General features: G+C 59.3%; 60 protein-coding genes and 1 other RNA gene (1 of these 61 running past the window's edge). 18 read left to right on the top strand and 43 right to left on the bottom strand.

Features of this window, described 5'->3' with window-relative positions; all coding sequences use genetic code 11:
* Positions 1-1,229: the 5' end (the start) of a preprotein translocase subunit SecA gene (gene secA / locus QRN50_RS10995; protein WP_053275758.1), read on the bottom strand. Its footprint begins 1,513 nt before the window's first position; 1,229 of the gene's 2,742 nt are visible here — the first part of the coding sequence; its start codon is at positions 1,227-1,229; the stop codon falls past the left edge of the window.
* Positions 1,230-1,534: 305 nt separating this feature from the next.
* Here secA and QRN50_RS10990 point away from each other — a divergent pair, with 305 nt between their 5' ends.
* Positions 1,535-1,990 (top strand): DUF721 domain-containing protein, encoded by a 456-nt coding sequence (locus QRN50_RS10990; protein ID WP_003313540.1) that lies wholly within the window; start codon positions 1,535-1,537, stop codon positions 1,988-1,990.
* Positions 1,991-2,106: 116 nt separating this feature from the next.
* Here the strand turns inward: QRN50_RS10990 and lpxC are convergent, their stop codons facing one another.
* From lpxC to rsmI, 18 genes are all read right to left on the bottom strand, one after another.
* On the bottom strand, positions 2,107-3,018 hold the full coding sequence (gene lpxC, locus QRN50_RS10985) for a UDP-3-O-acyl-N-acetylglucosamine deacetylase (RefSeq protein WP_002555040.1): 912 nt from the start codon (positions 3,016-3,018) through the stop codon (positions 2,107-2,109).
* A 112-nt stretch (positions 3,019-3,130) separates the two neighbouring features.
* A complete protein-coding gene (gene ftsZ, locus QRN50_RS10980) occupies positions 3,131-4,318 on the bottom strand; it encodes a cell division protein FtsZ (RefSeq protein WP_002555041.1) in 1,188 nt (395 codons plus the stop codon).
* 101 nt (positions 4,319-4,419) lie between these two features.
* Complete coding sequence (gene ftsA / locus QRN50_RS10975) at positions 4,420-5,676, bottom strand: cell division protein FtsA (protein ID WP_003364017.1); 1,257 nt, start codon at positions 5,674-5,676, stop codon at positions 4,420-4,422.
* Positions 5,677-5,690: 14 nt separating this feature from the next.
* Positions 5,691-6,560, bottom strand: a complete 870-nt coding sequence (locus QRN50_RS10970; protein WP_003395370.1) for a cell division protein FtsQ/DivIB — start codon at positions 6,558-6,560, stop codon at positions 5,691-5,693.
* Between the two features lie 3 nt (positions 6,561-6,563).
* Positions 6,564-7,523 carry a D-alanine--D-alanine ligase gene (locus tag QRN50_RS10965; protein ID WP_003406011.1) on the bottom strand — a complete coding sequence of 320 codons (960 nt, stop codon included), beginning with the start codon at positions 7,521-7,523 and terminating at the stop codon, positions 6,564-6,566.
* A complete protein-coding gene (murC, locus tag QRN50_RS10960) occupies positions 7,520-8,980 on the bottom strand; it encodes a UDP-N-acetylmuramate--L-alanine ligase (RefSeq protein WP_003406013.1) in 1,461 nt (486 codons plus the stop codon). Before murC ends, QRN50_RS10965 begins: the two co-directional genes overlap by 4 nt.
* A complete protein-coding gene (murG, locus tag QRN50_RS10955; protein ID WP_003406015.1) occupies positions 8,973-10,043 on the bottom strand; it encodes an undecaprenyldiphospho-muramoylpentapeptide beta-N-acetylglucosaminyltransferase in 1,071 nt (356 codons plus the stop codon). The genes murC and murG overlap by 8 nt, the downstream gene beginning before the upstream one ends.
* On the bottom strand, positions 10,033-11,247 hold the full coding sequence (gene ftsW, locus QRN50_RS10950) for a putative lipid II flippase FtsW (protein ID WP_003406017.1): 1,215 nt from the start codon (positions 11,245-11,247) through the stop codon (positions 10,033-10,035). Before ftsW ends, murG begins: the two co-directional genes overlap by 11 nt.
* On the bottom strand, positions 11,244-12,590 hold the full coding sequence (gene murD / locus QRN50_RS10945; RefSeq protein WP_024643108.1) for a UDP-N-acetylmuramoyl-L-alanine--D-glutamate ligase: 1,347 nt from the start codon (positions 12,588-12,590) through the stop codon (positions 11,244-11,246). The genes ftsW and murD overlap by 4 nt, the downstream gene beginning before the upstream one ends.
* A gap of 5 nt (positions 12,591-12,595) precedes the next feature.
* A complete protein-coding gene (gene mraY / locus QRN50_RS10940; protein WP_003313553.1) occupies positions 12,596-13,678 on the bottom strand; it encodes a phospho-N-acetylmuramoyl-pentapeptide-transferase in 1,083 nt (360 codons plus the stop codon).
* On the bottom strand, positions 13,678-15,048 hold the full coding sequence (locus tag QRN50_RS10935) for a UDP-N-acetylmuramoyl-tripeptide--D-alanyl-D-alanine ligase (protein WP_058398859.1): 1,371 nt from the start codon (positions 15,046-15,048) through the stop codon (positions 13,678-13,680). The genes mraY and QRN50_RS10935 overlap by 1 nt, the downstream gene beginning before the upstream one ends.
* Complete coding sequence (locus QRN50_RS10930) at positions 15,041-16,504, bottom strand: UDP-N-acetylmuramoyl-L-alanyl-D-glutamate--2,6-diaminopimelate ligase (protein ID WP_024638353.1); 1,464 nt, start codon at positions 16,502-16,504, stop codon at positions 15,041-15,043. The genes QRN50_RS10935 and QRN50_RS10930 overlap by 8 nt, the downstream gene beginning before the upstream one ends.
* Positions 16,504-18,231: a peptidoglycan D,D-transpeptidase FtsI family protein gene (locus tag QRN50_RS10925; protein ID WP_010427469.1), complete on the bottom strand. Its 1,728-nt coding sequence runs from the start codon at positions 18,229-18,231 to the stop codon at positions 16,504-16,506. The genes QRN50_RS10930 and QRN50_RS10925 overlap by 1 nt, the downstream gene beginning before the upstream one ends.
* Positions 18,231-18,524 (bottom strand): cell division protein FtsL, encoded by a 294-nt coding sequence (gene ftsL, locus QRN50_RS10920; RefSeq protein ID WP_003340690.1) that lies wholly within the window; start codon positions 18,522-18,524, stop codon positions 18,231-18,233. Before ftsL ends, QRN50_RS10925 begins: the two co-directional genes overlap by 1 nt.
* Positions 18,521-19,462: a 16S rRNA (cytosine(1402)-N(4))-methyltransferase RsmH gene (gene rsmH, locus QRN50_RS10915; protein WP_080397868.1), complete on the bottom strand. Its 942-nt coding sequence runs from the start codon at positions 19,460-19,462 to the stop codon at positions 18,521-18,523. Before rsmH ends, ftsL begins: the two co-directional genes overlap by 4 nt.
* Before the next feature lie 2 nt (positions 19,463-19,464).
* A complete protein-coding gene (gene mraZ, locus QRN50_RS10910; RefSeq protein ID WP_003406034.1) occupies positions 19,465-19,920 on the bottom strand; it encodes a division/cell wall cluster transcriptional repressor MraZ in 456 nt (151 codons plus the stop codon).
* A 307-nt stretch (positions 19,921-20,227) separates the two neighbouring features.
* Positions 20,228-20,585: RNase P RNA component class A (rnpB, locus tag QRN50_RS10905), an RNA gene on the bottom strand.
* A gap of 85 nt (positions 20,586-20,670) precedes the next feature.
* The gene (gene rsmI / locus QRN50_RS10900; RefSeq protein ID WP_024641908.1) at positions 20,671-21,540 is read right to left on the bottom strand and encodes a 16S rRNA (cytidine(1402)-2'-O)-methyltransferase; all 870 of its coding nucleotides are present in this window, start codon (positions 21,538-21,540) and stop codon (positions 20,671-20,673) included.
* Between the two features lie 280 nt (positions 21,541-21,820).
* Here rsmI and QRN50_RS10895 point away from each other — a divergent pair, with 280 nt between their 5' ends.
* The 4 genes from QRN50_RS10895 (at position 21,821) to QRN50_RS10880 (ending at position 25,336) form a co-directional block, all read left to right on the top strand.
* Entirely contained in the window at positions 21,821-23,635 is a 1,815-nt protein-coding gene (locus QRN50_RS10895) for a penicillin-binding protein activator (protein WP_011268851.1), read from the top strand.
* Complete coding sequence (locus tag QRN50_RS10890) at positions 23,632-24,006, top strand: YraN family protein (protein ID WP_024638357.1); 375 nt, start codon at positions 23,632-23,634, stop codon at positions 24,004-24,006. Before QRN50_RS10895 ends, QRN50_RS10890 begins: the two co-directional genes overlap by 4 nt.
* Before the next feature lie 161 nt (positions 24,007-24,167).
* Positions 24,168-24,761: a phosphoheptose isomerase gene (locus tag QRN50_RS10885; RefSeq protein WP_003418801.1), complete on the top strand. Its 594-nt coding sequence runs from the start codon at positions 24,168-24,170 to the stop codon at positions 24,759-24,761.
* Positions 24,758-25,336: a BON domain-containing protein gene (locus QRN50_RS10880; RefSeq protein ID WP_003406039.1), complete on the top strand. Its 579-nt coding sequence runs from the start codon at positions 24,758-24,760 to the stop codon at positions 25,334-25,336. Before QRN50_RS10885 ends, QRN50_RS10880 begins: the two co-directional genes overlap by 4 nt.
* 60 nt (positions 25,337-25,396) lie before the next feature.
* On the opposite strand, the gene QRN50_RS10875 is transcribed toward QRN50_RS10880, so the two are convergent.
* The 4 genes from QRN50_RS10875 to rplM form a co-directional block, all read right to left on the bottom strand.
* Positions 25,397-25,816, bottom strand: a complete 420-nt coding sequence (locus QRN50_RS10875; protein ID WP_003313571.1) for a ClpXP protease specificity-enhancing factor — start codon at positions 25,814-25,816, stop codon at positions 25,397-25,399.
* 17 nt (positions 25,817-25,833) lie between these two features.
* Positions 25,834-26,451 (bottom strand): glutathione S-transferase N-terminal domain-containing protein, encoded by a 618-nt coding sequence (locus QRN50_RS10870; RefSeq protein ID WP_003406040.1) that lies wholly within the window; start codon positions 26,449-26,451, stop codon positions 25,834-25,836.
* Positions 26,452-26,732: 281 nt separating this feature from the next.
* Positions 26,733-27,125, bottom strand: coding sequence for a 30S ribosomal protein S9 (gene rpsI / locus QRN50_RS10865; protein ID WP_002555064.1), 393 nt, complete (start codon positions 27,123-27,125; stop codon positions 26,733-26,735).
* 14 nt (positions 27,126-27,139) lie between these two features.
* Positions 27,140-27,568, bottom strand: a complete 429-nt coding sequence (gene rplM, locus QRN50_RS10860) for a 50S ribosomal protein L13 (protein ID WP_002555065.1) — start codon at positions 27,566-27,568, stop codon at positions 27,140-27,142.
* A gap of 495 nt (positions 27,569-28,063) precedes the next feature.
* Here rplM and QRN50_RS10855 point away from each other — a divergent pair, with 495 nt between their 5' ends.
* Positions 28,064-28,969: a GlxA family transcriptional regulator gene (locus tag QRN50_RS10855; protein ID WP_162009862.1), complete on the top strand. Its 906-nt coding sequence runs from the start codon at positions 28,064-28,066 to the stop codon at positions 28,967-28,969.
* Positions 28,970-29,068: 99 nt separating this feature from the next.
* Here the strand turns inward: QRN50_RS10855 and zapE are convergent, their stop codons facing one another.
* From zapE to QRN50_RS10840, 3 genes are all read right to left on the bottom strand, one after another.
* A complete protein-coding gene (gene zapE, locus QRN50_RS10850; RefSeq protein WP_003406046.1) occupies positions 29,069-30,163 on the bottom strand; it encodes a cell division protein ZapE in 1,095 nt (364 codons plus the stop codon).
* 62 nt (positions 30,164-30,225) lie between these two features.
* Positions 30,226-31,575 (bottom strand): tryptophan--tRNA ligase, encoded by a 1,350-nt coding sequence (locus QRN50_RS10845; protein ID WP_024638360.1) that lies wholly within the window; start codon positions 31,573-31,575, stop codon positions 30,226-30,228.
* 39 nt (positions 31,576-31,614) lie between these two features.
* Positions 31,615-32,244 (bottom strand): alpha/beta hydrolase, encoded by a 630-nt coding sequence (locus tag QRN50_RS10840; RefSeq protein WP_024638361.1) that lies wholly within the window; start codon positions 32,242-32,244, stop codon positions 31,615-31,617.
* 145 nt (positions 32,245-32,389) lie between these two features.
* Between QRN50_RS10840 and QRN50_RS10835 the strand changes: the two genes are divergently transcribed.
* Entirely contained in the window at positions 32,390-32,833 is a 444-nt protein-coding gene (locus tag QRN50_RS10835; RefSeq protein ID WP_003406053.1) for a Z-ring associated ZapG family protein, read from the top strand.
* A 99-nt stretch (positions 32,834-32,932) separates the two neighbouring features.
* Here QRN50_RS10835 and cysN read toward each other — a convergent pair whose 3' ends face one another.
* From cysN to QRN50_RS10815, 4 genes are all read right to left on the bottom strand, one after another.
* Positions 32,933-34,831 carry a sulfate adenylyltransferase subunit CysN gene (cysN, locus tag QRN50_RS10830; RefSeq protein WP_011268855.1) on the bottom strand — a complete coding sequence of 633 codons (1,899 nt, stop codon included), beginning with the start codon at positions 34,829-34,831 and terminating at the stop codon, positions 32,933-32,935.
* A 53-nt stretch (positions 34,832-34,884) separates the two neighbouring features.
* Positions 34,885-35,226, bottom strand: a complete 342-nt coding sequence (locus tag QRN50_RS10825; protein WP_003340660.1) for a four helix bundle protein — start codon at positions 35,224-35,226, stop codon at positions 34,885-34,887.
* Positions 35,227-35,284: 58 nt separating this feature from the next.
* Positions 35,285-36,202, bottom strand: coding sequence for a sulfate adenylyltransferase subunit CysD (gene cysD / locus QRN50_RS10820; RefSeq protein ID WP_003313577.1), 918 nt, complete (start codon positions 36,200-36,202; stop codon positions 35,285-35,287).
* A gap of 153 nt (positions 36,203-36,355) precedes the next feature.
* Complete coding sequence (locus QRN50_RS10815; protein WP_003406058.1) at positions 36,356-37,114, bottom strand: Nif3-like dinuclear metal center hexameric protein; 759 nt, start codon at positions 37,112-37,114, stop codon at positions 36,356-36,358.
* Between the two features lie 111 nt (positions 37,115-37,225).
* On the opposite strand from QRN50_RS10815, the gene algW reads away from it, so the two are divergent.
* On the top strand, positions 37,226-38,386 hold the full coding sequence (gene algW / locus QRN50_RS10810; protein ID WP_003340656.1) for a Do family serine endopeptidase AlgW: 1,161 nt from the start codon (positions 37,226-37,228) through the stop codon (positions 38,384-38,386).
* 622 nt (positions 38,387-39,008) lie between these two features.
* Here the strand turns inward: algW and hisC are convergent.
* The 10 genes from hisC to QRN50_RS10760 form a co-directional block, all read right to left on the bottom strand.
* The gene (hisC, locus tag QRN50_RS10805; protein ID WP_024640787.1) at positions 39,009-40,061 is read right to left on the bottom strand and encodes a histidinol-phosphate transaminase; all 1,053 of its coding nucleotides are present in this window, start codon (positions 40,059-40,061) and stop codon (positions 39,009-39,011) included.
* Positions 40,061-41,407 (bottom strand): histidinol dehydrogenase, encoded by a 1,347-nt coding sequence (hisD, locus tag QRN50_RS10800; RefSeq protein ID WP_024640786.1) that lies wholly within the window; start codon positions 41,405-41,407, stop codon positions 40,061-40,063. Before hisD ends, hisC begins: the two co-directional genes overlap by 1 nt.
* 123 nt (positions 41,408-41,530) lie before the next feature.
* Complete coding sequence (gene hisG, locus QRN50_RS10795) at positions 41,531-42,166, bottom strand: ATP phosphoribosyltransferase (RefSeq protein ID WP_005739058.1); 636 nt, start codon at positions 42,164-42,166, stop codon at positions 41,531-41,533.
* A gap of 153 nt (positions 42,167-42,319) precedes the next feature.
* The gene (gene murA, locus QRN50_RS10790; RefSeq protein WP_002555078.1) at positions 42,320-43,585 is read right to left on the bottom strand and encodes a UDP-N-acetylglucosamine 1-carboxyvinyltransferase; all 1,266 of its coding nucleotides are present in this window, start codon (positions 43,583-43,585) and stop codon (positions 42,320-42,322) included.
* A 22-nt stretch (positions 43,586-43,607) separates the two neighbouring features.
* A complete protein-coding gene (locus QRN50_RS10785; protein WP_002555079.1) occupies positions 43,608-43,847 on the bottom strand; it encodes a BolA family protein in 240 nt (79 codons plus the stop codon).
* Between the two features lie 115 nt (positions 43,848-43,962).
* Positions 43,963-44,268 carry an STAS domain-containing protein gene (locus tag QRN50_RS10780; protein WP_003313585.1) on the bottom strand — a complete coding sequence of 102 codons (306 nt, stop codon included), beginning with the start codon at positions 44,266-44,268 and terminating at the stop codon, positions 43,963-43,965.
* A complete protein-coding gene (locus QRN50_RS10775; RefSeq protein ID WP_003400251.1) occupies positions 44,265-44,915 on the bottom strand; it encodes an MlaC/ttg2D family ABC transporter substrate-binding protein in 651 nt (216 codons plus the stop codon). Before QRN50_RS10775 ends, QRN50_RS10780 begins: the two co-directional genes overlap by 4 nt.
* A 10-nt stretch (positions 44,916-44,925) precedes the next feature.
* Positions 44,926-45,393 (bottom strand): outer membrane lipid asymmetry maintenance protein MlaD, encoded by a 468-nt coding sequence (mlaD, locus tag QRN50_RS10770; RefSeq protein WP_003313587.1) that lies wholly within the window; start codon positions 45,391-45,393, stop codon positions 44,926-44,928.
* A complete protein-coding gene (mlaE, locus tag QRN50_RS10765) occupies positions 45,393-46,190 on the bottom strand; it encodes a lipid asymmetry maintenance ABC transporter permease subunit MlaE (protein WP_003313588.1) in 798 nt (265 codons plus the stop codon). The genes mlaD and mlaE overlap by 1 nt, the downstream gene beginning before the upstream one ends.
* On the bottom strand, positions 46,190-46,999 hold the full coding sequence (locus QRN50_RS10760; RefSeq protein ID WP_003313589.1) for an ATP-binding cassette domain-containing protein: 810 nt from the start codon (positions 46,997-46,999) through the stop codon (positions 46,190-46,192). The genes mlaE and QRN50_RS10760 overlap by 1 nt, the downstream gene beginning before the upstream one ends.
* Positions 47,000-47,303: 304 nt before the next feature.
* Between QRN50_RS10760 and QRN50_RS10755 the strand changes: the two genes are divergently transcribed.
* The 10 genes from QRN50_RS10755 to QRN50_RS10710 all read left to right on the top strand — a co-directional run bounded on the left by QRN50_RS10755 (position 47,304) and on the right by QRN50_RS10710 (position 54,342).
* Positions 47,304-48,278, top strand: a complete 975-nt coding sequence (locus QRN50_RS10755) for a KpsF/GutQ family sugar-phosphate isomerase (RefSeq protein WP_003400250.1) — start codon at positions 47,304-47,306, stop codon at positions 48,276-48,278.
* Complete coding sequence (locus tag QRN50_RS10750) at positions 48,278-48,817, top strand: KdsC family phosphatase (protein ID WP_003413390.1); 540 nt, start codon at positions 48,278-48,280, stop codon at positions 48,815-48,817. Before QRN50_RS10755 ends, QRN50_RS10750 begins: the two co-directional genes overlap by 1 nt.
* A gap of 8 nt (positions 48,818-48,825) precedes the next feature.
* Positions 48,826-49,398: an LPS export ABC transporter periplasmic protein LptC gene (lptC, locus tag QRN50_RS10745; RefSeq protein WP_003400249.1), complete on the top strand. Its 573-nt coding sequence runs from the start codon at positions 48,826-48,828 to the stop codon at positions 49,396-49,398.
* A complete protein-coding gene (gene lptA, locus QRN50_RS10740) occupies positions 49,385-49,933 on the top strand; it encodes a lipopolysaccharide transport periplasmic protein LptA (protein ID WP_003424523.1) in 549 nt (182 codons plus the stop codon). The genes lptC and lptA overlap by 14 nt, the downstream gene beginning before the upstream one ends.
* Complete coding sequence (gene lptB / locus QRN50_RS10735; protein WP_003313594.1) at positions 49,934-50,659, top strand: LPS export ABC transporter ATP-binding protein; 726 nt, start codon at positions 49,934-49,936, stop codon at positions 50,657-50,659.
* A 182-nt stretch (positions 50,660-50,841) separates the two neighbouring features.
* Positions 50,842-52,335, top strand: a complete 1,494-nt coding sequence (locus tag QRN50_RS10730; protein WP_003340639.1) for an RNA polymerase factor sigma-54 — start codon at positions 50,842-50,844, stop codon at positions 52,333-52,335.
* A gap of 75 nt (positions 52,336-52,410) precedes the next feature.
* Positions 52,411-52,719, top strand: a complete 309-nt coding sequence (gene hpf / locus QRN50_RS10725; protein WP_002555091.1) for a ribosome hibernation-promoting factor, HPF/YfiA family — start codon at positions 52,411-52,413, stop codon at positions 52,717-52,719.
* Positions 52,720-52,729: 10 nt separating this feature from the next.
* Complete coding sequence (ptsN, locus tag QRN50_RS10720; protein ID WP_003400244.1) at positions 52,730-53,194, top strand: PTS IIA-like nitrogen regulatory protein PtsN; 465 nt, start codon at positions 52,730-52,732, stop codon at positions 53,192-53,194.
* 2 nt (positions 53,195-53,196) lie between these two features.
* Positions 53,197-54,054 carry an RNase adapter RapZ gene (gene rapZ / locus QRN50_RS10715; RefSeq protein WP_011268862.1) on the top strand — a complete coding sequence of 286 codons (858 nt, stop codon included), beginning with the start codon at positions 53,197-53,199 and terminating at the stop codon, positions 54,052-54,054.
* Positions 54,055-54,069: 15 nt separating this feature from the next.
* Positions 54,070-54,342, top strand: coding sequence for an HPr family phosphocarrier protein (locus QRN50_RS10710; protein ID WP_003400240.1), 273 nt, complete (start codon positions 54,070-54,072; stop codon positions 54,340-54,342).
* A 24-nt stretch (positions 54,343-54,366) separates the two neighbouring features.
* Here the strand turns inward: QRN50_RS10710 and QRN50_RS10705 are convergent, their stop codons facing one another.
* Genes QRN50_RS10705 through QRN50_RS10695 form a run of 3 tightly spaced genes read right to left on the bottom strand, consistent with a single transcriptional unit; the run spans position 54,367 to position 55,603 of the window.
* Positions 54,367-54,501 (bottom strand): hypothetical protein, encoded by a 135-nt coding sequence (locus tag QRN50_RS10705; RefSeq protein ID WP_003400238.1) that lies wholly within the window; start codon positions 54,499-54,501, stop codon positions 54,367-54,369.
* Positions 54,502-54,528: 27 nt separating this feature from the next.
* A complete protein-coding gene (locus QRN50_RS10700; RefSeq protein WP_011268863.1) occupies positions 54,529-55,140 on the bottom strand; it encodes a superoxide dismutase in 612 nt (203 codons plus the stop codon).
* Between the two features lies 1 nt (position 55,141).
* On the bottom strand, positions 55,142-55,603 hold the full coding sequence (locus QRN50_RS10695; RefSeq protein ID WP_003400234.1) for a DUF2753 family protein: 462 nt from the start codon (positions 55,601-55,603) through the stop codon (positions 55,142-55,144).
* Positions 55,604-56,105: the final 502 nt, after the last annotated feature.

The following is a 56,105-nucleotide window of genomic DNA, read 5'->3' as shown; positions in this document are numbered from 1 at the left end:
ATGACGGCCAGGTTGTAGATCTGGTGGAATTCGAACGCTTCGGTGTCGGCGGTACCGGTCATGCCGGACAGCTTGTTGTACAGACGGAAGTAGTTCTGGAACGTGGTCGATGCCAGGGTCTGGCTTTCGGCCTGAATGTTCAGACCTTCCTTGGCTTCGATGGCCTGGTGCAGACCTTCGGACAGGCGACGGCCCGGCATGGTCCGGCCGGTGTGTTCGTCGACCAGCAGCACCTGACCGTCCGAAACGATGTATTCGACGTTGCGGTTGAACAGCTTGTGCGCACGCAGACCGGCATAGACGTGAGTCAGCAGGCCCAGGTTATGCGCCGAGTAGAGGCTCTCGCCTTCGGCCAGCAGGCCGACTTCGGTGAGCATTTCTTCGATGAACTGGTGACCGGCTTCGTTCAGTTCGACCTGACGGGTTTTCTCGTCAACGGTGAAATGCCCCGGCTTGGTGACTTCGCCTTCCACTTCCTCGATATGCTGCTCGAGCTTGGGGATCAGGCGGTTGATTTCGGTGTACAGCTTGGAGCTGTCTTCAGCCTGACCGGAGATGATCAGCGGCGTACGCGCTTCGTCGATCAGAATCGAGTCGACTTCGTCGATCACGGCAAAATTGAGTTCACGCTGGAACTTGTCGTCCATGCTGAACGCCATGTTGTCGCGCAGGTAATCGAAACCGTATTCGTTGTTGGTGCCGTACGTGATATCGGCAGCGTAGGCGGCGCGCTTCTCTTCCGGCGGCTGGAATGGCGTGACGATGCCTACGGTCAGACCGAGGAATTCGTACAGCGGACGCATCCAGTTGGCGTCGCGACGAGCGAGGTAGTCGTTCACGGTAACCACGTGAACGCCCTTGCCGGACAATGCGTTGAGGTAGACAGCCAGCGTACCGACCAGGGTTTTACCTTCACCGGTACGCATTTCCGCGATCTGACCTTCGTGCAGGGTCATGCCGCCGATCAACTGGACGTCGAAGTGGCGCATGCCCATGACGCGCTTGCCCGCTTCACGAGCGACAGCAAAGGCTTCCGGGAGCAATTGATCGAGGGTTTCGCCTTTGGCTATGCGGGCCTTGAACTCTTCGGTCTTGGCGCGCAGTTGCTCGTCCGAAAGGGCCACCATTTGCTCTTCGAAGGCATTGACGATCTGTACCGTCTTGAGCATGCGTTTTACTTCACGCTCGTTCTTGCTTCCAAAAAGTTTTTTCAACAAAGGCGCAAACATATCGACAGGATCTTCCACACATAGGAATGGAGGGCGGCCCCGTGAGTCGCCCGTGCAGCCCAGATGGCCGCATGCGAACGAGCATTCTACCCGGAAACGATGGTGAGGAAAGTGGCGTTATTCCACGATGCTGGCACAGCGCTGTGACGGGGCAGGTTTACAATGGGGCCATTTTCAAGCACTTCAACCCGTTATCCGGGGAAGTTACTCATTGATTTGCATATGAAAGCACGGAAATGCCCTGAAAAGCAGCCGTCAGAACGCTTTCTGTTAAGATGTTCATCTTGTTACCCAGGCATCCCTCCATGGCCTTTCGTCCTCTGAACGCCCGCCCGCCCGCTGTTCTGCTGCGTGAAGCCAAGCCCCTGAAGGCTATATTTCGCCACGCCGAACGCCTCAGCCATCTGCAGCGCCTGCTCGAAAGCCAGCTGCAGCCTGCGGCTCGCGAGCATTGTCGCGTGGCCTCGTGGCGCGAGGGCACCTTGTTGCTGATCGTGACGGACGGTCACTGGGCCACGCGCCTGCGCTACCAGCAGAAACGCCTGCACCGGCAAATGATGGCCTTCGACGAATTCATCAACCTGACCCGCATTGTGTTCAAGGTGCAGCCGCCTGAAGCGCCACGCGGGGCGGCCACGCACACCATCGACCTGTCGGCAGTGGCTGCCGAAAACATTCAGGCCACCGCTGAAGGCATCACCGATCCACGCCTGCGTGCCGCACTTGAACGACTGGCCAGCCATGCAAAGGACAGGAAGTAAGCCTGCCTGATCGCTGCAAGGCCTCCACGAACACTGACTTCCCCTGAATAAACCCATAAAAAAAGGCCACCCGAGGGCAGCCTTTAAAGAACAAAAGGAAAGAGAGTAAAGCTTGCTTACACGGCCGCGACAGGGCGCATGTAAGAAATTGGTGCCGTACTGGCATCCTCGAAAGTCACCACTTCCCAAGCGTCTTTCTGCTCGATCAACGTGCGCAGCAGACGGTTGTTCAGTGCATGCCCCGATTTGAAACCCCGGAACTCACCTATCAGGCTGTTGCCCAGCAGGTAGAGGTCACCGATGGCGTCGAGGATTTTGTGTTTGACGAATTCGTCCTCGTAACGCAGGCCGTCTTCGTTCAGTACACCGTCCTTGTCGACCACGATGGCGTTTTCCACGCTGCCGCCGAGTGCGAGGTTGTGCTTGCGCAGGTACTCGATATCACTCATGAACCCGAAGGTCCGGGCACGGCTGACTTCCTTCACGAAGGAAGTACTGGAAAAGTCCACGCTTGCACTCTGGGTGCGGTCACGGAAGACGGGGTGATCGAAATCGATCTCGAAACTGACCTTGAACCCTTCGAAAGGCACGAAGGTAGCGCGTTTACCGCCCTCCTCCACTGTGACTTCACGCAGGATACGGATGAATTTCTTCGGCGCGTCCTGTTCTTCCAGGCCTGCCGATTGAATCAGGAATACGAAAGGGCCTGCGCTGCCGTCCATGATAGGAACTTCGGAGGCAGAGAGCTCGACGTAGGCGTTATCGATGCCAAGGCCAGCCATGGCCGAGAGCAAGTGTTCTACCGTGTCGACTTTGACATCACCATTGACCAGAGTGGTCGACAGAGTGGTGTCACCGACGTTTTCCGCACGCGCAGGGATCTGCACGACGGGGTCAAGGTCAGCTCGGCAAAACACAATGCCGGTATTCACAGGTGCGGGCTTGAGGGTCAGGTAAACCTTCTCCCCGGAGTGCAGGCCTACACCTGTGGCACGGATAATATTTTTCAGGGTGCGTTGTTTAATCATGGCATGGGCCGCTTCAGCGCAAGTTGCGAACTGGTATCAACAAAGGCTGGCGATGATAGCAGACCATGCCTTTGCTGAACACCAATCACCCTAATACCCCTGATACATTTCATCAATCGGCCTGACGACGCAGGAAAGCCGGGATGTCCAGGTAATCAAGATCATCGTTGGGATTCATCTTCGCCGCGGCTGTAGCGCCTGCGTGTGCCTGATTGCGCATCACGGTAGGACGATCCAGGTCACGGTAGTTGACCGACGGTGCTTCCTGGCGGGACGCCTGCTGTGCAGGAGCCTGTTGGGTGGTCTGCAACGTGTTGTCGATGACCTTGACAGGTTTCTCGATTTTCGCGCCCAGGCCGGTGGCAACCACGGTCACGTGCAACTCGTCACGCATGTCCGGATCGATAACAGTACCGACCTTGACCATCGCGTGCTCGGAAGCGAACGCTTCGATGATGCTACCCACGTCCGAGTACTCGCCCAGAGACAGGTCAGGACCGGCAGTGATGTTGACCAGGATGCCGCGAGCGCCCTGCAGGTTGACGTCTTCGAGCAACGGGTTGCGGATGGCCGCTTCAGTCGCTTCACGTGCACGGTTAGGACCGCTGGCGCAGCCAGTGCCCATCATCGCCATGCCCATTTCGCTCATCACGGTACGCACGTCGGCGAAGTCGACGTTGATCATGCCCGGACGCTTGATGATGTCGGAGATACCGCGAACGGCACCGGCCAGTACATCGTCAGCCTTGGCGAAAGCCGACAGCAGGCTGGCGTCTTTACCGAGGATGGTCAGCAGCTTCTCGTTGGGGATGGTGATCAACGAGTCGACGCTTTCGGACAGCATGCGGATGCCTTCATCGGCGATCTGCATACGCTTGCGACCTTCGAACGGGAACGGACGGGTCACGACTGCGACCGTCAGAATGCCCATTTCCTTGGCCACTTCAGCAATGATCGGGGCTGCACCGGTACCGGTACCGCCGCCCATGCCCGTGGTGATGAAAACCATGTTGGTGCCCTGCAGAACTTCTGCAATGCGCTCACGATCTTCCAGTGCGGCCTGACGACCGACTTCAGGGTTGGCGCCAGCGCCAAGGCCCTTGGTCACGCCGGTGCCCAGTTGCAAAATGGTCCGCGCGCCGATGTTTTTCAGCGCTTGAGCATCGGTGTTAGCGCAGATGAATTCCACGCCTTCGATGTTGCTCTTGACCATGTGATTGACAGCGTTGCCGCCACCACCGCCTACGCCGATAACCTTGATAACCGGGCTTTGCGGGACGTTGTCTACGAGTTCGAACATTTTCTCTCTCCTTCCGCTTTCTAGTTAGTTTTGCCTACTGCCTGCCGATACTGCTGGTGAAGCCCTGAATCTGAAGCTGTGAAACCGTTGAACGTTGAAACCTAGAAATTGCCCTGCACCCAACGCTTGATACGCTCAAGCACCGGTGCCTTGGTTTCGTCGCTGTAACTGCTGTTGCCGACAATCCCGGACAGCGAAATGCCATCCGATTGTTTTTGCAGCCCGTACATCAACAGGCCTACGCCGGTTGAGTAGATCGGGTTGCGCACGACATCAGCGAGCCCTTTGACGCTGTGCGGTACGCCCAGGCGGACCGGCATGTGGAAGATTTCCTCGGCCAGTTCGACCGCACCTTCCATTTTCGCTGTGCCCCCGGTCAGCACGATGCCGGCCGGGATCAGGTCTTCGTAGCCGCTGCGGCGCAGTTCGGCCTGGATCAGGGTGAACAGCTCGTCGTAACGAGGCTCTACCACTTCGGCCAGGGCCTGACGCGACAGCTCGCGAGGTGGACGGTCGCCCACGCTCGGCACTTTGATGGTTTCGCCTGCACCGGCCAGTTTGGCCAGCGCACAGGCATAACGAATCTTGATTTCTTCGGCGTACTGGGTCGGAGTGCGCAACGCCATGGCGATGTCGTTGGTCACCTGATCACCCGCAATCGGAATGACCGCCGTGTGGCGAATGGCGCCTTCGGTGAAGATCGCGATGTCGGTGGTGCCGCCACCGATGTCCACCAGGCACACACCCAGTTCTTTCTCGTCATCGGTCAGCACGGAATACGCCGAGGCCAGCTGCTCGAGGATGATGTCGTCGACTTCCAGACCGCAGCGACGCACGCACTTCTCGATGTTCTGCGCCGCGTTCACTGCGCAGGTCACCACGTGGACCTTGGCTTCCAGACGTACGCCGGACATGCCCAGGGGCTCACGCACGCCTTCCTGGTTATCGATCACGTAATCCTGAGGCAGGGTGTGCAACACGCGCTGGTCGGCAGGAATGGCCACCGCCTGAGCAGCATCGAGCACACGCTCCAGGTCCGCAGAGCTGACTTCACGATCACGAATCGCCACGATGCCGTGCGAGTTCAGGCTGCGAATGTGGCTGCCTGCAACGCCCACGAATGCCGAGTGGATACGGCAGCCGGCCATCAGCTGAGCTTCTTCGATTGCGCGCTGGATCGACTGCACGGTCGACTCGATATTCACCACCACGCCCTTTTTCAGGCCGCGGGAGGGATGGGTACCGATACCCACGATTTCCAGCGAGCCATCGGCCGCGACTTCGCCTACCAGTGCCACCACCTTGGAGGTACCGATATCCAGCCCGACGATCATTTTGCCGCTTTGCACATTTGCCATGGTCCTGCCTCTTATCAATTCTTCGCGACGGCGGGTTTTTCCGTCGCCGGCGCTGCCTGTTCGCGCCAACCGACCGCAAGGCCGTTGGAGTAACGCAAGTCGACGCGCGCGATATTCGTTATTTGGTCTTTCAGCGTTTTGTCGTAAATCGCGATGAAGCGGCGCATTTTTTCGACAAGGTGGTCGCGTCCAAGCAACAATTCGATACCCGGGCCAGCACTACCGGCACCTGTTGTCAGGAACCAGCTGCCACGCTCGCGCAGTTCCAGGCGCACGATGGAGAAGCCCAGCGGGCGCAACATCTGACTCAACACCTGATACTGCTGCATCACCTGCTGCTGGGCCCGCTGCGGGCCGAACAACTGGGGAAGATGTTCGTAATTGGACAGTTCACGCGGTGTGAAAGCCTGCCCCTGGTTATTCAACAGCGCTTCATCGCCCCAACGGGCAACCGGCAATTGCTCTTCAAGACGAATCACTACCTGATCCGGCCATACACGACGGACCTCGGCGTGCGCGATCCATGGCATCTGCTCAAGCTCGGTGCGCATGGCCGCCAGATCGATCTTGAAAAAGCTCGACGCCACATAAGGCGCAATCCGCTGCTGCACAGCCTGCTGGCTGATGTAACTCAAATCGCCCTGCACGTTGATGCGGGTGATCGGGCGGTCGGCGTACGGCAGCAGACGCTGTGCCGCCTCATAAGTACCGAAGCCCAGAACCACCAACAGCACGGGCCAGAGCAGACGCTTCAGAAAACTGAAGTTGGCCTTGGGCAGGCGCGCCGACAAGGGCTCCTTGGCCACCATACGGCTGGCGCCGCGCGGCACCGGCTTGTTGCGGCCGGGTGCAGGTGGCTGAGGACGTGTCGACGGGCCGTACATGCCTTAACCCCTCGCCTGAACGCTGTCGGCCAGGATCGCCAACACCAGTTGTTGAAAATCCAGACCTGCCGCACGGGCCGCCATAGGCACCAGACTGTGATCGGTCATGCCCGGTACAGTATTGACTTCCAGTAACCAGAACTTGCCTTGTGCGTCCTGCATGACATCCGTGCGCGCCCACCCTGCAATGCCGATGGCTTCGCAAGCACGTGCTGCAAGTTGTTTGAGTTCCTGTTCCTGCGCATCGCCAAGTCCGCACGGAATCCGATACTGGGTATCGGACGCCAGGTACTTGGCATCGTAATCATAAAAACTGTGAGGAGTGCCCAGGCCGATGGGAGGCAACACCTGGCCACGCAGAGACGCCACAGTGAACTCAGGTCCCTGAATCCATTGTTCGACTAATACTTGCGAATCGTAGGTACTGGCGGCTTTCCAGGCGGCGATCAATTCATCGACGCTGTTCACCTTTGCCATACCGATACTTGAACCTTCATGGGCCGGTTTGACGATCAAAGGCAAGCCCAGTTCCGTCGCCGCGCAAATACAATCACTCTCGTTTTCAAGAACGGCATGCGCCGGTGTAGCAAGGCCGAGACTCTGCCAGACCTGCTTGGTGCGCAACTTGTCCATCGCCAGCGCAGAAGCCAGTACGCCACTGCCGGTATAAGGGATTTCCAGGCATTCCAGCAGGCCTTGCATGGTGCCGTCTTCACCGCCGCGTCCGTGCAGAACAATAAAGGCACGGTCGATTTTCTCGCTGACCAGTCGCTGCAGGAAGTCATCGCCCACATCGATGCCGAACGCATCCACACCAGCCTCGAGCAACGCGCCGAGCACGGCATTACCCGAGTTCAGCGAGACCGCACGCTCGGCACTCTTGCCACCGAAGAGCACGGCGACACGGCCGAAGCTTTTCGGCTCGAGTGTCGAGCGCAGGGACGACTGGGCAACGGCTGTCATTTCAGCTTCCCTTCGGTGGAGGCCACTTTGGCACCGGCGAACAGCGGGCTCTTGAGTAACTGCGGTGCGAGACCAGCGATGTCACCGGCGCCCTGACACAACAGGATGTCGCCGGCACGCAGCAACGGCTTGACCAGCGGCGCCAGCTCTACACCGCGTTCGATGTAGATCGGGTCCAGCTGGCCGCGCTGACGAATGCTGTGGCACAGGTTGCGGCTGTCCGCACCGGGAACAGGCTCTTCACCGGCCGGGTAGACTTCCATCAACAACAGAACATTGGCTTCGGCCAGGACCTGCACGAAGTCGTCGTACAGGTCACGGGTGCGGCTGAAACGGTGTGGCTGGTAAACCATTACCAGACGACGATCAGGCCAGCCGCCACGCACAGCGTTAATCACGGCTGCGACTTCGCGCGGGTGGTGACCGTAGTCATCGACCAGCATCACGTGACCACCGTCGACCGGCAGCTCGCCGTAAACCTGGAAGCGCCGACCGACGCCCTGGAACCCGGAAAGGCCCTGAACGATGGCCTCGTCGCTGACACCCTCATCAGTGGCGATGGCAATGGTCGCCAGCGAGTTGAGTACGTTGTGATTGCCGGGCATGTTCACCGACACATCCAGCGGCTCGCGGTCGCGGCGCAGTACGGTGAAGAAGGTCAGCATGCCGTCCTGACGCACATTGATTGCGCGTATATCGGCAGACTCGCTGAAGCCGTAGGTCAGCGTCGGACGCTTGACCAGCGGCAGAATCTCACGCACCACCGGGTCGTCGATGCACATGACTGCCAGCCCGTAGAACGGCAGGTTGTGCAGGAACTCGACGAAGGTCTTCTTCAGTTTGTTGAAGTCGCCTTCGTAGGTCGCCATGTGATCGGCGTCGATATTGGTGACCACTGCGACCAGAGGCTGCAGGTGCAGGAAGCTGGCGTCGCTTTCATCAGCTTCGGCAATCAGGTAACGGCTGGTGCCCAGCTGCGCATTGGTGCCTGCGGCGTTGAGACGGCCGCCAATCACGAAGGTCGGGTCCAGGCCGCCAGCAGCGAACACCGAGGCGATCAGGCTGGTGGTGGTGGTCTTGCCGTGCGTACCGGCAACGGCGATGCCGTGGCGATAACGCATCAGCTCGGCGAGCATCTCGGCACGCGGTACGACCGGGATGCGACGCTCCAGGGCAGTGGCCACTTCCGGGTTGGAGGTGTTGACGGCGCTGGACACCACCAGTACGTCGGCACCGATGGTGTTCTCGGCACGATGGCCGACAAAAATCTGCGCGCCGAACGATTCCAGGCGCTCAGTCACGGCCGAACCCTTCAGGTCGGAGCCCGAGACTTCGTAGCCCAGGTTCAACAACACCTCAGCGATCCCGCACATGCCTACGCCGCCGATACCGACGAAGTGGATACGACGGATACGGCGCATTTCAGGTTGTGGCATGGCGCGTTGATTCTCAACCATGGGCCACCTCCACGCAGACGTTGACGACGGTGCGGGTTGCATCAGGCTTGGCCAGGCTGCGTGCAGTGCGGGCCATGCTGTTTAATTGTTCGGGTTGCATCAAAACCTCTTTCAGGCGTGCTGCCATCTCGGCGGCGCCAGTTGTCGCTTGCGGCATGACGAAGGCTGCGCCTTCGCGAGCCAGATAGTCAGCGTTACGTGACTGATGGTCATCAATCGCGTGGGGCAGCGGTATCAGCAACGACGGCAGGCCGGCGGCGGCCAGTTCGCTGATGGTCAATGCGCCTGCGCGGCAGACCACCAGATCGGCCCAGCCATAGGCTTGGGCCATGTTCTGGATGAACGGCGCAACCTGCGCCTCGACGCCCACGTTGCGATAGCGCTCGGCGGTGACTGCGTCATGATTCTTGCCCGACTGATGAAAGACTTCGGGCTGGATGTCCTGAGGCAGCTGAGACAGCGCCTCGGGCAGTAATTTGTTCAACGGCTCCGCGCCCAGGCTGCCGCCCAGTACCAGCAGACGAGCCTTGCGTCCGGCCAGTGCCTGACGCGGTGTTTCCAGAAACAGCTCGACACGCACCGGGTTGCCGGTGGTGCGACGCTTGGACGAATCCGCAAAAGTGTTCGGGAACGCTTCGCACACCCGGCTGGCGAACGACGCCAGACTGCGGTTGGCGGTACCGGCCACGGCGTTCTGCTCGTGAATGATCAACGGTACGCCTGCCAGCTTCGCCGCCAGACCGCCGGGGCCAGTGACGTAGCCGCCAAAGCCGACCACGCAGACCGGTTTCACCTGACGCACGACTTTGCGTGCCTGCATCAGGGCCTTGAGCAACATCAAAGGCGCCTTGAGCAGCGACAAGCGGCCTTTGCCACGCAGACCGGTGACGTTGATCAGGTGCAGCGTCAGACCGGCCTGCGGTACCAGTTCGTTTTCGATACCGCGCGGCGTGCCCAGCCAGTGGACCTTGTAGCCGCGTGCCTGGAACTCGCGCGCGCAGGCCAGCGCCGGGAATACATGCCCGCCGGTCCCGCCCGCCATGATCAGCACGTTAGCGTCCATGGGGCGTCTCCTCGGCGAAGTCGCTTTCCTTGAACTCGGCCTCTTCACTGCCCATGTTGTTGCGCGATTCCCACTCGATGCGCAGCAGCAGCCCGAGGCTCGCGCAGCAGATCACCAGCGAGCTGCCGCCGTAGCTGAGGAACGGCAGGGTCAGGCCCTTGGTGGGTAGCAAGCCGACGTTTACACCAATGTTGATCAGGAACTGACCGATCCACAGGAACGACAGACCGTAGGCCACGTAGGCACCGAAGAACTGCTTGGCGCGCTCGGCCCACATGCCGATGTACATGCCGCGAATACTGACGAACAGGAACAGCGCGACGGTGATCAGCGAACCCACGACGCCCAGCTCTTCTGCAAGGACCGAGAACACGAAGTCGGTGTGCGCTTCCGGCAGATAGAACTGCTTCTGCACGCTGTTGCCCAGCCCGACGCCGAACCACTCGCCGCGACCGAAGGCGATCAGCGCCTGGGTCAATTGATAGCCGGAACCGAACTGGTCGGCCCACGGGTCGGTAAAGTTGGTCAGACGCGCCATCCGGTAAGGTTGGGCCTGGACCAGCACCACCACGGAAGCGACCGCCAGTACCACCATCAGCGAGAAGCGGAACAGGCCGACCCCGCCAAGAAACAGCATGGCCGCCGCCGCGCCCATCATGACCACGGTGGCACCGAAGTCAGGCTCCATGAGCAGCAGACCGGCCATCGGCAGCAGCACGATGAACGGCTTGAAAAAACCCATCCAGCTTTCGCGAACTTCCTGCTGCTGACGGATCAGGTAACCAGCAAGGAAGATCACCACAAACACCTTGGCGATTTCCGAGGGCTGCACGTTGAACGCGCCGAAGCCGATCCAGCGCATCGAACCGTTCACCTCACGCCCGATCCCAGGCACCAGTACCAGCAGCAACAGGCCGAACGCACCGAGCAGCATCATCCAGCCCAGGCGCTGCCAGGTGGCCACCGGAATCATCATGGTCACGCCGCAGGCACCCAGGCCGATCAGCAGATAAACCAGGTGACGGGTCATCATGTACAGCGTGTTGCCCGACTGCACTGCGGCCACTTCCGAAGAAGCCGAGGTAATCATTACCAGGCCAAGGCCGAGCAGCGCCAGGCAGCCGACCAGCATCGGGAAATCGAGGTCGATGCCGCGCCCGCTGATCAGTGGCGATGGATAAGGCTTGATCACACCGAAGATCATGACAAGCACTCCACTGCCTGCGCGAACACACGTCCGCGCTCTTCATAATTCTTGAACATGTCCAGACTGGCGCATGCAGGAGAAAGCAATACGGCGTCGCCACGTTGCGCCAGTTTTGCGCTGTGCTCGACAGCCGCCTGGACGGTATCGACACGCACCAGCGCAACGGCGTCGCCCAATGCCTGGGCAATCAGCTCGGCATCACGCCCAAGCAGTACCGCCGCGCGGCAATGCCTGGCGACTGGCGCACGCAAACCGCTGAAGTCAGCGCCTTTGCCATCGCCGCCGGCGATCAGCACCAGCTTGCCGTCGATATCCGAGCCCAGCCCTTCGATGGCAGCCAGTGCGGCACCGACATTGGTGGCTTTGGAGTCGTTGTAGTAATGAACGCCTTCGTGCTCGCGCAGCCACTGGCAGCGATGCTCCAGGCCGGTGAATTCACGCAGGCTGGCGAGCATGGCGTCGAACGGCAGGCCGACTGCATGCCCGAGCGCCAGGGCGGCAAGCGCGTTGGCCTGGTTGTGCGCACCGCGCACTTTCAGCTCACGCACCGGCATGAGGTTTTCAAACTGGAACGCCAGGTACTTTTCGCCGTTCTCTTCACGCAGGCCGAAACCATGGAAGTCGGGCTTGTTGAGGCCGAATGTCCAGCACGGCAGGCCTTCGCCAATCAGCGGACGGGACAGCGCATCCTGACGATTGACCACCACTTGCCGCGCGCCACGGAAAATCCGGTGCTTGGCCAAGTGGTAGGCAGGCAGGCCACTGTAGCGGTCCATGTGGTCTTCGCTGATATTCAGCACGGTCGCCACTTCAGCATTGAGCTGGTCGGTGGTTTCGAGCTGAAAGCTGGAAAGCTCCATCACGTACAGCTCGACATCGTCGCTGAGCAGGTCCAGCGCCGGAGTGCCGAGATTGCCGCCCACCGCCACACGCTTTCCAGCGGCAGCGGCCATCTCGCCGACCAGCGTGGTCACGGTGCTTTTTGCATTCGAGCCGGTAATGGCAATCACCGGCGCCTTCGCGTAACGCGCGAACAGTTCGATGTCGCCCGACAGTTTGACGCCGCGTGCGTGCGCCTGCTGCAGGGCCGGGGTCGCCAGGGCCAGACCGGGGCTGACATACAGCTCATCGGCACGGCAGAGGAAATCCACGTCCAGCTCGCCACAACGCACTTCCACCTGCGGATAGTCGCGACGCAAGGTCGCCAGCTCAGGAGGATTCTCCCGCGTGTCGGCCACAGCAAAGGACACGCCCTGGTTCGCCAGGAAGCGAACCAGAGACATGCCGCTTTTGCCTAGACCCACGACAATGCGGAAGCGGTCGGAAACGATCAGGGACACTCGTTCTACCTCAGTTTCAGCGTGGCAAGGCCAATGAGCACCAGAATCACGGTGATGATCCAGAAACGGACGATCACACGTGGCTCGGGCCAGCCTTTGAGTTCAAAGTGGTGGTGGATCGGCGCCATGCGGAATACGCGGCGGCCGGTAAGTTTGAAAGACGCAACCTGAATGACCACTGAAAGGGTTTCCATCACGAACACGCCGCCCATGATGAACAGGACCATTTCCTGACGAACGATCACCGCCATGGTGCCCAGCGCCGCGCCGAGCGCCAGCGCACCGACGTCGCCCATGAACACCTGCGCCGGATACGTGTTGAACCAGAGGAACCCCAGCCCGGCGCCAATCAGCGCGCCAGAAAACACAATCAGCTCGCCCGCCCCCGGCACGTAGGGAATCAGCAGGTATTCAGCGAATTTCACGTTACCTGACAGGTAGCAGAAGATGCCCAATGCACCGCCCACCATCACCGTTGGCATGATCGCCAGACCGTCCAGGCCGTCAGTCAGGTTGACTGCGTTGCTGGAGCCGACGATCACGAAATAGGTCAGTACGATGAAACCGATACCCAGCGGGATGCGCACATCCTTGAGCATCGGCACGATCAGCGTGGTTTCGGTTGCCGACGGCGCAGTCGTATAAAGGAAGATCGCGGCACAGAGGCCGAATACCGACTGCCAGAAATACTTCCAGCGGCTCGGCAGGCCCCGCGAATTCTTTTCGATCACCTTGCGGTAGTCATCGACCCAACCGATCGCGCCGAACAGGAAGGTCACCAGCAACACGACCCACACGTAACGGTTGCTCAGGTCAGCCCACAGCAGCGTACTGATACCAATGGACGACAGGATCAGCGCCCCGCCCATGGTCGGCGTGCCGGACTTGGACAGGTGCGACTGCGGACCGTCGTTACGCACCGACTGACCGATCTGACGCATCTGCAGGGTGCGGATCATCCACGGCCCCAGGCACAGCGACAGCGTCAGTGCAGTGAGCACGCCAAGAATCCCGCGCAATGACAGGTACTGAAAGACCGCGAAGCCTTTGTAGAACTGTTGTAAAAACTCGGCCAACAGCAGCAGCATTAATGTTTCTCCAGGCTAGAACCGCACAAGGCAGCCACGACGTGTTCCATCGCAGCGCTACGCGAGCCCTTGATCAGTAAAGTGGTATCGGGGTCCTGCTCGGCGCCCAGCGCCGCAATCAGTTCAGCCTGACTGGCAAAGTGGTAAGCGTGCTCGCCAAAGGCGCTGACGGCGTGAGTCATCAACGGGCCGACGGCATACAGCGCCGAGACCTTGCCAGCGGCATAGGCACCGACTTCGCGATGGCCCTGCTCGGCCCAGTCGCCCAGCTCGCCGATATCGCCCAGCACCAGTACGGTACGACCGGTGAAGCCGGTGAGGATGTCGACGGCCGCGTTGATCGAGGCAGGGTTGGCGTTGTAGGTATCATCAATGACGCGCGTGCCATTGCTGGCGATTTGCGCCACGGCACGGCCCTTGACCGGCTGCACGTTGTTCAGCCCGGTAACGATCCCTTCCAGCGGCACACCCATTGCGCAGCCGGCAGCCGCAGCGGCCAGGGCGTTGGAAACGTTGTGCGTGCCGAGCAGGTTCAGCTGAACCCGGGCGGTGCCGAGCGGGCTGTTGATGGTGAAAGCCGGGCAGCCCCGAGCATCACGACTGAGCTCGCTGGCGTACACATCCGCTGCAGAGTCGGTCAGTGCGAAGGTCAGGACATTGCGATTGCCGGCGCGCTTGCGCCAGATCGGGAACGCTTTGTCTTCCAGATTCAAGACTGCAGTGCCACCCGCGTCGAGACCTTCCAGAATCTCGCCCTTGGCTTCGACAATCCTGTCCGGGCCGCCAAACTCGCCAACATGGGCGGTGCCGGCGTTGGTAATCATCGCAACGTGCGGCTTGGCAAGGCTCACGGTGTAGGCAATCTCGCCAACCCGCGATGCACCCAGTTCGATCACAGCGGACGTGAATTCGGGAGCCAGTTCCAGCAGCGTCAGTGGAACGCCCAATTCGTTGTTCAGGTTGCCTCGGGTCGCCAGCACAGGGCCGCGCGTGCGCAGGATGCTCGCGAGCATCTCCTTGACCGTGGTTTTGCCACTCGACCCGGTGACGGCAGCAACCGGCCGGTCGACGAACGCATTGCGATTCATGGCACCCAGCTGGGCAAGTGCCTTGCGGGTATCCAGCACGAGCAGTTGCGGCAAGGCGGTGCCCTGCACTTCGCGCTCGACCAGAGCCCCGACCGCACCTTTGGCAGCCACTTGGTCGAGGTATTCATGACCGTCGAAACGCGGGCCGGTCAGGGCCACGAACAGTTGCCCAGGCTGGATGCCACGACTGTCGGTGCTCACGCCGGCAAAGCTGCAGTCGCCGCCGACCAGACGGGCGTCGAGTGGTACAACCAGTTCGCGGAAGGTCATTGGCTTAAGCATTCGCAGGCTCCCATACGGCAAGCGCACTGGCGGCTTCTTGCAAATCGGAGAACGGCTGCCGCTGACCGTTGATTTCCTGGTAGTCCTCGTGGCCCTTGCCAGCAAGCACCACCACGTCATCAGCATTGGCGCTGGCAATCAGCTCGGCAATGGCCTGACCGCGACCTTCGATGAAACGCACCTTGTCCGCAGCAACGAAGCCAGGGCGTATATCGTCAAAAATACTGACAGGCGATTCGGAGCGCGGATTGTCATCAGTGACCCATACGCCGTCGGCCAGACGCTCGACCACTCCAGCCATCAACGGACGCTTGCCACGGTCACGATCACCGCCGCAGCCGAACAGGCACAACAAGCGGCCCTTGGCGTGCGGGCGCAGTGCTTCAAGTACTTTTTCCAGCGCGTCCGGGGTGTGCGCGTAATCCACGACCACCAGAGGCTTGTCGGCACCCCCCAGACGCTGCATGCGTCCGACCGGGCCTTCGAGTTTCGGCAGCGCCTTGAGAATTTCGTCCAGCGCGTAATCCAGGCCCAGCAGCGCGCCGACCGCAGCCAGCACATTGCTCAGGTTGAAACGACCCAGCAGGCTGCTGCGCAGGAAATGCTCGCCCTGCGGCGTGACCAGCGTGGCACGCACGCCATCGTCATCGAACTTCGCATCGCGGCAATACAGGTAGGCCGAACTGTCCAGCTGGCTGTAGGTGATCAACCGCGACTCTTGTTTGACCGCGGCCAGTTCACGACCGAAGTCGTCATCCAGGTTGATCACCCGGCATTTCAGATCGGACCATGCGAACAGCTTCGCCTTGGCGGCAGCGTAGGCCTCCATGGTGCCGTGATAATCCAGATGGTCACGGGACAGATTGGTCAGCACCGCCACATCAAAGGCCAGCGCCGTAGCGCGTCCCTGATCAAGACCGTGGGACGAGACTTCCATCGCCACTGCGCGCGCACCGGCCTTTCTCAGGTCGGTCAGCGTCGCCTGCACGGCAATCGGGTCGGGCGTGGTGTGGCGACCGCTTTGCAGCGAGCCGTAGAAACCGGTGCCCAAGGTACCGACGATCCCGCAACGCTGGCCGAGGACATCAAGCGCCTGGGCCACCAGTTGGGTCACGCTGGTCTTGCCGTTGGTGCCGGTAACACCGACCAGATTCAGACTGCGGCTCGGATCGCCATAGAAGCGACCGGCGATGGCGGACAACTGCCCGGCGAGCCCCTTGACCGGGATCAGCGGCACGTCGGTGATCGGCAGCACGGTCGACCCTTCGACTTCATAGGCTACGGCAGCTGCGCCACGCTTGAGCGCGTCGGCGATATGCGCGCGGCCATCGACCTTGATGCCCGGCACTGCCAGAAACAGGTCGCCCGGGCGCACATTGCGGCTGTCGAGGGTCAACTCGCGAATCAGCGCATCGCGGTCGGTGTGAGCGAAAATCTTGCTCAGATTAAAGGCCATCAACCACGCCCTCCTTTGGCTGCCGGTGCGGCGTTGACTTGTTCAGGTGGCGCAAGGTTGTCCGGCGTCACGTTCATCAGACGCAACGTGCCGGACATGACCTTGCTGAATACCGGGGCCGAAACCAGACCACCGTAGTAACCACCCTTGCTCGGCTCGTCGATGACAACCACGATGGCGTAACGCGGGTTACTCATCGGGCCGAAACCGGCGAACAGCGAGCGATAGGAATTTTCCGCATAGCCCTTGGTGCCAATGGACGTCTTGCGCGCCGTACCACTCTTGCCGCCAACGTGGTAGGACGGCACACGGGCGCGATAGACGCCGCGTGGGTCCTCGATAACCTGCTGCAACATGCCTTGCAGGGTCTTCGCGGTTTTCTCAGGAATGGCCTGGGTCGACTCCGGCTCTTTATCTGTTTTCAGGATGGTCAACGGCACGATGCGGCCATTGTTGGCCAGCGCGCCGTAGGCATGCACCAGCTGCAAGGCCGTGACCGACAGACCGTAGCCATAGGACAGCGTGGCGGTTTCGGCCTTGCGCCATTCGCGGTAGTTGGGCAGGTTGCCGACGCGCTCGCCAGGGAAGCCGAGGCCGGTGTACTGACCGAAACCGACGCGCTGCATGGCACGGAAGATCGCCTCACCGCCCACATCAAACGCAACCTTGCTCATGCCGACGTTACTGGAGTTGATCAGAATGCCGGTCAGATCGAGGATCGGGCCTTCGGTCTTGGTCACGTCACGAATCGTGTATTTGCCGATCTGCAGGGTGCCCGGATAAACCTCGACCTTGTCGGTCGGCTTCCAGCGGCCACTGTCCAGCGCTGCGGTCATGGAGATCGGCTTCATGGTCGAACCGGGTTCGAACACGTCGATGATGGCCCGGTTGCGCATGGCGGCAGGCACCATGGTGCGACGGTTGTTCGGGTTATAGGTCGGCTGGTTGACCATCGCCAGAACCTCACCGGTCTTGACGTCCATGATCACCATGCTGCCGGCCTTGGCCTCGTTCTCGACGATGGCATTGCGCAGTTCACGGGTCGCCAGGTACTGCAGGCGCAGGTCAATAGACAAAGCCAAGGTCTTTCCGGCCTTGGCATTCTTGGTGACCTGAACATCCTTGATCAGTCGGCCGCGCCGGTCCTTGATGACCTGACGCTTGCCGGGCACACCGGCGAGCCAGTCGTCATAGGCCAGCTCGACGCCTTCCCGGCCATGGTCGTCAAGGTCGGTAAAGCCGACCATGTGTGCAGTGACATCGCCGGCCGGATAAAAGCGGCGGAACTCTTCGATGCCGTAAACGCCGGGCACTTTCAGATCGATGACCGACTGACCCTGTTCCGGCGTGAGGCCACGGACCAGGTAGATGAATTCCTTGTTCGCCTGCGAGTCCAGACGCTCAGTCAATGCCTTGAGATCCTGACCCAGCGCGGCGGCCAGCATCGGCCACTTGGACTTGTCCTGCTGCATTTCACGCGGGTTGGCCCACAGCGTGGTCACCGGCGTACTGACGGCCAGCGGCTCGCCGTTACGGTCGGTGATCAGACCACGGTGCGCCGGAATAGGGATATGCCGAAGGCTGCGTGCATCGCCCTGCTCCTTGAGAAAGGTATGGTCGATGACCTGCAGGTCGACGATGCGCCAGCAAATGGCGAGCACGAGGGACACCAGCAGCCCTACGACTACGCGAAAGCGCCACGGATAAAGAGCGCCATCGAGCTTCATCATGGCGCCACCATCCGCACTTCGGCAGCGCTCGGGATGCGCATCTTCAGCTGTTCGGTGGCCAGAGTTTCGATACGGCTATGCGCAGTCCAGGTGCTCTGCTCAAGAATCAGCCGGCCCCACTCTGCCTGCGCCTTGTCGCGCACGCTCATTTCCGAATACAGCGAGTTGAGCAGTTGACGATTCCAATGTGCACTATAGGAAACGCCAATCGCCGAAATCAGGACAGCAATGAACAGCAGCAGCATAATGAAACTGCCGCCGGGCAGAGGCTTCAGAAACAGACGGCTCACCTGAGCTTCTCCGCTACACGCATGACAGCACTGCGCGAGCGCGGGTTGGCTTTGGTTTCGGCATCCGAGGCGAATTGAGCCTTGCCGTGAATTTTGATTTTCGGTTCGAACGGTTTGAACTGGATCGGCAGATTGCGCGGCATGTTGTCGGCTTCGCCCTTGGCGAGCTTGCGCATGAACAGCTTGACGATGCGATCTTCCAGCGAATGAAAGCTGATGACGACCAGACGGCCACCCACTTCCAGCACATCCAGTGCCGCTTCAAGGCCGGCTTCCAGATCGCCCAGTTCATTGTTTACGTGAATACGCAGGCCCTGAAAGGCACGCGTTGCCGGATTCTTGCCCTTTTCCCAGGCAGGGTTGGCGACCTTGAGCACTTCTGCCAGATCGGCTGTGCGCTCGAAAGGCTGGACTTCGCGACGCGCAACGACCGCATTGGCCATCCGCTTGGCAAACCGCTCTTCGCCGTATTCCTTGAAGACGCGGGCAATTTCTTCAGCCGGTGCAGTTGCGATGAACTCGGCGGCGCTTACGCCACGGGCGGGGTCCATGCGCATATCCAGAGGACCGTCGTTCATGAAGCTGAAACCGCGCTCTGGATCATCCAGCTGCGGGGACGACACGCCCAGATCCAGCAGAATGCCACTGACCTTGCCGGCCAAACCGCGCTCCTGAGTTTCGGATCCCAATTCGGCAAAGCTGCGCTGCACAATGACAAAGCGGCCGTCTTCGGCCGCTAGCGCTTGCCCGGTGGCAATCGCTTGAGGGTCCTTGTCGAATCCCAGAAGCCGACCATCGGGGCCCAGCTGGCTGAGTATCAGACGACTATGCCCGCCACGTCCGAACGTGCCGTCCAGATAGCAGCCATCGGCGCGCACCGCGAGAGCCTCCACGGCTTCTTCAAGCAGCACGGTGATGTGGGTAAAGCCGCTATTCATAGTCACAGGATCAAATCACGTAATTCGTCGGGCATCGCGCCAGGTTTTTGAATGGCAGCCAGGTCAGCGTCAGCAAGAGCGTTCCAGGCGTCCTCGTCCCACAGTTGAAACTTGTTGAGCTGGCCCACCAACATCACGCGCTTGTCGAGCTTCGCGTATTCGCGAAGACGTGGCGGCACCAGAAAACGCCCGCTGCCATCGAGTTCCAGATCGACAGCATTACCAATCAGAAGCCTTTGCAGACGACGGTTTTCTTCACGAAACGTCGCCAGATCACGAAGTTTTGCCTCTATCAGCTCCCATTCGGAAAGCGGGTAAAGGCAAAGGCATGGATCAACGGCATCAATGGTCACGATAAGTTGGCCGGCGCTACGCGAATCCAACTCGTCACGGTACCGGCTCGGCATAGCGAGACGGCCCTTGGCATCGAGATTGATCGCATTGGCACCACGGAACACAGGCGCATTCTCCGAATATTAGCTTTTTGCGCTAAAAAAACCCACTTCGTGCCACTTTCTGCCACTTGCGCACACTATAGGAACGCGCCCACCACACCGTCAAGGCACGGTCTTAAGGAAAACCCTTACATTTCGGAGATTTAGGAGAGGCATTGGGGATAAAAGGGTAATTTTGCGAAGGATCCGACGGATAAATCCCACGCAACTCAAATCGTTGCGATTCGAAGTTAATGTAATTTATGAGCTGTAAGATTTTTTTGGTATTACGGAGGGGTTTTGCTGCTTGAAACGAAGGGGAAGAAAAAAGGTGGAGAGTCGATCTGTAAGCCGGGTTCTGTCGAGAACAGTCATTCCTCTACGACGGCCATCACTGGACGTCTTTAGCAACCTACCCGGTTCCAGCGCGGGCCACGCCTAGGAACCCTATTTGGTCTTGCTCCGAGTGGGGTTTACCTTGCCACGAACTGTTACCAGACGTGCGGTGCGCTCTTACCGCACCTTTTCACCCTTACCGGCACCGAAGTGCTTAGGCGGTTATTTTCTGTGGCACTTTCCGTAGGCTCACGCCTCCCAGGCGTTACCTGGCACTCCGCCCTATGGAGCCCGGACTTTCCTCCCCCCCTTGTTGCGGAACAACAAGAGGCAGCGACTGTCCAATCGACTCTCCGCCGACAAGGTTAGCGGCACACGCCATCAAGAACAAGCTTTAATAGCATGCGTGTCCCGGTTGTCCCTTTCAAAAGCAGCGTGTTACTCCTTCTGTTTTTCCAGCGCCACCTGATACAGCAGGTTCTTGCGCACGCCGGTTATTTCGGCAGCCAGCGCTGCGGCGCGCTTGAGCGGCATCTCGGCAAGCAGCAAATCCAGCACCCTGCGGGCCTCATCACCGATGACGTCCTCGTCATCCGGCGGCGTCCAGCCCGCCACCAGCACGACGCACTCGCCACGCTGCTGATTACTGTCGGATTCGACGAACGCCCGCAGCTCACCTAAAGGCAGACCCTTGAGGGTTTCGAAAGTTTTGGTTATTTCACGCGCCAGCAACGCCTGACGGTCAGCACCGAAGACCAGTTCCATATCCTGCAGACACTCCAGGATGCGGTGCGGCGCCTCATAATAGATCAGCGTGCGCGGCTCTTCCCTGACACGCTCAAGCCTGGCCTTGCGACCGGCAGACTTGGCCGGAAGAAAGCCTTCGAAAATGAATCGATCCGACGGCAGCCCGGCCGCAGACAGCGCTGCGATCAAGGCGCACGCGCCCGGCACCGGTACGACCGGCACACCCGCGGCGCGCGCCTGGCGCACCAGGTGGTAACCGGGATCGGAGATCAGTGGCGTGCCCGCATCGGAAATCAGTGCGACGTCATCACCGGCCAGCAGACGCGTGATGAACCGACTACCCTCATCACGTTCATTATGTTCGTGACAGGCCGCCAATGGCGTAGAGATGCCGAAATGCTGCATCAGCCGTGCGGAATGACGCGTGTCTTCAGCCGCAATCAGCGCGACCTCACGCAACACCTTCAGGGCTCGCACGCTCATGTCGTCCAGATTGCCGATAGGAGTCGCCACTACATAAAGCGAACCCGAAGTGGAATTCGAAACAACCGGAACAGTCAAAACGCAAACCTCGCAGGTTAAAACAGGCACTTGGAAAAAATGCATTGTACAGACTGCGGCCCGGCGGAACGGTTCGCGCGTCAGGATGCCGACAAAAAAGGAATGAAAACATGTTCAGACCCGAGCAAGAAGCGCGGCGCACCTCTCGAATTGAACGATTTGGCCGCCAGATGACCTTAACGCGACTGATATCACGGCTTTAAATACCTTCGACATCGCACCCCGGCCAGCGCTTGGGTACAATCCCCCGTTAATTCGCTCGAGTTTCAGGAACATACCAATGATCGCTTGTCTGCGGCTGCTCTCTGCCCTCTGCCTCGCTGCCCTCCTCGCAGCCTGTGCCAGCTCGCCCTCGTCCAGCCTTGGCGAGCTGCCTCGAACCCCTGATGCCAGTATCGAGCAATTGCTCGAGCAGGCCGCCAGCGCCAAAACACCCGAGCAGGCCGCAACGCTGCGCTTGAGTGCTGCCGATCTGGCCAGCCGCCAGAATGACGCGGGGCGCGCCGCGCAAATCCTCGGACAGGTGCAAATCGATCAACTCAAGCCCGGCTTGCAGGTTTTCGCCAGCACACTGTCCGCTGAGCTGGCGATGGGCCGCAATCAACCCAAGGCAGCGCTGACCGCCCTGAATCATCCAAGCATGCAGCGCCTTGGCGAACTGTCGGTCGAGCAGCAGATTCGCACTCACATGGTCAAGGCACGCGCCCTGGAAGCCGATGGTCAGGCTCTGGCAGCCGCCAACGAGCGGGTTTACGCCGGCCCGCTGCTGCAAGGCACAGACGCCAGCGCCAACAATGACGCGATCTGGACACTGGTCTCCGCCCTGCCTGCCGAGCAACTGCAGAGCACAGCCACCGACGATATGGGCGGCTGGCTGAACCTGGCTCGCTCGATCAAGGGCGCAGGCACGCTCGAGCAGCAACAGGCTGCCATCGACAACTGGAAAGCGCAGAACCCTAAACACCCTGCTGCACTGCAATTGCCTACTGCCCTCGCGCAGCTGCGTGCACTGACCAGCGAGCCGATTACCAAAATCGCCCTGCTGCTGCCGCAGGACGGTCAGTTGGCCGCGGTCGCCAAGGCGTTGCGCGAAGGCTTCATGGCCGCGCACTTCCAGGCTCAGCAAGCAGGCGAGAATCCGCCGGCCATTCAGGTCTTCGACAGCTCGCGAATCACCTCGATGGACGAGTTCTACCGTCAGGCTCAGGCCGCTGGTGTGCAACTGGTCGTCGGTCCGCTGGAAAAGAACCTCGTCAAACAGCTGAACAGCCGTCAGCAGCTGCCTATCACTACCCTGGCGCTGAACTACAGCGACACCAGCAATGAAGGCCCTGCCCAGCTGTATCAGTTCGGCCTGGCCGCCGAAGACGAAGCCCGCGAGGTCGCACGTCGCGCCTGGGCGGACGGCAAGCGCAGCGCCGTAGCGATGGTTCCGAAAGGCGAATGGGGCGACCGCGTGCTGGATGCCTTCCGCAAGAGCTGGCAGGCCAAGGGCGGCACGCTGATCGCTGCAGAGCACGTTGATCAGCCCGTAGAACTGGCACAGCAGGTCGCCGACCTGTTCCAGCTGCGCAACAGCGAAGGCCGCGCGCAACGCCTGCAAAGCACGGCCGGCACTCAGATCGCCGCTCAGCCAAGCCGTCGCCAGGACATCGACTTCATGTTTCTCGCCGCGACCCCGCAACAAGCGCAGCAGATCAAACCCACCATGGTCTTCCAGTACGCAGGTGACGTTCCGGTCTACGCCACTTCGCACCTGTTCACCAACAGCAACGATCACGCGCAATACATGGACCTGAATGGCGTGCGCTTCTGCGAAACGCCGTGGCTGCTGAACGCCGAAGACCCGCTGCGCCAGCAGGTCACCGCGCAATGGCCGCAGGCCGCAGGCAGCCTGGGTCGCCTGTATGCGATGGGTATCGACGCCTATCGTCTGGCACCGCGCCTCGCCCAGCTCAAGGCAATGCCTGACAGCCGCATTGACGGGCTGTCCGGCAGCCTCAGCCTGAACCCTGGCCGTCGCGTCGAACGCCAACTGCCATGGGCCGAATTCGTCGACGGCAAGGTCCAGCGCCTGCCGGACACGGCTCCTTGATGCAACGCAGCACCCGCCAGCAAGCAGGGCGCGAGGCTGAAGCCTTCGCCCTGCAGTTTTTGCAACGACAGGGGCTGCGCCTGATTGAACAAAACTGGTTATGCAAACGCGGCGAGCTTGATCTAGTCATGCTTGACGGCGATACAGTAGTATTCGTCGAAGTTCGCTACCGGCGCCATTCAGGCTGGGGCGGCGCCATGGAAAGCGTCGATTTTCGCAAGCAGGAGAAACTCGTCACGGCCGCACAGCTTTTTCTGCAGCACGCAACGGCCTGGGCCAATCATCCTTGCCGTTTCGACGTGATCGCCATTGAAGGCGAGCCTGGCAATGCCGCACCGCTGAACTGGATCAAGAGCGCTTTTGACAGCTGAGCTGGCGCAGCGGCCCAGCCTGAGCCAGGAATGCAATACGCTACAGCCCTCACCGATTTCGCTATTTGTTTTGCCGGCTGCACACCTTGTGTGCCGGATAGCTCCCGGGAGAACCCGGCGCATCCGCCTCGCCGCCGTACGCTCTAATTAAGGTCACATTGATGGACATGCAATCCCGAATTCGCCGGCTGTTCCAGGCCAGCATCGAAACCAAGCAACAGGCGATGGAAGTCCTAGCACCCTTTATCGAGCAAGCCAGTCAGGTCATGGTCAATGCCCTGCTCAACGAGGGCAAGATGCTCGCGTGCGGCAACGGCGGATCAGCAGGCGATGCACAGCACTTTTCCTCGGAACTGCTCAACCGCTTCGAACGTGAGCGGCCGAGCCTGCCGGCGATTGCACTGACCACCGACAGCTCGACGATCACCTCGATCGCCAACGATTACAGCTACAACGAAATCTTCTCCAAACAGATCCGCGCGCTGGGGCAGCCAGGCGATGTGTTGCTGGCCATTTCCACCAGCGGCAACTCGGCGAATATTATTCAGGCCATCCAGGCCGCACATGATCGCGAAATGATTGTCGTAGCATTGACGGGACGCGACGGTGGCGGCATGGCCTCGCTGCTATTGCCCGAGGATGTGGAGATCCGCGTACCCGCCAATGTCACGGCACGCATACAAGAAGTCCATCTGCTGGCGATCCATTGCCTTTGCGATTTGATCGACAGCCAACTGTTCGGGAGTGAAGAATGACCCCTAATCGTCTCAGCCTACTGGTTCTGACACTGTGCCTCAGCGTCACCGGATGCAGTTCGGTGATCACGGCCACTCGCGAAAAACCGATCGAAGATGATCGCGGCACGCGCACCTTCGGCAGCAAGATCGATGACTCGCTGATCGAAACCAAGGCAGCCGTCAACATCTCCAAGGCCAGCCCTGACCTCGCAGACGGTTCCCACATCGTTGTGACCAGCTTCAACGGCATCGTGCTGCTGGCTGGCCAGACACCGCGTGCCGACCTCAAGGCCATGGCCGAACAGGCCGCCAGCGCGGTTCAGCGCGTCAAGAAGGTCAACAACGAACTGCAGGTGATGGCACCCTCCTCGCTGCTGGCGCGCAACAACGACGCCTGGCTGACGACCAAGATCAAAAGCCAGATGATCGCTGACGCGTCCATCCCCGGCTCGCGCATCAAGGTAGTGACCGAGAACGGCATCGTGTTCCTGCTGGGCCTGGTGACCCAGGACGAAGCCAATCGCGCCACCAACCTGGTACAGGGCGTCTCCGGTGTGCAGAAGATCGTCAAACTCTTCGAGTACATCGACTGACGGGTGACCGACAGGCATGAAAAAGGCGATCCGAAGATCGCCTTTTTTATTGCCCGTTTTTTACTTCACGACCTTCAGACTCGGCCTGCCACTCGGACGTGGCGGTTCGCTGTCTGGCGGAGGCGTATCGTCTTCGATCTCGATCTCGATTTCCTCGCCCTCTTCCATGGAAGGCTCCAGATCGAAAACCATGCCCTGACCGTTCTCGCGGGCATAAATACCCAGGATGGCAGCGACAGGTACGTAAAGCGTGTGCGGCACGCCGCCGAAGCGGCCTTCGAAACTGACCGCTTCGTTATCCATATGCAGATGACGCACGGCACTGGGCGAAACATTCAGGACAATCTGCCCGTCATTGGCAAACCCTTGCGGGACCTGCACCGACGGGTAATCCGCATTGACCAGCACATGCGGGGTGCAATCGTTATCGACGATCCACTCATAGAGAGCACGAACAAGATAAGGGCGACTGGAGTTCATTAACGGCTCCTTAAGCCTTAGCGCATTTCACGTTCGGCAGCAGACAGACTCGTCTGAAAAGCCTCACGCGCAAATTGGCGCTCCATGTAATCAAGCAACGGCTTGGCAGGCCGCGGCAATTCAATACCCAAAATTGGCAAACGCCAGAGTATGGGGAGTAGACAGCAGTCAACGAGACTTAGCTCGTCGCTCATGAAAAAAGCTTTTTCCGCGAACAACGGGGAAACCCCGGCCAGACTCTCGCGAAGCTCCTTGCGCGCCTGAACACGAGCAGGCTCTTTGCTGCGCGTGTCCAGAATCAGGTCGACAAGGCCGCACCAGTCTCTCTGGATACGATGGATCAGCAAACGGCTATTGGCACGGGCAACCGGATAGACGGGCAGCAGAGGCGGATGTGGATAGCGCTCATCCAGATACTCCATCACCACGGTCGACTCGTACAACGCCAGGTCACGATCGACGAGGGTCGGCACGCTGCCGTACGGATTTACTTCAATCAGTTGCGGCGGATGACGACCTGCCACCACTTCAATGATTTCGGCGCTGACACCCTTCTCGGCGAGCACAATGCGTACGCGATGAGAATAGTGGTCGGCGGGGTCGGAGTAGCAGGCCAACCGGTTGGTCACGCCCATGGCGATCCTCCTCGCTTGTTAAAATTTATCGGACAGACGAACGAACGCGCTTCAACGGCGCATCCGATAATGAACGCAACAGGACAGGTGTTCGTCGCGGGCCACAAGATAGCTCATTTACGCGATGTAAATTCCGTAATCTTCGTCGACAGGCGGATAAATTTCACAATATCGACGTAAAACGAGCAGCCCAAAAACACCTTAACCGTAAAACACACGCCCATAAAAAAACGCCCAGCCCCGCGAGGGGATGGACGTTCTTTCTTTGAACGAAGAGCGTATTAACGCTTCGAGTACTGCGGACGCTTACGCGCTTTACGCAGACCGACTTTCTTACGTTCAACTTCACGAGCATCGCGAGTCACGAAGCCTGCTTTACGCAGAGCGCCACGCAGTGTCTCGTCGTACTGCATCAGAGCGCGAGTGATACCGTGGCGGATTGCGCCAGCCTGACCACTTACACCGCCACCGATAACGGTGACGTAGATGTCAAACTTTTCAACTGTCTCGGTCAGTTCCAGCGGCTGACGAACTACCATGCGGGCAGTTTCGCGACCGAAGAAATTGTCCAGGGAGCGGTTGTTGATCGAGATGTTACCAGTACCCGGACGCAGGAAAACGCGAGCGGTTGCGGTCTTGCGACGGCCAGTGCCGTAATTTTGAGTCGCCGACATAATGAACTATTCCGTTAAAACTTCAGTTCTTGGGGCTGCTGAGCAGTATGAGGGTGTACAGCGCCCGCATAGACTTTCAGCTTACGATACATGTCGCGACCCAGCGGGTTCTTAGGCAGCATGCCTTTGACCGCGGTCTCGATCACGCGCTCAGGAGCTTTGGCGATCAGCTTTTCGAAGTTGATCGACTTGATCCCGCCCGGAAAACCGGAGTGTGAGTAGTAGATCTTGTCGGTGGTCTTGGCACCAGTAACGCGGATCTGCTCGGCATTGATCACGACGATGTAGTCGCCGGTATCAACGTGCGGAGTGTATTCCGGTTTGTGCTTGCCACGCAGACGGCTCGCGATTTCGGTGGCCAGACGACCCAGGGTCTGACCAGCAGCGTCGACGACGAACCAGTCGCGCTTAACTGTTTCCGGTTTAGCAGTAAAAGTTTTCATTCTTTATAGCCTCAGGGGCCGCCCTGAAAATTAGACGGCGGATCTTACTGAATAGTGCGTACTTTGACAAGTCAAAGGCAGCCGGAAACAGACGCTATCGGGGGCTCGGGTCAGCGCGTCCGTTATACGGCAAGATTCTTCGGCAGACGGCGCATCACTTCCACTGCAAAGAGCTGGCGGATTATACAGACTGTAAAAATAACCTCAACCGGATTTTTTGTTCACATTCTGTTTATTGCCTGCGGGGCGTGGATTGGCGGATATTTACCCCCCTTAGCACAAAGCCATCATGGATACCCTGCCAAGGAGCCCCACGTAACGAGGCTGGACAGTTTTGGCAAAAAATAAGACGATCCAGCCGTTGCTTGACCATTTACCCATATAAGAATAACGACTATGCCGATCCGACACGCCACTCTTCTGCGCCGCGTAAGCATCCTGACCACGGACAAGATGTTTGCCTCGACCGTCATGCAGGCCAAGGACTTCTTCCATCTGGCGAGCCTGCGCTACAGCAAGCAATTGGGCCACGGCCTGGTGCCCGCCTTCGAAACGCGCCTGGTCAGCCCGGACGGGCTTTCGGTCAGCAGCTTCAGCGACGTCACCCTGCCGGTCGACGGCGCGCTGTGCCAGAGCGACATCATCGTCATCCCGGCCTTTTGGGACGATTTTGATACCCTTTGCCAGCGTTACCCACAGATCCTGCCGTGGTTGCGCGAGCAGCACGCCAACGGTGCCGTACTCTGCGCCGAAGCCACCGGCGTCTACTGGCTTGCCGAAGCCGGGTTGCTGGACGGCAAGGAGGCGACGACCTACTGGCGTTTTTTCAGCGCATTTGCCGAGCGCTATCCCAAGGTCCTGCTCAATCAGGAGAAGCACCTGACCGATGCCGACAACGTGTATTGCGCGGGCGGCACGACCTCAGCCTGCGATCTGTACATTTATCTGATCGAGCGCTTCTGCGGCGCCAATGTCGCCCAGGCCGTCGCCCGCGACATCCTCTATGAAGTGCGGCGCACGTACTCGCCGGGGCGAATCGGTTTTGGCGGTCAGAAGCTTCATCAGGACGTGGTCATTCTGCAGATTCAGCACTGGCTGGAAGAGCACTTTGCCGACAAGTTCCGTTTTGAAGACGTGGCCCGCGAGCACGGCATGAGCATTCGCAATTTCATGCGCCGCTTTCAGACCGCCACAGGCGACAAGCCGCTGCATTACCTGCAACGGCTGCGGATCGAAACAGCAAAGGGATTGCTCTCGGGGACGCGCAAGAGCATCAAGACCATCAGCTACGAAGTAGGCTACGACGACGCCAGCTTCTTTGCCCGACTGTTCCGCCAGCACACCGAGCTGTCACCCAATCAGTACCGGCAACAGTTCGAGAGTCAGAGGGAGAAGCTATAAGCTGCAAGCTGCAAGCTGCAAGCTGCAAGCTGCAAGCTGCAAGCTGCAAGAGCCTGGGCTTTTAGCTTGCGGCTTGCAGCTTGAAACTTGCCGCTGCGACTAGGCCCTGTGCGCCCGCGAGAGGAACTCGTGGGACTGCATTTCCAGCAGACGGCTCAAGGTGCGCTGGAACTCGAACATCAAGCGGCCACCGGTGTACAGGTCCTTCAATTCAACCTCGGCCGAGATGATCAGCTTGACGTTGCGATCGTAGAACTCGTCGACCATGTTGATAAAGCGTCGGGCGATGTCGTCAGTGGCAACGTCCATCTGCTCGACACCGCTGATCAGCACGGCATGGAAGATCTTGCCCAGCTCGATGTAGTCGTTCTGACTGCGCGGGCCGTCGCACAACTCACGGAAGTCGAACCACGCCACATCGTCACAGGTGCGCAGCGCACGGATCTCGCGGTTTTCGATCATCAACACATCGTTTTCGATGGTTTCTGCGCAATCCGGCGTCAGTGCCTTGAAGCTTTTACGCAGACTTTCCTGTGCAACTTCGTTGAGCGGGAAGTGGAACAGTTCGGCCTGCTCCAGATGCCGCAGACGGTAATCGACGCCACTGTCGACGTTGACGATGTCGGTGTTCTGCTTGATCAGCGCGATGGCCGGCAGGAAACGCGCCCGCTGCAGGCCGTCCTTGTACAGACCGTCCGGAACGATGTTGGAAGTCGCCACCAGCGTCACGCCGTTCTTGAACAGCTCTTCCATCAGCGTGCCGAGGATCATGGCATCAGTGATATCGGAGACGAAAAATTCGTCGAAACAGATGACCCGCGCCTCGTCGGAAAAACGCCTGGCGATGATCGTCAGCGGGTTTTTCTCGCCCTTGAGGGTCTTCATCTCTTCGTGCACGCGCTTCATGAAGCGGTGGAAGTGCGTACGGACCTTGTCCTGGAACGGCAGCGCGTCGAAGAACGTATCGACCAGATACGTCTTGCCGCGGCCTACGCCACCCCAGAAGTACAGCCCCTTGACCAGCGTCTGCTCTTTCTTGCCGAACAGTTTGCCGAACAGGCCGGGCTTGCTGTCGTGAGCGGCGATCAGATCGTCGTACAGGCGCTGCAAATGACGCACAGCGTTTTCCTGAGCGGCATCGTGAAAGAAGTCCGGGCGTTTCAGATCAGCTTGATATCGTTCTAGGGGCGTCATAATTCGTTAGCAAGGCAACAAAAACGGGTCGTCACTGTAGCGACGACCCCGGGGATTGGCAATCAGTCCTGTTGGGGAGCGAGCGCCAGCTTGAGCGTTTCGATGGCACTGTCGCGCGCGGCAGCGTCGGCGAATACCGGACTGTCCGCCACACAGGCGCCGTCCAGCCACAACGTGAAGCGATCGTCTTCGCTGCGCAGGTCCAGTTCACCGCCCTGCTGCAACTGCTTGCTGACCACGCCAGCCGCCTTGCCATCGGCAAAATTGCGCGACAACAGCAACTGCTCGCCATCGGCTGCCAGCAGACGGAAACGGAAGCTGCCGTCGTCTTCACGGAAGCTGACGAAACGGGCGCCTTTAGTGGCCTTCTTCTTGCCGGTGTCGGCGTTCTGCACCACGGTACGGAACGACCGCAGGCCCACCGCCTCGCGCAACTCCTCGAGGAAAGGGGTGGCGACACGTCGGGCTTTCTGTGCGCCAGCGAGCAGGATGTCTTCGAGGTCGGCAGGACGCTCGATCAGCCCCAGATACTTTTCACGGGGCTCGCTCAGCTGCGCATCCAGCAACGTGAACAGACGATTCTTGGCTTCACCCCAACCCAGGCCCTGCAACAGGTCGGAACGGAATTCAGCGCACTGCTCGGCGGTCGAGAAGGCCTGATACAGGGTAAACAGGTGCGAGGTGTCCGGGTCTTTCGCTTCGCCCGGCGCACGCGAGTCAGTGACGATGCGCGATATCGCGCCTTTCATGTCCTTGGCAGCGCTGAACAACGGGATGGTGTTGTCGTAGCTCTTGGACATCTTGCGACCGTCCAGACCGGGCAGCGTCGCCACGCTCTCTTCGATCAGCGCCTCGGGCATGACGAAGAATTCCTTGCCATTGCCGAACAGGTGATTGAAACGCTGGCCGATGTCGCGGGCCATTTCAACGTGCTGAATCTGATCGCGGCCTACCGGAACCTGATGCGCATTGAACATCAGGATGTCGGCAGCCATCAGCACCGGGTAGCTGTACAGCCCCATGGTGATGCCTGCATCCGGGTCTTCACCACCTTCCACGTTCTTGTCTACCGACGCCTTGTAGGCGTGGGCGCGATTGAGCAGGCCCTTGGCCGCGACGCAGGTGAGCAGCCAGGTCAGTTCCGGGATTTCAGGGATGTCCGACTGGCGATAGAAGGTCACACGATCAACGTCCAGCCCCGCTGCCAGCCAGGTCGCGGCGATTTCCAGACGCGAGCGCTGAATGCGCAGCGGGTCATCGCATTTGATCAGCGCGTGGTAGTCGGCCAGAAAGTAGAACGAGTCGAAATCGCTCTGACGGCTGGCGACAATGGCCGGGCGAATGGCGCCCGCGTAGTTGCCCAGATGGGGAGTGCCGGTGGTCGTGATACCGGTCAGGATACGAGTGGTCATGGCAGGTCGCTTATCAATAGGATGCAATACGGGCTGCAATCAGCTGGAAAGTCGCGGCAGGAGCAGATCTTTCAGATCAGTCAGCTTGCCGTGAAAAAAGTGTCCGCATTCTGCCACTTTCAGCAGCTCATGGGGACGTTGCAACGCGGCGGACCATGCATAGACCGTCTCGGGATCGATCACTTCGTCGTTCTCCGGCTGAATGATCGTCAGCGGGCAGGCCTTGGGCAGTACGCTCTGATCCTCAAGGCGCGACGCAGCAGCAGCAATCAGAAACAGATGGGTGAGCGTTTCACCCTGCGCTTCCAGCCTGCCACCCAGATTGGCAGCGACGTAGCCGCCAAAGGAAAATCCGAACAGGGTCATCGGCAGATCAGGATGTTGCGCCCGCAGCCATTGGGCGGCAGCCTGGGCATCATCGATCTCGCCCGGCCCGGCAACCGAGGTACCGGCACTGGCACCGACGCCGCGATAATTGAAGCGCAACGTGATCAAACCCTGATCACGTGCGGTACGCTGCAACGTCGAGACGACTTTATTGAGCATCGTTCCGCCCTGTATCGGGTTAGGATGGCAGACCAGTGCAACACCTCGGGCGTCGGGGACGTCCTGGTACAGCGCTTCGAGCTGGCCTTCAGGGCCATCGATAAATAATGGGGTTTCACGCATGAGCAAAACAGAACTCCGTGACCTCGAAATGGGTCGACTCGTCTAGCTGATTGTCTGCGGCTTGCATATCAACGATACGTCGCGGGTATACAGCGCAGGTTCGAGCCGTTAACGTAAAGCAAAGCCGTTTATAGAGGAAGGACTCGTGGAACACTCGCTCTTAGTCTGGTTGTTGCCGACGCTCGCCCTGGTGGCCGGTGTCGTCATTGGTTTTCTGGTGGCACGCCTGCTGCCCAACACCGTTCCGAACAGCACCCAGCGCCAGCTGGATGACATTCAGGAGCGTTTCGACGCCTATCAGAACGAGGTAGTCACGCACTTCAACAGCACGGCCAATCTGGTCCAAAAGCTTTCACAGAGCTATCAGGATGTTCAGGAACACCTTGCCGAAGGCGCCAACCGCCTGGCTCTCGACGAGCTGACCCGCCAACGCCTGCTGGCCGCCCTGCACCCTGAGGCCAGTCATGCGCACCGCGATCATCGCGACCGCCTGACCCCGCCACGCGACACTGAAACACCCAAGGATTACGCCCCCAAGTCGCCCAATACCCCGGGCATGCTCGATGAGCATTACGGCTTGAAGAAGTAAGCTTTCGCAGCCACACAAAAAGCCCGCCGCAGAGAGCATCTGCGGCGGGCTTTTCTGTGGATCGAAACTGCAATCCCTTGCCCCGCTAGAGGCTATGAATCAGATCGCGCCGCGGCTGCGCAGCAGCTCCAGCACCTGCCTGACGCTTTCTTCGACGTTGAGTGTCTGCGTGTCGATCACCAGATCGGCATTCAGCGGCACGTCATACGGGAAGGACTCGCCAGGAATGTTGTCGCCATCGGCGGCATACAGGCCCTGTGGATCACGCTCGCGGCAGACCGCTGGCGATGCCTGCACATAGACGGTAAGCAGACGATCCTTGCCGATCAGCGCCTTGGCGCGCTCACGCCCTTCTGCATCCGGTGCAACGAATGCCGCCAGGGTCAGCAGGCCGGCTTCGTTGAACTGACGCGCCACATGAGCGGCACGGCTCCAGTTCTCGGTACGACCGGCACGGTCCTGTGGCAAGCCCTTGTTCAGGTCATGACGCAGGTTCTGACCGTCCAGCACATAGACCGCACGGCCCATGTCGAACAGCTTGCGCTCGACGGCATAGGCCAGGGTGCTCTTGCCCGCACCGGACAGGCCGCTGAACAACACGGTGGCCGGTTGCTGGCCGAAGCGCTGCGCGCGCTCCTCAGTGGAGACGTGAGCCCGTTCGCCATGGTGCTGCGAGCCACCACCTGAAACCGGCTTGGCGATGATCATGCCTGCAGCAACGGTGCCATTGGTCAAACGATCGATGACGATGAACGAACCCGTGGTGCGGTTGCTGCTGTAGCCGTCCAGCGCGATAGGCGCATCAAGGCTGACCTTGACCCGGCCGATCTCGTTCAGCTGCAACGAGCTGGCAGGGCCTTCCTGCAGCGTGTTCACATCGACCCGGTGGGTGATGCTGGCGATGGAGCCCGGCACATAGCTGGTGGCGCGCTTGATGTCGTACTTCTTGCCCGGCAGCATCGGCTCTTCGGCCATCCACACCAGCATGGCATCGAACGCATCGCTGACCTGCGGAACGTTGTCGGCATGCACCAGCAGGTCACCACGGGAAATGTCGATCTCGTCTTCCATGGTCAGCGTCACCGCCTGGCCCGGCCCCGCCTGCTCCAGCTCGCCCTCAAAGGTGACGATGGACTTCACACGGCTGCTTTTGCCCGACGGCAGCACGACGATCTCGTCGCCCTTGTGCACGATGCCGCTGGCCAGCGTACCGGCGAAACCGCGGAAGTTCAGGTTCGGACGGTTGACGTACTGCACCGGGAAACGCAGGTCCGCATAGTTGCGGTCGCTGGCGATTTCGACCGTTTCGAGAATTTCCATCAGCGACTGGCCGGTGTACCACGGCGAACGCTCGCTCTTGTTCACCACGTTGTCGCCCTTGAGCGCCGACATCGGCACAAAAGCCATGGTGGTCGGCTTGAACGCGATGCCCTCGGCAAACTTCAGGTAATCGGCCTTGATCGACTCGAAAACGCTTTCATCGAAGCCGTTGAGGTCCATCTTGTTGATGGCGACGACGATATGCTTGATGCCCAGCAGCGAGGCGATATAGCTGTGACGACGGGTCTGGGTCTGCACGCCATAGCGGGCGTCCACCAGAATGATCGCCAGGTCACAGGTCGACGCACCGGTAGCCATGTTGCGGGTGTACTGCTCGTGGCCCGGGGTGTCGGCGATGATGAACTTGCGCTTGGCGGTGGAGAAATAGCGATAAGCGACATCGATGGTGATGCCCTGCTCCCGCTCGGCCTGCAGGCCATCCACCAGCAACGCCAGATCGACATCATCGCCGGTGGTGCCGGACTTCTTCGAGTCACGGGTGATGGCTTCAAGATGATCTTCGTAGATCATCTTGGAGTCGTGCAGCAGACGCCCGATCAGCGTGCTCTTGCCGTCATCGACGTTGCCACAGGTAAGAAAGCGCAGCATTTCCTTGCGTTCGTGCTGGCCGAGATAGGCGAGGATGTCCTCGCTGATCAAATCAGATTGGTGACTCATAGCGGTTGAGCTCCAAGCTGTAAGCTTCAAGCGGCAAGCTTGTCGGCGTACAGCTATTCAGAAATTTTGTTGATCAGCCCGCACAGCATTTTCGAGAGCTCGCGGGTTTCAGTAATCAATGCTGCTGCAACGGCCTCAGGGATATAACCGATTTCACTGCCGATCATGAGCTGAGTTCTCAGCTCGCCGCACGAGGCTTTCGCAATATACAAAAAGCGACATTTGTCCTTGGCAGTGAATCGCTCCATGCCCTCAGCAATATTGCTTGGTACCGACAAACCAGAGCGTGTGATCTGGCTTCTGAAAGCCAGATCAGGGCAAGACGCCGTTTGCCTGTAGAGAATGACCGCCAGCGCCTTTGCTCTTTGCCATACCAAGAGTCTCTCGAAGTCCATTTCGATCCCCTGCTTTTAATTTTCTTGTAGCTTGCCGCTTGAAGCTAAAAGCTGCTCCTTAGAAATAACCCTGACGTTTCTTTTCTTCCATCGAACCAGCGCCGTCATGGTCAATGACCCGGCCCTGGCGCTCGGAAGTTCGCGTCAGCAACATTTCCTGAATGATGTCGGTCAGGCTGGTCGCTTCGGACTCGACGGCACCGGTCAGCGGGTAGCAGCCCAGAGTGCGGAAACGGACCTTTTTCTTGACGATGCGCGACTTCTCTTCATCGGTGAGATGCTCGAGGATGCGCTCGTCGTCGATCATGATCAGCGTGCCGTTCTTCTCGATAACGTCGCGCTCGGCGGCGAAATACAGCGGCACGATCGGGATGCCTTCCAGGTAGATGTACTGCCAGATGTCCAGCTCGGTCCAGTTGGAGAGCGGGAACACACGAATCGACTCACCTTTGTTGACGTTGCCGTTGTAGACGTTCCACAGCTCGGGACGCTGGTTTTTCGGGTCCCAGCGGTGCTTGCTGTCACGGAACGAGTAGACGCGTTCCTTGGCCCGGGACTTTTCTTCGTCGCGTCGGGCACCGCCAAAGGCGGCGTCGAAACCATGCTTGTCGAGCGCCTGCTTCAGGCCCTCGGTCTTCATGATGTCGGTGTGTTTGGCGCTGCCGTGGGTGAACGGATTGATGCCCTGTGCCACGCCATCGGGGTTGATGTGGGTGATCAGGTCCAGGCCCATTTCTTCGACCATCTGATCGCGAAAGCGATACATCTCCTGGAATTTCCAGCGCGTATCGACGTGCATGACCGGGAATGGCAGTTTACCGGGGAAGAAAGCCTTGCGCGCCAGGTGCAGCATCACGGCCGAATCCTTGCCGATCGAGTACAGCATCACCGGGTTATCGAACTCGGCGGCGACCTCGCGGATGATGTGGATGCTTTCCGCCTCCAGCTGTTTCAGATGCGTCAGTTTGTCAACCATGGCTACTCACGGATTGCGTTCGTTATGGACCGGGAAACCCCGGGGCGGCCAGCGGGCCGTATTCGAGCCGCGCACTTTAACATGCGTGATATCGCTAATCAGCGATGCAACTAGATCGAAACGATCTATGCATATGCCCTGCTGTTTGATCGTTCAAATCGGGTTCGGGCAGTCGATAAAGATATGTTCGAGCGCAAACCGCCGCGCCAGATAATCGCCCAGCGCCTGCACGCCGTAGCGCTCGGTGGCATGATGACCGGCGGCAATGAAGCTGATGTCATTCTCGCGTGCACTATGAAACGTCTGCTCCGACGCTTCGCCACTGAGGAACAGATCGACGCCTTCCAGCACCGCCTGATCGATATAGTTCTGACCACCGCCCGTGCACCAGCCGACACGGCGAATCATCTGACTGCCTTCAATGAGCAACGGCTCACGACCCAGCGCATCCTGCACGCGGCGGGCGAAATCCCGCGCAGTCACGGGCTCGGACAATGAGCCGATCAGCCCGACCACACGCGGGTTTTCAGGGTCCAGAGGGCCTTCGACCGTGATGTCCAGTTGACGCGCCAGTTGCACGTTATTGCCCACCTCGGGGTGCACATCCAGCGGCAGGTGATAGGCCAGCAGGCTGATGTCATGCTTGAGCAAGGTTTTCAGGCGACGCTGCTTCATACCGACGACACACGGGTTTTCGCCCTTCCAGAAATAACCGTGGTGGACCAGAACCAGATCAGCCTGAGCGTCGACTGCCGCGTCCAGCAGGGCCTGACTGGCCGTCACGCCGCTGACGATGCGCATGACTTGCGGGCGCCCTTCGACCTGCAGGCCATTGGGGCAGTAATCCTGAATCCGGGCACTGTTCAGATAGCGGTCGGCTTCTTCGACCAGGGTGCTCAGGGCAACAGCCATAAAAGACTCCTAAATATGCAGTTCAGAGCTGCGTTGTACTCGTATAATGCCCGCCATTATGGCGCACCCGTGGCAAAACTTTCTGCGCCCGCAACCATCAGGACTTGTTAAATGTTCAAGGCACTGCGTTTTTTCGGCTGGCCATTGCTGGCTGGCGTGCTTATCGCCATGCTGATTATTCAGCGCTATCCGCAGTGGGTCGGTCTGCCGAGCCTGGATGTCAATCTGCAACAGGCCCCGCAGACCACCAATGTCATGCAAGGTCCGTCTTCCTATGCCGACGCGGTCATTGCCGCAGCGCCCGCGGTGGTCAACCTCTATACCACCAAGATGGTCAACAAGGGCAACAACCCGCTTTTCGAAGACCCGCAGTTCCGACGCTTCTTCGGCGACAACACGCCCAAGCAGAAGCGTATGGAATCGAGCCTGGGTTCTGGCGTCATGATGAGCCCCGAAGGCTACATACTGACCAACAATCACGTCACCACCGGCGCGGACCAGATCGTGGTCGCGCTCAAGGACGGCCGTGAAACCATTGCCCGGGTCATCGGCAATGACCCGGAAACCGACCTCGCGGTGCTCAAGATCGACCTGAAAAATCTGCCGGCGATTACCATCGCACGCTCTGACAGCATCCGCATCGGCGACGTGGCACTGGCGATCGGCAACCCGTTCGGCGTCGGCCAGACCGTGACCATGGGCATCATCAGTGCCACAGGGCGCAATCAGTTGGGCCTCAACACCTATGAAGACTTCATTCAGACCGATGCGGCCATCAACCCGGGTAACTCGGGGGGTGCGCTGGTGGACGCCAGCGGCAACCTGATCGGTATCAATACCGCGATCTTTTCCAAGTCCGGCGGCTCCCAGGGCATCGGCTTCGCCATTCCGACCAAGCTGGCAATGGATGTCATGAAGTCGATCATCGAGCACGGTCAGGTCATTCGTGGCTGGCTGGGCATCGAAGTTCAACCCCTGACTCAGGAACTGGCCGAATCCTTCGGGCTGAAGGATCGTCCAGGCATCGTTGTGGCGGGCATCTTCCGCGACGGCCCGGCGCAGAAAGCCGGGCTGCAACTGGGCGACGTGATCCTGAGCATCAATGGCGAACCTGCCGGCGACGGTCGTCGCTCGATGAACCAGGTGGCGCGCACCAAACCCAAGGACAAGATTGCTATCGACGTAATGCGTAACGGCAAGGAAATGCGCCTGAGCGCCGAAGTCGGCCTGCGCCCACCGCCCGCCCCTACCCCGGTCGCAGCGCCGGAGTGATGCGCCAGTACCTCAAAATGAGGTACAGCACAGATCAGTGACGCCCGAAATAAAGGGCGTCCAGGCTTGTGCCCAAAGGACGTGGGAGCCAGCTGCTCGCGAAGGCGTAGTCACGGATATATAGATTTTCAGCGACTGCACCGGCCGGCCTCTTCGTGAGCAAGCTCACTCCCACAGGTCCGGCGTGTTTTCAAGCCCTGAGGATCACTCCCGCAGGTCGGTGGTGTTTTCGAGCCACGTAGATGTTCTGCAGCAGCGCTGATCTTGTGAGAGCGAGCTTGCTCGCGAAGGCTTAGTCACGGATATATAGATTTTCAGCGACTGCCCCGGCCTCTTCGTGAGCAAGCTCACTCCCACAGGTCCGGCGTGTTTTCAAGCCCTGTGGATCACTCCCGCAGGTCGGGGGTGTTTTCGAGCCACGTAGATGTTCTGCAGCGGCGCTGATCTTGCTCGCGAAGGCGGTGTTTCAGTCGATGCATTTTCGGCGTTTGTGCAGACCCTTTCGCGAGCAAGCTCGCTCCCACAGGTCCGAGGTGTTTTCGAGCCATGTGGATTACTCACACAGGTCGGCGATGAGTGACGGCGCAGAGTCAGCCCGTTTTCGGGCTGACCGATCCGCTTCTCAGAGGTCGCTCAGACCTTCCAGCAACGCCTGGTGCTGCTCTGGCGTGCCGATGCTGATGCGCAGGAACTGGGCGATTCGCTGCTGTTTGAAGTGGCGGACGATGACGCCCTGCTCGCGCAGTCTGGCGGCCAGTGCTGCGGCATCGTGTCGCGGGTGGCGGGCGAAGATGAAGTTGGCTGCCGATGGCAGCACCTCAAAGCCTTTGCCCTGCAACTGCTCGACCAGTGCCTCGCGGCTTTCGATGACCTTGTTACGGGTCGTCTCGAAGTGCTCGCGATCCTCGAAAGCGGCCGCCCCGCCCACATTGGCCATACGGTCCAGCGGATAGGAGTTGAAGCTGTTCTTGACCCGCTCCAGCGCCTCGATCAGGTCAGGATGCCCCACCGCCAGGCCGACGCGCAGGCCGGCCAGCGAGCGCGACTTGGACAGGGTCTGGGTGACCAGCAGGTTCGGGTAACGATCGACCAGCGTAATGGCTGTCTCGCCACCAAAGTCGATATACGCTTCATCGACGACCACCACCGAATCCGGGCTGGCCTTGATGATCTGCTCGACCTTGTCCAGACCGAGCAGACAACCGGTCGGCGCATTCGGGTTGGGGAAGATGATCCCGGCATTCGGTCTGGCGTAGTCTTCGGCACGAATCTGGAACTGTTCGTCCAGCGGGACCGTTTCATAGTCGATGCCATACAGGCCGCAATACACTGGATAGAAGCTGTAGCTGATATCCGGGAACAGCAGCGGAGCATCGTGCTGAAACAAGGCATGGAAAATGTGCGCCAGCACTTCATCCGAGCCGTTGCCCAGGAATACCTGACTGGGCTGCACCTTGTAGTAATCGGCGACAGCGTGCTTGAGCAGATCGCTGTTGGGGTCCGGGTACAGGCGCAAGTCGTCGGTCAGCGCAGTGCGCATGGCGTCGATGGCCTTTGGCGAAGGGCCATACGGGTTTTCATTGGTATTGAGCTTGACCAGTCGGGTCAGTTTCGGCTGTTCGCCCGGCACATAAGGCACCAGATCGCTGACAAAAGGGCTCCAGAATTTGCTCATTATTTGCCGTCCTCTTTGTTGCCTGCTGTCCAGTCAGGGTCAGTGATTCGATATTCGGCACTGCGCGCGTGGCCGCTCAGGGATTCGCCACGAGCCAGCACGGACGCCGTCTTGCCCAGCTCGGACGCACCTTGCGGCGAGCAATAGATGATCGACGAGCGCTTCTGGAAATCGTAGACGCCCAGCGGCGAGGAAAAACGCGCCGTGCCGGAGGTCGGCAGCACGTGGTTGGGACCTGCGCAATAGTCGCCCAGTGCTTCGGAGGTGTGACGCCCCATGAAGATCGCACCCGCATGGCGAATCTGCGGCAGCCAGGCTTCCGGATCGGCGACCGACAGTTCGAGGTGCTCGGGCGCAATGCGATTGGCGACTTCGATGGCCTGGGCCATGTCAGCCACCTTTATCAGCGCGCCGCGACCGTTGATCGACGTTTCGACGATGGCCGCCCGCTCCATGGTCGGCAGCAGACGGGTGATGCTGGCCGCCACCTTGTCGAGAAATTCGGCATCCGGACTGACCAGAATGGCCTGGGCATCTTCGTCGTGTTCGGCCTGCGAGAACAGGTCCATGGCAATCCAGTCAGGATCGGTCTGGCCGTCACACACCACCAGAATCTCGGAAGGACCGGCGATCATGTCGATCCCGACTTGGCCGAACACGTGACGCTTGGCGGTGGCCACATAAATGTTGCCAGGGCCGACCACCTTGTCGACTTTCGGCACGCTTTCAGTGCCATAAGCCAGCGCTGCAACAGCCTGCGCACCGCCGATGGTAAACACCCGGTCGACACCTGCAATGCAGGCAGCGGCCAGCACCAGCTCGTTGATTTCACCACGCGGCGTCGGCACGACCATCACCACCTCGGTCACACCTGCCACCTTGGCCGGTATGGCGTTCATCAAAACCGACGACGGGTAGGAAGCCTTGCCACCCGGCACGTACAGGCCTGCACGGTCCAGCGGCGTGACCTTCTGGCCCAGCACCGTGCCGTCGGCCTCGGTGTAGCTCCAGGAATCCTGCTTCTGCTTTTCGTGGTAGCTGCGCACACGCTCGGCGGCCTTTTCCAGGGCTTCGCGCTGAACCGGGGTAATGCGCGTCAACGCAAGTTCCAGACGCTCGCGAGGCAGGATCAGGTCGGCCATCGACGCAACCTGCAGCCCGTCGAACTTCTGGGTGAACTCGACCAGCGCCGCGTCGCCACGCTCACGCACCGCCTTGATGATGTCGAGCACGCGCTGGTTGACCGAATCGTCAGACACACTTTCCCAGCTCAGCAGATGATCCAGATGTCGTGCGAAATCCGGGTCAGCAGCGTCGAGTCGTCGAATTGCAGTGGGAGTGGTCATAGCGGGGCCTCAATAATTGGCGGATGCTCAGGAGCCTAAAGCTACCAAGCTATCCGCGCAGGCACCTGAGAAATCTGGCTATGACACGGATAGCTGGACGCAACTCAACGTTGCGTGAATGAATCAGCTACGGTGTCGCGACTCCACTGCCTTGCGCAGGGTGTCGATGAGGGCCTGAATGCGTGCGTGCTGCATCTTCATGGAGGCCTTGTTCACCACCAGACGCGAGCTGATGGTCGCGATCAGTTCCTGAGGCTCGAGGCCGTTGGCGCGCAAGGTGTTACCGGTGTCGACCACGTCGATGATCTTGTCTGCCAGACCAATCAGCGGCGCCAGCTCCATGGAGCCGTATAACTTGATGATATCGACCTGACGTCCCTGCTCGGCGTAGTAACGCTTGGCAACGTTGACGAACTTGGTCGCTACGCGCAGACGGCCCTTGGGCTCGACCGCACCGATGGCACCCGCAGTCATCAGCCTGCACTTGGCAATCTGCAGGTCCAGCGGCTCATACAGGCCCTGACCGGTGTATTCCATCAACACATCCTTGCCCGCGACGCCCAGATCGGCGGCACCATGCTCGACATAGGTCGGCACGTCGGTGGCGCGCACGATCAGCAGGCGCACATCGGCCTGAGTCGTGGGGATGATGAGCTTGCGGCTCTTGTCCGGATTCTCGGTCGGCACGATGCCCGCTTCAGCGAGAAGCGGCAGGGTGTCGTCAAGAATGCGGCCCTTGGACAGTGCGATGGTCAACATGGGAAACGTAAGTCCTTATCAGGAAACTTTTGTCACGACGCAAGCGGCGCATGACAACCCTCAGGCCTGTTGACCTGAAGTGAAACGAATCAGAAATCACACCCGCGACAGAACAGGCGGCCCCGATGCCAGCGGCATCAGGGCCGCGTGCTGCTAGCCCGGAACGCGGCGGATCTTGGCACCCAGCATTTGCAGCTTCTCTTCGATGCACTCGTAACCACGGTCTATGTGGTAGATGCGGTCGATCAGCGTGTCACCCTGGGCAACCAGCGCCGAGATCACCAGACTGGCCGATGCACGCAGGTCGGTCGCCATGACTGGCGCGCCCTTGAGCACTTCGGTGCCGGTAACAATAGCGGTATTGCCTTCAACCTGAATCTGAGCGCCCATGCGGTGCATTTCATACACGTGCATGAAGCGGTTTTCGAAGATGGTCTCGATGACCGCCCCCGTGCCTTCGGCAATCGCGTTGAGCGAGATGAACTGCGCCTGCATGTCGGTCGGGAACGCCGGGTAAGGCGCGGTACGCACATTGACCGCCTTCGGACGCTTGCCGTGCATGTTCAGCTCGATCCAGTCTTCACCGGTCGTGACTTCTGCACCCGCTTCCTGAAGCTTGAGCAGCACAGCTTCGAGGATGGTCGGATCGGTGTCCTTGACCTTGACGCGACCGCCGGTAACGGCAGCGGCCACCAGGTAGGTGCCGGTCTCGATACGGTCAGGCATGACCTTGTAAGTGGCCGGGCCCAGACGCTTGACGCCATCAATGGTGATGGTGTCGGTACCTGCGCCGTGAATCTTGGCACCCATTGCGATCAGGAAGTTGGCCAGATCGACAACCTCTGGCTCGCGCGCGGCGTTCTGCAGCACGCTGCGACCGTTGGCGAGGCTGGCAGCCATCATGATGTTTTCGGTACCGGTCACGCTCACGGTATCGAAGAAGAAGTTGGCACCGCGCAAGCCACCCTCAGGTGCCTTGGCCTTGATGTAGCCACCTTCGACGTCGATGATCGCGCCCATGGCCTCAAGACCGCGAATGTGCAGGTCTACCGGGCGCGAACCGATGGCACAGCCACCCGGCAGAGCGACTTCAGCCTCGCCGAAACGAGCGACCATCGGGCCCAGCACCAGAATCGACGCGCGCATGGTTTTCACCAGCTCGTACGGGGCGACCAGGGTCTTGATGGTGCGCGGGTCGATCTCGACACTGAGCTTTTCGTCGATCACAGGCTCGATGCCCATGCGACCGAACAGCTCGATCATGGTCGTGATGTCGTGCAGGTGCGGCAGGTTCTGAACGGTGACGGGTCCGTCCGCCAGCAACGTGGCGGCAAGGATCGGCAGGGCAGAGTTCTTTGCCCCGGAAATGCGAATTTCGCCATCAAGACGAACGCCGCCGGTAATAATCAGTTTATCCATTAGAGTCTCGACACCAATTGGCTCAGGAACGCTCGGCCCATGCAGCGCGGCTGAAAAATTTCATGGTCACCGCGTGGATGCTGCCATCGGCAATCCAGGGGTTCAGATGGGTATAAATCTGTTGCTGACGCTTGACCGGGCTCAGGCCGGCCAACTCGTCGCTGATGATATTCAGCTGGAAGTTACAGCCTTCGCCTTCGACTTCCACTTTGATTTCCGGCAGCTTTCCTTCAAGGAAGCTTTTAACTTCTACGGCCTGCATGCTTAACCTCGATCGGCGCTGTACGCGCGCGGGTCTGGCATCATACAAAAAAAGCCCATGTTATGCGAAGCCCGACAAGCAGGTCCCGGATAAAGGGCTTTTTCGATAGTGCCTTTCAGTGGGCGTCCAGCAGCTCGGTCAAACCTGATACGCGAGCTATCTGGCGCATGTCTTCGGGGAGCGAGCGGAGGGTCATCGACTTTCCCGCATCCCGGGCATCGCGCATGAACGCCAGCAACAAGGCCAGGCCGACGCTGCTGGACTTCTCGACCCCCGAGCAGTCAAGCGTGAGGTCTGCCAGATCACCGGATTTGATCAGTGCCGCACCCTGCTTGCGCAGTTGCGGCCCTGTGCGGTAATCCAGCACCCCGATCAGCCTGAGCTCACCCGGCCCGACAAGGCGAACGGCAGATTCGGTCATTGCACCGGCTTCTGCGTGGCATCAACGGTAGATTTGGTCTTGGCCACTTCGCCAGCCCAGTTGTTGATGGTGGTGTCCAGGTTGTTGCCGTTGCGCTGCATGGCATCGGCGAACTGGTCACGGAACAGCTTGCCGATATTGATGCCGTTGATGACGACGTTACGCACTTTCCACTCGCCGTTCAGCTTGACCAGCGTGTAGGAGACCGGATAGACCGCGCCGTTATTGCCCTTGACCTGCATGTCCACGCTGGTGCGGTCATCGCCTTCATCCTTGGCAGGTGCGACGGTGATGCCCTGGTTGTTGAATTCAAGCAACGCATTGCCATAGAACTGCATCAGGCTGCGCTTGAAGTTTTCCTCGAAACGCTTCACCTGTTCAGGGCTGGCCTTGCGGGAATACTTCACGGTCATGATGCTTTTGGAGATGCCGTCGGCATCCACGACAGGACCGACGATGCGGTTCAGGGCATCGTAGAACGCGCTTGGGTTGGATTTGTACTGCTCGCGATTGGTCGCCAGGTCACTCAACAGTTCCTTGGTGGTGCGCTCCACCAGGTCATGAGCCGACGGGGTCGCCGCGGCATTCGCCAGCATTGGCAGAGTGGCCAGCAATACCAGCAGACCACGGCGCAGAATAGAGATCATTTGAAGCTCCTCACTTGGCGTCTTTACTAACAGTATTGAGCAGGAATTTTCCGATCAGGTCTTCCAGCACCAGCGACGACTGCGTGTCATGGATAGTCCCGCCATCCTTGAGCAGCTTGTCATCACCACCGACGCTGAGACCGATGTATTTTTCACCCAGCAAACCAGCCGTCAGAATCGACGCAGTCGAGTCCGAAGGCAGGTTATCGACCTTCTTCTGAATCTCCAGCGTGACGCGACCGGTGAAGGTATCGCGATCCAGATCGATCGCCGTCACCTTGCCGATCGTGACGCCAGCCATGCTTACCTTGGCTCTGACAGTCAAACCGGCGATATTGTCGAAGTAGGCATAAAGTTTATAGGTGTCGGTGCTCGCGCTTGTGCTCAGACCACTGACTCGCAGGGCCAGCAGGAGCAGAGCCAGTATCCCCGCCAGCAGGAACAGACCGACTCCGGTTTCGATGGCACGGTTTTGCATCAGAAATCTCCAAACATCAAAGCGGTCAAAATAAAGTCCAGTCCCAGCACGGCCAACGAGGCGTAAACGACGGTTCTGGTCGTCGCGCGACTGATCCCCTCGGAAGTAGGCTCGCAATCGTAACCCTGGAAAACGGCAATCCATGTCACCACGAAGGCAAATACGACGCTTTTGATCACCCCATTGAGCACATCGTTCGTGAAAGAAACGCTGTTCTGCATGTTCGACCAGAAAGAACCGTCATAGACTCCCAGCCAATCGATCGCCACCCAGGAAGCGCCCCAGATACCGACCACGCTGAAGATCATCGCCAGAATCGGCAGCGAGATGAACCCGGCCCACAGACGCGGCGCCACGATGTACTTGAGCGGATCGACACCGATCATTTCAAGGCTCGACAGCTGCTCGGTGGACTTCATGTTGCCGATCTCGGCGGTCAACGCAGAGCCTGCACGACCGGCGAACAGCAAAGCCGTCACCACAGGGCCGAGTTCACGCAACAGCGTCAGGGCAACCATCTGGCCGACCGCCTGCTCCGAACCGTATTTGGTCAGGATGCTGAAGCCCTGCAGCGCCAGCACCATGCCGATGAACATGCCGGACACCACAATGATGACCAGCGACATGACGCCAACCGAATACAGCTGCCTGACCAGCAGTTGGAAACTGCTGCCCGCACCGCCACGACCGAGCAAGGCATGCACCAGAAACAGACCGGAACGCCCCAGAACAGTAACAATATCAATGGCCGAGCGCCCCAGCAGGCGAACCCGGTCCATGAGTGACTTATTGCGCATCAGCGCTTCCCCAATAGATCTTCGCGAAAATCCGGCGCCGGATAGTGGAACGGTACAGGGCCGTCCGGTTCGCCGGTCATGAATTGACGAATACGTGGATTGTCCGAGGACATCAGTTCCTGAGGCGTACCCTGCCCCAGCACCTGCCCGTCGCCGACAACATAGAGATAGTCGGCAATGCTCGCCGTCTCGCTGAGGTCATGGGACACCACGATACTGGTGATACCCAGCGCGTCGTTGAGCAGGCGGATCAGACGCACCAGCACCCCCATCGCAATCGGGTCCTGCCCGACGAAGGGCTCGTCATACATGAGAATCTGCGGATCGAGAGCGATTGCGCGCGCGAGCGCGACACGACGCTTCATGCCGCCCGACAATTCGTCCGGCATCAGTTCCACCGCACCGCGCAGGCCCACGGCCTGAAGCTTGAGCAGAACGATGTCGCGGATCATTTCTTCCGGCAGCTCGGTATGCACGCGCAGGGGAAAGGCGACGTTTTCGAAAACATCCAGATCGGTAAACAGCGCACCGCTCTGAAACAAAACGCCCATCTGCTTGCGGGCATCGAACAGATCACTGCGCGATAGCTCAGGCAGATTCTGGCCATTGACCCACACCTGCCCTTCGCTCGGGCGCAACTGGGCACCCATCAGGCGCAGCAGGGTCGTCTTGCCGCAGCCTGACGGCCCCATGATCCCGGTGACCTTGCCGCGCGGAATACGAATATCAACGTTATTGAAAATGCTGCGCGCACCGCGTTTGAAAGACACACCTTTCAACTCGACCGCATAGGCGTCATCAGGACTCATCTAAACTCCTTGCGATACAGCTTCCGCCACAAGCCGCCGGTTGTTGAACACCGACAGGCTGTCCAGGCGTGCCGAACAGGCCGCGAACTATATCACCGCAGCCACCCGCCCCCAAGAAGAGAACCGAGCGGTTCAGGTATTCGCTGAATTATTCTGTACCACAATGTTATGGCCACAGGCTTGAATACAGACCCGCAAGTACGTAGGAAATTCGTTTAAAAACAACACAACGACGATCAGACGTGAGGGAATCGTTCATTACCGCTATAATCGCCGCCTTTCAGCAGGCTGACCCTTTCCAGACATGAACCAATCCAGTGACCTGATCCAATCGGCGCAACGCACCATTCGCCTTGAGATAGAAGCCATGCAAGGCTTGCTTGAACGTCTTGACGGCGATTTTGTGCGCGCGTGCGAAATGATCCTCGCCAGCAAAGGGCGCGTGGTCGTGGTCGGCATGGGCAAGTCCGGACACATCGGCAACAAGATCGCCGCCACGCTGGCGAGCACCGGCACCACCTCGTTTTTCGTGCATCCGGCCGAAGCCAGCCATGGCGACATGGGCATGATCACCCGTGATGACATCATCCTGGCCCTGTCGAACTCCGGCAGCACCAACGAAATCGTCACCCTGCTGCCACTGATCAAGCGCCTGGGCATAAAGATGATCAGCCTGACCGGCGACCCCGAGTCCATTCTGGCCAAGGCTGCCGACATCAACCTCAACGCGCATGTCGTGCATGAGGCCTGCCCGCTCAACCTGGCACCGACGTCCTCGACAACCGCCGCACTGGTCATGGGCGACGCCCTCGCCGTGGCGCTGCTCGACGCGCGCGGTTTCACTGCCGAAGATTTCGCATTCTCCCACCCAGGCGGCGCACTGGGTCGCCGCCTGCTGCTCAAGGTCGAGAATGTGATGCACTCCGGCGAATCACTGCCCAGCGTGCAACGTGGCACCCTGTTGCGCGACGCACTGCTTGAAATGACTCGTAAAGGTTTGGGCATGACGGCCATCGTCGAAGCCGACGGCACACTGGCCGGCATCTTCACGGACGGTGACTTGCGCCGGACACTGGACCGCCCCGTCGATATCCGCCAGACCATCATCGACGAGGTCATGACGCTTCATGGCAAGACCGCCCATGCCGAGATGCTCGCCGCCGAGGCGCTGAAAATCATGGAGGACAACAAAATCAGTGCGCTTGTTGTCGTAGACCAGAACGACCGGCCGGTTGGCGCATTCAACCTGCAGGATCTCCTGCGCGCAGGCGTCATGTAATGGAAACCGAAATAATGACCCAGGATCTCATGCAACGCGGCAAGGCCATCAAGCTGGCAGTCTTCGATGTCGATGGCGTGCTGACCGATGGCCGCCTTTACTTCATGGAAGACGGCAGCGAGATCAAGACATTCAATACTCTCGACGGCCAGGGCATTAAAATGCTGATAGCCTCGGGCGTCACCACGGCGATCATCAGTGGCCGCAAGACCGCGATAGTCGAGCGCCGGGCAAAGAGCCTGGGCATTGAACACCTGTTTCAGGGACGCGAAGACAAACTGGTGGTACTGGACAAGTTGCTGGCAGAACTCAACCTGAGTTACGAACAGGTCGCCTATCTGGGTGATGATCTGCCAGACTTGCCCGTCATCAGACGCGTCGGTCTGGGCATGGCAGTGGCCAATGCTGCCGGCTTTGTCCGCGAGCACGCACACGGGATAACCAGGGCGCGAGGCGGCGAAGGTGCAGCGCGCGAATTCTGCGAACTGATTCTGAGTGCGCAAGGCAACCTTGAAGCGGCTCACTCCGCCTATTTATAGAAGCCATTATGTTCACTAAAAAAATTCGCAAGTTCCTGCTTCTCGGGGTACTGGCGCTGCTGCTGGCAGCGGTCGGTTACTGGAACATCAGCCCGGAAAGCTTCATGGACCAGCCTGATGCGTCGCTTGACGACACGGCGATCGACTACTATGCGATCAATACTCGCAGCGTGCAGTACCTGCCAGACGGCACACTTCAGTACGACATGACCTCCGACAAGGTCGAGCATGTGAAGGCCACAGATGTGAGCCTGCTGACGACACCCAATCTGAACATGTACCGCGGCGGAGCATTTCCGTGGCACGTGCAAAGCAAACGAGGTGAAGTTTCGTCCGACGGCGATCAGGTCGAGCTGATGGATTCCGTTCGTGTTGAACGCACCGATGAAAAACAGCGCACGACCATTATTACCAGCAGCCGCATGACCGTATTTCCTCAGAAGGAATATGCGCAGACCGACCAAGACGTTAGAATCGACGGCGCGGGCGGTGTCACTACGGCCAAGGGAATGAAAGCGTATTTGAAAGACAGCAGGATGGACCTGCTGTCCAACGTAAGAGGACAGTATGAGGCTCGTTAAAACTCTTCCTTTATTGCTCGGCCTGGGCGCAGCACTGGGAAGCGCGAGCGCCTGGTCCCTGCCAACCGACCGAGATCAGCCTATCCACATCCAGTCTGACGATGCTCAGCTCGATGACAAGAAAGGCGTGGCGACTTACAAGGGCAATGTCATCATCACTCAGGGCTCGATGAAAATCACGGGCAACACCGTGACAATCACGCGGAATGCCCAGGGCGAAGTCGACGTCTTCACCTCCGTCGGCAACCTGGCTTACTACGAGCAGAAGCCTGCCGTAGACAAACCGATCGTGCAGGCCTATGCCGTCACCATCCAGTATTACGCTGGCCAGGACCGTATCGTCCTGATCGACAAGGCCAAGGTCATCAATGATGGCAACACCTCGGAAGGCGAGAAAATCGTCTACGACACGGTCAGACAGGTCGTCACCGCCGGTCGGGCTAATGGCGGCGCCAAGGTGACCACACCACGTCCGCGTATCGACATGGTCATCCAGCCGAAAAAGAAAACCGATCAACCTCAGAAGGCCCAGTAAATGGCGACGCTCAAAGCCCAGCATCTGGCTAAAAGCTACAAAAGCCGGCAGGTCGTGCGCGATGTGAGCATTTCCATCGACAGCGGCCAGATCGTCGGCCTGCTGGGCCCGAACGGCGCCGGCAAGACCACCTGTTTCTACATGATAGTGGGTCTGGTCCAGGCTGATCAGGGTCGTGTGCTGATTGACGATCTGGATGTCAGCCATCAACCCATGCACGGTCGCGCCCGCGCGGGCATAGGCTATCTGCCTCAGGAAGCCTCGATTTTTCGCAAGCTGTCGGTGTCCGACAACATCATGGCGATTCTCGAGACCCGCAAGGAGCTCGATGCCGGTGCACGCCGCAAGGAACTGGAAAGCCTCCTGCAGGAGTTCCACATCACCCATATCCGCGACAACCTGGGCATGAGCCTGTCCGGCGGTGAACGTCGCCGCGTGGAAATCGCTCGAGCCTTGGCCACCGCACCGAAATTCATCCTGCTGGATGAACCGTTCGCAGGTGTCGACCCTATTTCGGTAGGCGACATCAAGCAGATCATTCACCATCTCAAGGCCAAGGGTATCGGTGTACTGATCACTGACCACAACGTCCGGGAAACGCTGGATATCTGCGAAATGGCCTACATCGTCAACGATGGACAGCTGATTGCGGAAGGCGACTCCGAGACCATTCTGGCGAATCAGCTGGTGAAAGAGGTCTACCTCGGCCACGAGTTCCGCCTTTAATCGACTGCCCTTTGCGCTTCGCAGCCGATTGATGCCTATGCAGTGTATTGACAACATTTTATTTGTCATATCACTCTAGGCAAACGCACAGGTTTCAGGCATATAATTTGCTTAAGTTGGCGCCACGGCGCCTGTAGTAGATGGCGCATGCGCGCCGGCGAATAAGGTGTTTAGCCCCTGCCATGAAACCATCGCTAGTCTTGAGAATGGGCCAGCAGCTGACGATGACACCGCAGCTGCAACAGGCAATCCGCTTACTTCAGCTTTCCACTCTGGATCTCCAGCAGGAGATCCAGGAGGCGCTGGAGTCAAACCCTATGCTGGAGCGGCAGGAAGAAGGCGACGACTTCGACCATTCCGACCCGCTTGCCGACAACATCGAACAAAAGCCCAACCCCGACGTTCAGGAACCGACCTATCAGGAATCCGCGCCTACCGTGGACAACCTTGAAGAAGGTGAATGGAACGAACGCATTCCCAACGAGCTGCCCGTCGATACCGCATGGGAAGACATCTACCAGACCAGCGCCAGCAGCCTGCCAAGCAACGATGACGACGAGTGGGACTTCACCACGCGCACCTCTGTGGGCGAAAGCCTGCAAAGCCACCTGCTGTGGCAACTGAATGTCGCGCCGATGTCCGACAAGGACCGTCTGGTAGCGGTTACGCTGATCGACTGCATAAACAACCAGGGTTATCTCGACGAGACGCTCGATGAGATTCTCGAGTCCTTCGACCCCGAACTGGACATCGAGCTCGACGAGATCGAAGCCGTACTGCACCGCATCCAGCAGTTTGAACCTGCCGGCATCGGCGCTCGCAACCTGAGCGAATGCCTGCTGCTGCAACTGCGCCAGCTGCCAGCAAAAACACCCTGGCTGACAGAAGCACAACGCCTGGTCAGCGACTACATCGACCTGCTCGGAAGCCGCGACTACGGCCAGCTGATGCGACGCATGAAGCTCAAGGAAGACGAGCTGCGTCAGGTCATCGAACTGGTGCAGAGCCTCAACCCGCGTCCAGGCTCGCAGATCGAATCCACAGAAGCCGAATACGTCATTCCGGATGTGATCGTGCGCAAGGACAATGAACGCTGGCTGGTCGAACTCAATCAGGAGTCGGTGCCGCGCCTGCGCGTCAATCCGCAATACGCGGGCTTCGTACGGCGCGCCGATACCAGCGCAGACAACACCTTCATGCGCAATCAGTTGCAGGAAGCGCGCTGGTTCATCAAGAGCCTGCAAAGCCGCAACGAAACACTGATGAAGGTCGCCACGCAAATCGTCGAACATCAGCGCGGCTTTCTCGAGTACGGCGACGAGGCCATGAAGCCGCTCGTCCTGCACGACATCGCCGAGGCAGTGGGCATGCACGAGTCGACCATCTCGCGCGTAACCACCCAGAAATTCATGCACACCCCACGCGGCATTTACGAGCTGAAATACTTCTTCTCAAGCCATGTGAGCACCTCCGAGGGCGGTGAATGCTCGTCCACGGCAATTCGCGCAATCATCAAAAAACTGGTTGCGGCGGAAAATCAGAAAAAGCCGTTGAGTGATAGCAAGATCGCTGGTTTACTGGAGGCACAAGGCATTCAAGTAGCCCGTCGCACAGTCGCCAAGTACCGTGAGTCTCTCGGGATCGCCCCTTCCAGTGAGCGTAAGCGGCTGATGTGATGCAGGCCGAGCCACAGCGTCCCAGAGGCATGCGCCATGCCTGCCTCTTTATGCACTGGCAAAGGAGAAAGCTGTATGCAAGTCAACATCAGTGGACACCAACTGGAAGTGACCAAACCCCTTCGTGAATACGTTGAGCTCAAGCTCAAGAAGCTCGAGGGGCATTTTGACAAGATTACCAACGTGCAGGTCACGATGACGGTCGAAAAGCTCAAGCAGAAGATCGAAGCCACGTTGCACATCCATGGTGGAGAGGTCGTTGCCAATGCTGAACATGATGACATGTATGCTGCCATCGACCTGCTCACTGACAAGCTAGACCGACAATTGCTCAAGCATAAGGAAAAGCAGCAAAGCATCCTCAAAGGTGCGGCCGCTCGCTAACGCCCATTTAATGATCCGAATCGAAAATATCCTGACCCCCGGCCGCTCCCTTGTGAACGTGCCGGGCGGCAGTAAAAAGCGTGTACTCGAAGAAATTGCCAACCTGATCGGCCGTGAAGTGCCGGGCATGGTGTCGGACACAGTATTCGCAAGTCTCGTCGCCCGGGAAAAACTGGGCTCGACCGGTTTTGGCAACGGTATTGCCATCCCCCACTGCCGCCTCGCTGACTGCAGCGAGCCTGTCAGTGCAGTGATTCACCTCTCCACCCCTGTGGATTTCGACGCCATCGATGGTGCGCCGGTCGACCTGCTGTTCGTCTTGCTGGTCCCGCAAGCTGCCACCGATGAACACCTGGAGCTGCTGCGCCAGATCGCCAGCATGCTCGACGACAAAGATGTGCGTAAGCGCCTGCGCAGTGCCGAAAGCGCTGAGGCGCTTTATCAAGTGGTGCTGGACGTGCAGAACGGAAACTGACCATGCGCATGATCATCGTCAGCGGTCGCTCCGGCTCAGGCAAGAGTACGGCGCTCGATGTGCTGGAAGACAACGGCTTTTACTGTGTCGATAACCTGCCGGCCGGCCTGCTGCCGGAGCTTGCCGAACGCGCGCTGATCAACACCGAACTCGCCGAACCGCTGCTGGCGGTTTCGATAGATGCCCGCAATCTGCCCAGCCACCTGACCCGTTTTCCGCAGATGCTGAGCGAAGTACGCTTGCGCAATATTCAGTGCGACGTGCTGTACCTGGATGCAGACGAAGCCACCCTGCTCAAGCGCTTCTCCGAGACCCGGCGCCGCCACCCGCTGAGCACGGCAGATCGTTCGCTGGCCGAAGCGATACGTGACGAAACCGCACTGCTTGGCCCGATCATCGATCTGGCCGACCTGAAGATCAACACCACCCACCTGAATCTCTATCAGTTGCGCGACGCGCTCAAGCTTCGTCTACTGAACAAGCCCGAGCCAGGTACTGCATTTCTGATCGAGTCCTTTGGTTTCAAGCGCGGCATGCCTGTCGATGCAGACCTGGTATTCGATGTGCGCTGCCTGCCCAATCCGTACTGGAAGCCAGAACTGCGCGACCACTCGGGGCTTGAACAACCCGTTATCGACTACCTGTCGGTGCAGCCTGACGTCGAAGAAATGTTTCAGGACATCTTCGCTTACCTGAACAAATGGCTACCCCGGTTTGCAGCCAGTAACCGTTCTTACGTTACCATTGCCATCGGCTGTACCGGCGGACACCATCGTTCGGTCTACCTGACCGAGCGGCTTGGTCAGGTCTTGCAACAATCACTCAAGAACGTTCAGGTCCGCCACCGCGACCTCAGCTGAAGGATTTTCACTGCGATGCCCGCTCGTCAAATCACCATCATCAACAAACTGGGCCTGCACGCCCGCGCTGCCGCCAAATTCGTCGGGGTCGCAGGCAAGTTTCCCTGCAAGATCAGGGTCGGCCGCACTCCGGAGAGCATGGTCGACGGTAAAAGCATCATGGCCGTGATGATGCTGGCTGCCGGCAAGGGCACCGAGATCCACCTGCACACCGAAGGCGAATTCGAACAGGAAGCGCTTGATGGCCTGATCGAGCTGATCGACAACCGGTTTGATGAGGGCGAATAAGCCCTCGTACAAACGCGGTATCCGTCACCACCAGCCTTGCACGCGCATCCAGCTCAGCCCGTGGGCAATCAGTAGCGCCATACCCGCCAACAGCAGCACGCTCCCGACTGCCAGACGAAATAACCGCACATTGCTGAGCGTGAGGAATCCGGAGCGCATACGCCGCCTTGGGTCCGGCTGCCAGGCTCAGGCCAGAGCGGCCTGATAACGGCGGGACACCTCATCCCAATTGATCACGTTGTAGAACGCATTGATGTATTCGGGACGACGGTTCTGATAGCGCAGGTAGTAAGCGTGCTCCCACACGTCCAGCCCCAGAATCGGCGTGTTGCCGTTCATCAGCGGGCTGTCCTGGTTACCACTGCTTTCCACCACCAGCTTTTTGTCAGGCGTGACGCTCAGCCATGCCCAGCCACTGCCGAAACGGGTCAATGCGGCCTTGGTGAATGCCTCCTTGAAGCTTTCGTAGCCACCCAGTTGCTCATTGATGGCAGACGCGACAGCGCCCGTGGGCAAGCCGCCGCCGCCCGGCACCATGACTTCCCAGAACAACGAGTGATTGGCATGGCCGCCACCCTGATTGATCACCGCTGGACGCAGGTTTTCAGGCAACTGCTGGACACTGGCCACCAGCTTCTCCACCGACCAGTCGGCGAACTCCGTCCCTTCGACCGCGGCATTGAGGTTATTGATGTACGTCTGGTGATGCTTGGTGTAGTGGATTTCCATGGTTTGCGCATCGATATGTGGTTCAAGGGCATCGTATGCGTAAGGCAGTGCAGGCAAGGTGTATGGCATTTCAATGTGCTCCGTAGAAAAGTCCGGAAGGGCTTGCCGAATGGCGCTGTAGCGATGAACGGGTGTGCTCGCTGCCGCTGTTCAGCAACCGATGAGTGCGCGGGTATTCGCCGTGTTCGCTGATGAAACTCAGCAGCTCGGCGTATGTTTTGCTGCTGTGGCGCAAGGCTGCCTCGCGTAACGCGGGCGGGAGGCGTTGATTCTGCATGGTCTGCAACAGGTGCTGGTGGATGGCACACAGGTACTCGGCGCTCTCCTCCGGCTGGCCCAGACTCAGGTGCAGATCCGCCAGGTTATGGTGAGAAATCACACAGGCCGCGACCGCTTCATCGACATCCGCCCAGCGCTCGAACAAGACCTGCGCCAACGCCAGCGCCTGAAGGTACAACTCGCGAGCTTCGACCCAATCGCCAAGATTGAAACAGCGATTGGCCAGCTCGATGGTGCGTTTCCAATGCTGCATGAGGTACCTCCAGGAACATTGACTGGGCAGCGACCATGGGCCGGGGCGGGGCGCTCAATCGCGCCAGGTAACGCCCCTCGGCGAGGTAATGCTCGATCAGCCGAGGCTCGTCGGTTTCAAGCGCACAACGAATCCGCAGACTCAAGCCACGCTGGTTTCCAGATAAGACAACTCGTGCAGAACAGACCCCATGATCGCAGTTCATTTTAGAAATGATATTCATTATTAAATGAGATACAGAATCAACACAAGCCCGATCGCTTCACCGCCTTGCGCCGGTGAGCGTGAACATGCTTTGAGGGAGACGTAACACGCGGGTTCGGACGAAGGTTATGGGCGGCCAAAACCGGAGGTGGATGGGTGACGCAGAGCGTCACGAACGGCATTCCCACGCGGGAGCGTGAGGAACGATCAGCCTGACTATCGTGCGGCGCTCCGCGTCGCATGCCTTTCCGGACGCTCTGCGTCCTCTTGACGACGCAGAGCGTCGTGAACTGCATTC

It is taken from the genome of Pseudomonas sp. MEJ108 (genome assembly GCF_030208985.1).
GTDB classification, from domain to species: domain Bacteria; phylum Pseudomonadota; class Gammaproteobacteria; order Pseudomonadales; family Pseudomonadaceae; genus Aquipseudomonas; species Aquipseudomonas fragariae.
The sequence above is the reverse complement of the archived record's forward strand: the minus strand, read 5'-3'. Positions and strand labels throughout refer to the sequence as shown.

Coding starts and splice junctions, on each gene's coding strand:
- mlaE (WP_003313588.1), bottom strand. CDS start 46,190: ATGCGCAATAAGTCACTCATGGACCGGGTTCGCCTGCTGGGGCGCTCG.
- QRN50_RS10880 (WP_003406039.1), top strand. CDS start 24,758: ATGACCCCTAATCGTCTCAGCCTACTGGTTCTGACACTGTGCCTCAGC.
- cysD (WP_003313577.1), bottom strand. CDS start 36,202: ATGGTTGACAAACTGACGCATCTGAAACAGCTGGAGGCGGAAAGCATC.
- ftsW (WP_003406017.1), bottom strand. CDS start 11,247: ATGATCTTCGGTGTGATCAAGCCTTATCCATCGCCACTGATCAGCGGG.
- cysN (WP_011268855.1), bottom strand. CDS start 34,831: ATGAGTCACCAATCTGATTTGATCAGCGAGGACATCCTCGCCTATCTC.
- QRN50_RS10840 (WP_024638361.1), bottom strand. CDS start 32,244: ATGCGTGAAACCCCATTATTTATCGATGGCCCTGAAGGCCAGCTCGAA.
- murC (WP_003406013.1), bottom strand. CDS start 8,980: ATGGTTGAGAATCAACGCGCCATGCCACAACCTGAAATGCGCCGTATC.
- ftsZ (WP_002555041.1), bottom strand. CDS start 4,318: ATGTTCGAACTCGTAGACAACGTCCCGCAAAGCCCGGTTATCAAGGTT.
- QRN50_RS10935 (WP_058398859.1), bottom strand. CDS start 15,048: ATGCTTAAGCCAATGACCTTCCGCGAACTGGTTGTACCACTCGACGCC.
- QRN50_RS10775 (WP_003400251.1), bottom strand. CDS start 44,915: ATGATCTCTATTCTGCGCCGTGGTCTGCTGGTATTGCTGGCCACTCTG.
- QRN50_RS10730 (WP_003340639.1), top strand. CDS start 50,842: ATGAAACCATCGCTAGTCTTGAGAATGGGCCAGCAGCTGACGATGACA.
- QRN50_RS10875 (WP_003313571.1), bottom strand. CDS start 25,816: ATGAACTCCAGTCGCCCTTATCTTGTTCGTGCTCTCTATGAGTGGATC.
- QRN50_RS10710 (WP_003400240.1), top strand. CDS start 54,070: ATGCCCGCTCGTCAAATCACCATCATCAACAAACTGGGCCTGCACGCC.
- hisG (WP_005739058.1), bottom strand. CDS start 42,166: ATGTTGACCATCGCACTGTCCAAGGGCCGCATTCTTGACGACACCCTG.
- lptC (WP_003400249.1), top strand. CDS start 48,826: ATGTTCACTAAAAAAATTCGCAAGTTCCTGCTTCTCGGGGTACTGGCG.
- QRN50_RS10930 (WP_024638353.1), bottom strand. CDS start 16,504: ATGGCCTTTAATCTGAGCAAGATTTTCGCTCACACCGACCGCGATGCG.
- QRN50_RS10755 (WP_003400250.1), top strand. CDS start 47,304: ATGAACCAATCCAGTGACCTGATCCAATCGGCGCAACGCACCATTCGC.
- algW (WP_003340656.1), top strand. CDS start 37,226: ATGTTCAAGGCACTGCGTTTTTTCGGCTGGCCATTGCTGGCTGGCGTG.
- QRN50_RS10760 (WP_003313589.1), bottom strand. CDS start 46,999: ATGAGTCCTGATGACGCCTATGCGGTCGAGTTGAAAGGTGTGTCTTTC.
- ptsN (WP_003400244.1), top strand. CDS start 52,730: ATGATCCGAATCGAAAATATCCTGACCCCCGGCCGCTCCCTTGTGAAC.
- QRN50_RS10885 (WP_003418801.1), top strand. CDS start 24,168: ATGGACATGCAATCCCGAATTCGCCGGCTGTTCCAGGCCAGCATCGAA.
- rplM (WP_002555065.1), bottom strand. CDS start 27,568: ATGAAAACTTTTACTGCTAAACCGGAAACAGTTAAGCGCGACTGGTTC.
- rpsI (WP_002555064.1), bottom strand. CDS start 27,125: ATGTCGGCGACTCAAAATTACGGCACTGGCCGTCGCAAGACCGCAACC.
- murA (WP_002555078.1), bottom strand. CDS start 43,585: ATGGATAAACTGATTATTACCGGCGGCGTTCGTCTTGATGGCGAAATT.
- QRN50_RS10895 (WP_011268851.1), top strand. CDS start 21,821: ATGATCGCTTGTCTGCGGCTGCTCTCTGCCCTCTGCCTCGCTGCCCTC.
- QRN50_RS10825 (WP_003340660.1), bottom strand. CDS start 35,226: ATGGACTTCGAGAGACTCTTGGTATGGCAAAGAGCAAAGGCGCTGGCG.
- QRN50_RS10785 (WP_002555079.1), bottom strand. CDS start 43,847: ATGCAGGCCGTAGAAGTTAAAAGCTTCCTTGAAGGAAAGCTGCCGGAA.
- hisD (WP_024640786.1), bottom strand. CDS start 41,407: ATGACCACTCCCACTGCAATTCGACGACTCGACGCTGCTGACCCGGAT.
- mraY (WP_003313553.1), bottom strand. CDS start 13,678: ATGCTGCTGCTGTTGGCCGAGTTTTTACAACAGTTCTACAAAGGCTTC.
- hpf (WP_002555091.1), top strand. CDS start 52,411: ATGCAAGTCAACATCAGTGGACACCAACTGGAAGTGACCAAACCCCTT.
- QRN50_RS10970 (WP_003395370.1), bottom strand. CDS start 6,560: ATGTACGGCCCGTCGACACGTCCTCAGCCACCTGCACCCGGCCGCAAC.
- QRN50_RS10990 (WP_003313540.1), top strand. CDS start 1,535: ATGGCCTTTCGTCCTCTGAACGCCCGCCCGCCCGCTGTTCTGCTGCGT.
- QRN50_RS10925 (WP_010427469.1), bottom strand. CDS start 18,231: ATGAAGCTCGATGGCGCTCTTTATCCGTGGCGCTTTCGCGTAGTCGTA.
- rapZ (WP_011268862.1), top strand. CDS start 53,197: ATGCGCATGATCATCGTCAGCGGTCGCTCCGGCTCAGGCAAGAGTACG.
- QRN50_RS10780 (WP_003313585.1), bottom strand. CDS start 44,268: ATGACCGAATCTGCCGTTCGCCTTGTCGGGCCGGGTGAGCTCAGGCTG.
- zapE (WP_003406046.1), bottom strand. CDS start 30,163: ATGACGCCCCTAGAACGATATCAAGCTGATCTGAAACGCCCGGACTTC.
- mlaD (WP_003313587.1), bottom strand. CDS start 45,393: ATGCAAAACCGTGCCATCGAAACCGGAGTCGGTCTGTTCCTGCTGGCG.
- QRN50_RS10695 (WP_003400234.1), bottom strand. CDS start 55,603: ATGCAGCATTGGAAACGCACCATCGAGCTGGCCAATCGCTGTTTCAAT.
- rsmH (WP_080397868.1), bottom strand. CDS start 19,462: ATGAATAGCGGCTTTACCCACATCACCGTGCTGCTTGAAGAAGCCGTG.
- lptA (WP_003424523.1), top strand. CDS start 49,385: ATGAGGCTCGTTAAAACTCTTCCTTTATTGCTCGGCCTGGGCGCAGCA.
- QRN50_RS10750 (WP_003413390.1), top strand. CDS start 48,278: ATGGAAACCGAAATAATGACCCAGGATCTCATGCAACGCGGCAAGGCC.
- ftsA (WP_003364017.1), bottom strand. CDS start 5,676: ATGGCAAATGTGCAAAGCGGCAAAATGATCGTCGGGCTGGATATCGGT.
- QRN50_RS10870 (WP_003406040.1), bottom strand. CDS start 26,451: ATGGGCGTGACCAACCGGTTGGCCTGCTACTCCGACCCCGCCGACCAC.
- hisC (WP_024640787.1), bottom strand. CDS start 40,061: ATGAGCAAATTCTGGAGCCCTTTTGTCAGCGATCTGGTGCCTTATGTG.
- QRN50_RS10815 (WP_003406058.1), bottom strand. CDS start 37,114: ATGGCTGTTGCCCTGAGCACCCTGGTCGAAGAAGCCGACCGCTATCTG.
- QRN50_RS10845 (WP_024638360.1), bottom strand. CDS start 31,575: ATGACCACTCGTATCCTGACCGGTATCACGACCACCGGCACTCCCCAT.
- murG (WP_003406015.1), bottom strand. CDS start 10,043: ATGGACGCTAACGTGCTGATCATGGCGGGCGGGACCGGCGGGCATGTA.
- lpxC (WP_002555040.1), bottom strand. CDS start 3,018: ATGATTAAACAACGCACCCTGAAAAATATTATCCGTGCCACAGGTGTA.
- QRN50_RS10700 (WP_011268863.1), bottom strand. CDS start 55,140: ATGCCATACACCTTGCCTGCACTGCCTTACGCATACGATGCCCTTGAA.
- lptB (WP_003313594.1), top strand. CDS start 49,934: ATGGCGACGCTCAAAGCCCAGCATCTGGCTAAAAGCTACAAAAGCCGG.
- QRN50_RS10965 (WP_003406011.1), bottom strand. CDS start 7,523: ATGACAGCCGTTGCCCAGTCGTCCCTGCGCTCGACACTCGAGCCGAAA.
- QRN50_RS10705 (WP_003400238.1), bottom strand. CDS start 54,501: ATGCGCTCCGGATTCCTCACGCTCAGCAATGTGCGGTTATTTCGTCTG.